This window comes from Pseudomonas sp. PS01300 (assembly GCF_029960155.1).
In the GTDB taxonomy this organism is placed as follows: Bacteria; Pseudomonadota; Gammaproteobacteria; order Pseudomonadales; family Pseudomonadaceae; genus Aquipseudomonas; species Aquipseudomonas palmensis.
Map to the genome: position 1 here is coordinate 1 of NZ_JASCPN010000029.1, position 57,671 is coordinate 57,671.

At 64.9% G+C, this 57,671-nt stretch carries 44 protein-coding genes and 2 pseudogenes (1 of these 46 running past the window's edge); 20 read left to right on the plus strand and 26 right to left on the minus strand.

Annotation, left to right across the window (positions count from 1 at the left end; translation table 11 throughout):
• Positions 1-72: 72 nt before the first annotated feature.
• From pgm to QMX96_RS15240, 5 genes are all read right to left on the minus strand, one after another.
• Positions 73-1,713, minus strand: a complete 1,641-nt coding sequence (gene pgm / locus QMX96_RS15220; RefSeq protein WP_282362002.1) for a phosphoglucomutase (alpha-D-glucose-1,6-bisphosphate-dependent) — start codon at positions 1,711-1,713, stop codon at positions 73-75.
• 95 nt (positions 1,714-1,808) lie between these two features.
• A complete protein-coding gene (locus QMX96_RS15225; RefSeq protein ID WP_253086942.1) occupies positions 1,809-4,070 on the minus strand; it encodes an ATP-dependent DNA helicase in 2,262 nt (753 codons plus the stop codon).
• The gene (locus tag QMX96_RS15230; protein ID WP_043863983.1) at positions 4,067-5,719 is read right to left on the minus strand and encodes a VRR-NUC domain-containing protein; all 1,653 of its coding nucleotides are present in this window, start codon (positions 5,717-5,719) and stop codon (positions 4,067-4,069) included. The genes QMX96_RS15225 and QMX96_RS15230 overlap by 4 nt, the downstream gene beginning before the upstream one ends.
• A 71-nt stretch (positions 5,720-5,790) precedes the next feature.
• Positions 5,791-7,200, minus strand: coding sequence for a hypothetical protein (locus QMX96_RS15235; RefSeq protein ID WP_143516651.1), 1,410 nt, complete (start codon positions 7,198-7,200; stop codon positions 5,791-5,793).
• 546 nt (positions 7,201-7,746) lie between these two features.
• Complete coding sequence (locus QMX96_RS15240) at positions 7,747-8,769, minus strand: zinc-dependent alcohol dehydrogenase family protein (protein WP_043863985.1); 1,023 nt, start codon at positions 8,767-8,769, stop codon at positions 7,747-7,749.
• A 198-nt stretch (positions 8,770-8,967) separates the two neighbouring features.
• Between QMX96_RS15240 and QMX96_RS15245 the strand changes: the two genes are divergently transcribed.
• From QMX96_RS15245 to QMX96_RS15280, 8 genes are all read left to right on the plus strand, one after another.
• Complete coding sequence (locus tag QMX96_RS15245; protein WP_282362004.1) at positions 8,968-9,882, plus strand: LysR family transcriptional regulator; 915 nt, start codon at positions 8,968-8,970, stop codon at positions 9,880-9,882.
• A 167-nt stretch (positions 9,883-10,049) separates the two neighbouring features.
• On the plus strand, positions 10,050-10,922 hold the full coding sequence (locus tag QMX96_RS15250; protein WP_043863996.1) for a transcriptional regulator: 873 nt from the start codon (positions 10,050-10,052) through the stop codon (positions 10,920-10,922).
• Positions 10,923-10,939: 17 nt separating this feature from the next.
• Positions 10,940-12,520, plus strand: a complete 1,581-nt coding sequence (locus QMX96_RS15255) for a hypothetical protein (RefSeq protein ID WP_282362005.1) — start codon at positions 10,940-10,942, stop codon at positions 12,518-12,520.
• Between the two features lie 5 nt (positions 12,521-12,525).
• A complete protein-coding gene (locus QMX96_RS15260) occupies positions 12,526-16,845 on the plus strand; it encodes an AAA family ATPase (protein ID WP_282362006.1) in 4,320 nt (1,439 codons plus the stop codon).
• A gap of 169 nt (positions 16,846-17,014) precedes the next feature.
• Positions 17,015-17,185 carry a hypothetical protein gene (locus tag QMX96_RS15265; RefSeq protein WP_157811395.1) on the plus strand — a complete coding sequence of 57 codons (171 nt, stop codon included), beginning with the start codon at positions 17,015-17,017 and terminating at the stop codon, positions 17,183-17,185.
• A 20-nt stretch (positions 17,186-17,205) separates the two neighbouring features.
• Positions 17,206-18,426 carry a hypothetical protein gene (locus QMX96_RS15270; RefSeq protein ID WP_185061925.1) on the plus strand — a complete coding sequence of 407 codons (1,221 nt, stop codon included), beginning with the start codon at positions 17,206-17,208 and terminating at the stop codon, positions 18,424-18,426.
• 11 nt (positions 18,427-18,437) lie between these two features.
• Positions 18,438-19,328, plus strand: coding sequence for a cupin domain-containing protein (locus QMX96_RS15275; RefSeq protein ID WP_043864000.1), 891 nt, complete (start codon positions 18,438-18,440; stop codon positions 19,326-19,328).
• On the plus strand, positions 19,325-20,347 hold the full coding sequence (locus tag QMX96_RS15280; protein WP_282362008.1) for a radical SAM protein: 1,023 nt from the start codon (positions 19,325-19,327) through the stop codon (positions 20,345-20,347). The genes QMX96_RS15275 and QMX96_RS15280 overlap by 4 nt, the downstream gene beginning before the upstream one ends.
• A 45-nt stretch (positions 20,348-20,392) precedes the next feature.
• On the opposite strand, the gene QMX96_RS15285 is transcribed toward QMX96_RS15280, so the two are convergent.
• The 10 genes and pseudogenes from QMX96_RS15285 to QMX96_RS15330 form a co-directional block, all read right to left on the minus strand.
• Positions 20,393-21,853, minus strand: a complete 1,461-nt coding sequence (locus QMX96_RS15285) for an aldehyde dehydrogenase family protein (protein WP_282362009.1) — start codon at positions 21,851-21,853, stop codon at positions 20,393-20,395.
• A gap of 21 nt (positions 21,854-21,874) precedes the next feature.
• A complete protein-coding gene (locus QMX96_RS15290) occupies positions 21,875-23,056 on the minus strand; it encodes an aminotransferase class I/II-fold pyridoxal phosphate-dependent enzyme (protein ID WP_043864003.1) in 1,182 nt (393 codons plus the stop codon).
• A gap of 44 nt (positions 23,057-23,100) precedes the next feature.
• Positions 23,101-23,790, minus strand: a complete 690-nt coding sequence (locus QMX96_RS15295; protein WP_043864004.1) for an ABC transporter permease subunit — start codon at positions 23,788-23,790, stop codon at positions 23,101-23,103.
• A 10-nt stretch (positions 23,791-23,800) separates the two neighbouring features.
• Positions 23,801-24,514 carry an ABC transporter permease subunit gene (locus QMX96_RS15300; RefSeq protein ID WP_043864005.1) on the minus strand — a complete coding sequence of 238 codons (714 nt, stop codon included), beginning with the start codon at positions 24,512-24,514 and terminating at the stop codon, positions 23,801-23,803.
• 36 nt (positions 24,515-24,550) lie between these two features.
• Positions 24,551-25,327: a transporter substrate-binding domain-containing protein gene (locus QMX96_RS15305; protein ID WP_054914377.1), complete on the minus strand. Its 777-nt coding sequence runs from the start codon at positions 25,325-25,327 to the stop codon at positions 24,551-24,553.
• 80 nt (positions 25,328-25,407) lie between these two features.
• A pseudogene (locus tag QMX96_RS15310) lies at positions 25,408-26,172 on the minus strand (ATP-binding cassette domain-containing protein); the annotation flags it as partial.
• 88 nt (positions 26,173-26,260) lie between these two features.
• Positions 26,261-27,862 (minus strand): 5-guanidino-2-oxopentanoate decarboxylase, encoded by a 1,602-nt coding sequence (locus QMX96_RS15315; RefSeq protein WP_282362011.1) that lies wholly within the window; start codon positions 27,860-27,862, stop codon positions 26,261-26,263.
• A 186-nt stretch (positions 27,863-28,048) separates the two neighbouring features.
• Positions 28,049-29,050: a GTP-binding protein gene (locus tag QMX96_RS15320; protein ID WP_282362012.1), complete on the minus strand. Its 1,002-nt coding sequence runs from the start codon at positions 29,048-29,050 to the stop codon at positions 28,049-28,051.
• A 14-nt stretch (positions 29,051-29,064) separates the two neighbouring features.
• Positions 29,065-30,801 (minus strand): amidohydrolase, encoded by a 1,737-nt coding sequence (locus QMX96_RS15325; RefSeq protein ID WP_043864009.1) that lies wholly within the window; start codon positions 30,799-30,801, stop codon positions 29,065-29,067.
• Between the two features lie 93 nt (positions 30,802-30,894).
• The gene (locus tag QMX96_RS15330; protein WP_116053748.1) at positions 30,895-32,478 is read right to left on the minus strand and encodes an amidohydrolase; all 1,584 of its coding nucleotides are present in this window, start codon (positions 32,476-32,478) and stop codon (positions 30,895-30,897) included.
• A gap of 148 nt (positions 32,479-32,626) precedes the next feature.
• Here QMX96_RS15330 and QMX96_RS15335 point away from each other — a divergent pair, with 148 nt between their 5' ends.
• Positions 32,627-33,529, plus strand: coding sequence for a LysR substrate-binding domain-containing protein (locus tag QMX96_RS15335; RefSeq protein WP_058540305.1), 903 nt, complete (start codon positions 32,627-32,629; stop codon positions 33,527-33,529).
• A gap of 39 nt (positions 33,530-33,568) precedes the next feature.
• Here the strand turns inward: QMX96_RS15335 and QMX96_RS15340 are convergent, their stop codons facing one another.
• The 7 genes from QMX96_RS15340 to QMX96_RS15370 all read right to left on the minus strand — a co-directional run bounded on the left by QMX96_RS15340 (position 33,569) and on the right by QMX96_RS15370 (position 40,739).
• Positions 33,569-33,898 (minus strand): hypothetical protein, encoded by a 330-nt coding sequence (locus QMX96_RS15340; RefSeq protein ID WP_054914373.1) that lies wholly within the window; start codon positions 33,896-33,898, stop codon positions 33,569-33,571.
• Positions 33,899-33,924: 26 nt separating this feature from the next.
• A complete protein-coding gene (locus QMX96_RS15345) occupies positions 33,925-35,283 on the minus strand; it encodes a dihydroorotase (protein WP_282362013.1) in 1,359 nt (452 codons plus the stop codon).
• Complete coding sequence (locus tag QMX96_RS15350) at positions 35,280-36,536, minus strand: Zn-dependent hydrolase (RefSeq protein ID WP_282362014.1); 1,257 nt, start codon at positions 36,534-36,536, stop codon at positions 35,280-35,282. Before QMX96_RS15350 ends, QMX96_RS15345 begins: the two co-directional genes overlap by 4 nt.
• A complete protein-coding gene (locus tag QMX96_RS15355; protein WP_043864015.1) occupies positions 36,533-37,468 on the minus strand; it encodes a dihydroorotate dehydrogenase in 936 nt (311 codons plus the stop codon). The genes QMX96_RS15350 and QMX96_RS15355 overlap by 4 nt, the downstream gene beginning before the upstream one ends.
• Complete coding sequence (locus QMX96_RS15360) at positions 37,468-38,298, minus strand: dihydroorotate dehydrogenase electron transfer subunit (RefSeq protein ID WP_043864016.1); 831 nt, start codon at positions 38,296-38,298, stop codon at positions 37,468-37,470. Before QMX96_RS15360 ends, QMX96_RS15355 begins: the two co-directional genes overlap by 1 nt.
• Positions 38,299-38,484: 186 nt before the next feature.
• A complete protein-coding gene (locus QMX96_RS15365) occupies positions 38,485-39,720 on the minus strand; it encodes an MFS transporter (RefSeq protein ID WP_043864017.1) in 1,236 nt (411 codons plus the stop codon).
• A gap of 164 nt (positions 39,721-39,884) precedes the next feature.
• Positions 39,885-40,739, minus strand: a complete 855-nt coding sequence (locus tag QMX96_RS15370) for a hypothetical protein (RefSeq protein ID WP_052504312.1) — start codon at positions 40,737-40,739, stop codon at positions 39,885-39,887.
• A 218-nt stretch (positions 40,740-40,957) separates the two neighbouring features.
• Here QMX96_RS15370 and QMX96_RS15375 point away from each other — a divergent pair, with 218 nt between their 5' ends.
• Positions 40,958-41,833, plus strand: a complete 876-nt coding sequence (locus QMX96_RS15375) for a helix-turn-helix transcriptional regulator (protein WP_282362016.1) — start codon at positions 40,958-40,960, stop codon at positions 41,831-41,833.
• A gap of 45 nt (positions 41,834-41,878) precedes the next feature.
• Here the strand turns inward: QMX96_RS15375 and QMX96_RS15380 are convergent, their stop codons facing one another.
• Both QMX96_RS15380 and QMX96_RS15385 read right to left on the minus strand, forming a co-directional pair.
• Entirely contained in the window at positions 41,879-42,097 is a 219-nt protein-coding gene (locus QMX96_RS15380) for a hypothetical protein (protein WP_078481122.1), read from the minus strand.
• A gap of 81 nt (positions 42,098-42,178) precedes the next feature.
• A pseudogene (locus QMX96_RS15385) lies at positions 42,179-42,962 on the minus strand (PhzF family phenazine biosynthesis protein).
• Positions 42,963-43,183: 221 nt separating this feature from the next.
• On the opposite strand from QMX96_RS15385, the gene QMX96_RS15390 reads away from it, so the two are divergent.
• The 7 genes from QMX96_RS15390 (at position 43,184) to QMX96_RS15420 (ending at position 51,590) form a co-directional block, all read left to right on the plus strand.
• Positions 43,184-45,043, plus strand: a complete 1,860-nt coding sequence (locus QMX96_RS15390) for an ABC transporter ATP-binding protein (RefSeq protein ID WP_054914368.1) — start codon at positions 43,184-43,186, stop codon at positions 45,041-45,043.
• Between the two features lie 146 nt (positions 45,044-45,189).
• On the plus strand, positions 45,190-46,020 hold the full coding sequence (locus tag QMX96_RS15395) for an alpha/beta hydrolase (protein ID WP_043864022.1): 831 nt from the start codon (positions 45,190-45,192) through the stop codon (positions 46,018-46,020).
• Between the two features lie 92 nt (positions 46,021-46,112).
• Entirely contained in the window at positions 46,113-46,643 is a 531-nt protein-coding gene (locus QMX96_RS15400; protein WP_282362017.1) for a cupin, read from the plus strand.
• Positions 46,644-46,779: 136 nt separating this feature from the next.
• Positions 46,780-47,331 carry a dihydrofolate reductase family protein gene (locus tag QMX96_RS15405; RefSeq protein WP_282362018.1) on the plus strand — a complete coding sequence of 184 codons (552 nt, stop codon included), beginning with the start codon at positions 46,780-46,782 and terminating at the stop codon, positions 47,329-47,331.
• A 94-nt stretch (positions 47,332-47,425) separates the two neighbouring features.
• Complete coding sequence (locus QMX96_RS15410; RefSeq protein ID WP_104572552.1) at positions 47,426-47,923, plus strand: RNA polymerase sigma factor; 498 nt, start codon at positions 47,426-47,428, stop codon at positions 47,921-47,923.
• 55 nt (positions 47,924-47,978) lie between these two features.
• Positions 47,979-48,959, plus strand: a complete 981-nt coding sequence (locus QMX96_RS15415; protein ID WP_054914364.1) for a FecR domain-containing protein — start codon at positions 47,979-47,981, stop codon at positions 48,957-48,959.
• Between the two features lie 126 nt (positions 48,960-49,085).
• Positions 49,086-51,590: a TonB-dependent receptor gene (locus QMX96_RS15420; protein WP_282362020.1), complete on the plus strand. Its 2,505-nt coding sequence runs from the start codon at positions 49,086-49,088 to the stop codon at positions 51,588-51,590.
• An 18-nt stretch (positions 51,591-51,608) separates the two neighbouring features.
• On the opposite strand, the gene QMX96_RS15425 is transcribed toward QMX96_RS15420, so the two are convergent.
• Positions 51,609-52,334 (minus strand): SDR family oxidoreductase, encoded by a 726-nt coding sequence (locus tag QMX96_RS15425; protein WP_043864027.1) that lies wholly within the window; start codon positions 52,332-52,334, stop codon positions 51,609-51,611.
• 101 nt (positions 52,335-52,435) lie between these two features.
• On the opposite strand from QMX96_RS15425, the gene QMX96_RS15430 reads away from it, so the two are divergent.
• On the plus strand, positions 52,436-53,266 hold the full coding sequence (locus tag QMX96_RS15430) for a LysR family transcriptional regulator (protein WP_282362021.1): 831 nt from the start codon (positions 52,436-52,438) through the stop codon (positions 53,264-53,266).
• A gap of 16 nt (positions 53,267-53,282) precedes the next feature.
• On the opposite strand, the gene mqo is transcribed toward QMX96_RS15430, so the two are convergent.
• The gene (mqo, locus tag QMX96_RS15435; RefSeq protein ID WP_282362022.1) at positions 53,283-54,929 is read right to left on the minus strand and encodes a malate dehydrogenase (quinone); all 1,647 of its coding nucleotides are present in this window, start codon (positions 54,927-54,929) and stop codon (positions 53,283-53,285) included.
• Between the two features lie 295 nt (positions 54,930-55,224).
• On the opposite strand from mqo, the gene QMX96_RS15440 reads away from it, so the two are divergent.
• Both QMX96_RS15440 and QMX96_RS15445 read left to right on the plus strand, forming a co-directional pair.
• Complete coding sequence (locus tag QMX96_RS15440) at positions 55,225-57,480, plus strand: ATP-binding protein (protein WP_058540325.1); 2,256 nt, start codon at positions 55,225-55,227, stop codon at positions 57,478-57,480.
• 18 nt (positions 57,481-57,498) lie between these two features.
• On the plus strand, positions 57,499-57,671 hold the beginning of the coding sequence (locus QMX96_RS15445) for a response regulator (RefSeq protein ID WP_043864031.1). 289 nt of this gene lie beyond the right edge of the window; 173 of the gene's 462 nt are visible here — the first part of the coding sequence; the start codon lies at positions 57,499-57,501; its stop codon lies off the right edge, out of view.

Consider the following 57,671-nt stretch of genomic DNA (forward strand, 5'->3'; position numbering starts at 1 on the left):
GGTCAAGCCCGCTCCCACAGGGTTTGCGAACGCCGCAAAACCTTGTGGGAGCGGGCTTGACCCGCGATGCTTTTAGGCGATGGCAGCGTCCACCAGCTCCTGCGCCTCACCCACCAGGCGCTGCAGGTGCGCGTCGTCGACGAAGCTCTCCGCATAGATCTTGTAGATGTCTTCGGTGCCCGAAGGCCGCGCCGCGAACCAGCCGTTGGCCGTCATCACCTTCAAGCCGCCAATCGCCTGGTCATTGCCCGGCGCATGGCTGAGGATCTGCTCGATCGGCTCGCCCGCCAGCGTGGTCGACTTGACCTGCTGCGGCGACAGCTTGCCCAACTGGGCCTTCTGCTGCGGCGTGGCCTTGGCATCCACCCGGGTGGAGAACGGCCTGCCCAGTGCCTCGGTCAGCGCCTCGTATGCCTGGCTTGGGTCGCGCCCGGTACGGGCGGTCATCTCTGCCGCCAGCAGCGACGGGATCAGGCCGTCCTTGTCGGTGCTCCACACCGTGCCGTCCTTGCGCAGGAACGAGGCGCCGGCGCTCTCCTCCCCACCAAAGCCCAGCGAACCGTCGAACAGGCCATCGGCGAAATACTTGAAGCCCACCGGCACTTCGTACAGGCGACGCCCCAGGCGTGCCGCCACGCGGTCGATCATGCCGCTGCTGACCACGGTCTTGCCCACGGCCGCATCGGCGCGCCATTGCGGGCGGTTCTGGAACAGGTAGTCGATGGACACCGCCAGGTAGTTGTTCGGCGCCAGCAGGCCGCCTGACGGGGTGACGATGCCGTGACGGTCATGGTCGGGGTCGCAGCCGAACGCCACGTCGAACCGATCGCGCAGGCCGATCAGGCCCTGCATGGCGTAAGGCGAGGACGGATCCATGCGGATCTGGCCGTCCCAGTCCACGCACATGAAGCGGAACGTGGGGTCGACCTCGGTGTTGACCACGTCCAGGTCGAGCTTGTAGTGCTCGGCAATCGCCGACCAGTAACGCACCCCGGCACCGCCCAGCGGGTCGACACCCAGGCGCAGGCCCGCACCACGAATCACATCGAAATCAATCACATTGACCAGGTCGCTGACGTAACTGCCCAGGTAGTCGTGACGGTGCGTGGTGCTGGCCTTGAGGGCCTGTGCATGGGCCATGCGCTGTACGCCCTTGAGGCCGTCGGCCAGCAGCTCGTTGGCCTTGGCCTCGATCCACTTGGTGACGTCGCTGTCGGCCGGGCCGCCATTGGGCGGGTTGTACTTGAAGCCGCCACTTTGCGGCGGGTTGTGCGACGGGGTGATCACGATGCCGTCGGCCAGGCCACGGCTGCGGCCACGGTTGTAGCAGATGATGGCGTGGGAGATGGCCGGGGTCGGGGTGTACTCGTCATCCTTGGCCAGCATCACCTCGACGCCGTTGGCTGCCAGCACCTCCAGTGCGGTAGCCGCCGCCGGGGTCGACAGCGCATGGGTGTCGATGCCGATGAACAGCGGCCCGTCGATGCCCTGCGCCTTGCGGTACAGGCAGATGGCCTGGCTGATGGCGAGCACGTGCGCTTCGTTGAAGCCCAGGTCCACGGAGCTGCCGCGGTGCCCCGACGTGCCAAAGGCAACGCGCTGGGTGGCGACGCCTGCATCGGGCTGGCCGGTGTAGTACGCGGTCAGCAGCTGGGGGATATCGACCAGCACGGAGGCTGGCGCCGGTTTACCCGCCAAGGGACTGAGCTTCATGCAAAACCTCAAGTAAAGATGTACAGGGTGATGAAAATACGCAGTTTACTGGCACTTCGACCACAACGCGACGGCGGCGATCCCGCCCGCCGCGACTATTTGTACTGCGGTGCCCACCAGCCGGGAAACATCCGCTGCACCCGGGGCTCGGCAAAACGGTCGTCGATCAGCATGACCACACCGCGATCTTCAGTGCCACGTATCACCCGCCCGGCCGCCTGGATCACCTTCTGCACGCCGGGGTACAGGTAGGTGTAGTCGAAGCCCGCGTCGAACAGAGCGCCCATGCGCAGCTTGAGCTGTTCGTTCACCGGGTTGACCTGGGGCAGCCCCAGGGTGGCAACGAAGGCGCCGATCAGCCGGGTGCCCGGCAGGTCGACCCCTTCGCCGAACGCCCCGCCCAGCACGGCGAAACCCACGCCCTGCCCGTCTTCGACAAAGCGTTCGAGAAAGCCCTTGCGCTGCGCCTCGTCCATGCCGGGCGACTGCGACCATTGCACGATGTGCGGGTAGCGCTCGGCCAGCAGCCGCGCCACCTGCTGCTGGTAGTCGAAGCTGCTGAAGAACGCCAGGTAGTTGCCCGGCTGGAGGCGGTACTGCTCGGCGATCAGTTCCACGATCGGCGCCAGTGACGCCTGCCGGTGCTGGAAACGCGTCGACACGCTGCTGATCACGCGCACCTGCAACTGCTCGGCGGCAAACGGCGAGGCCACATCCAGCCACGCGGTGTCGGCCGGCAGGCCGAGCAGGTCGGCGTAGTAATGGCGTGGGCTGAGGGTGGCGGAAAACAGCGTGACGCTGCGCGCAGCGGCCATGCGCGGGCCGATCAGCGGCGCCGGCACCACGTTGCGCAGGCACAGGGTGGACAGGCTGCGCCGGCCCGGGCCGTCGCGCTTGCTGATGTCGAACACGAAATGCTCGTCGAACACCTCACACAGGCGCAGGAACTGCGAAGCCTGAAAGAAGAGCTGCAACAGCGGCCCTTCGACGCCGGCAGGCTGCTGGTTCATGCTGTCCTGCACATGGCTGACAAAACGCTGCAGCGCCTTGAGAAAGGCCTCGGGCAACTGGCCGGTGGCGCGGTAGGGAACGTCCTGGTCCTTGTGCACGGCGTTCCAGGCCCGGTCAAGGCGCTGCAAGGCATTGGCCATGCCTGCCGGGGGATCACGCCGCAGGGCCTTCAATTGCCATTGATCGAGGCTCACGCTGTACATCTGGCGTGCACGCTCCACCAGGTTGTGCGCCTCGTCCACCAGCACCGCCACCCGCCACTGGTCGAGCTGGGCCAGGCCGAACAGCAAGGCGCTCTGGTCGAAGTAGTAGTTGTAGTCGCCCACCAGCACATCCACCCAGCGCGCCATCTCCTGCCCCAGGTAGTACGGGCACACCTGGTGCGCCAGGGCTACCTCGCGCAGGCGGGCCTGGTCCAGCACCGGCTGCTGCGCGGCGGCCTGGCGGGCGGCGGGCAAGCGGTCGTAGAAGCCCTTGGCCAACGGGCAGGCTTCGCCGTGGCATGCGGTGCCGGGAAACTCGCAGGCCTTTTCCCGTGCCACCAGTTCCAGGCTACGCAGGGCCAGCTCGGGGCTGGCGTGCATGACCCGCTGCACGGCCTCCAGCGCCAGCGCCCGCCCCGGCGTCTTGGCGGTCAGGAACAGCACCTTGTCCAGTTGCTGCGGCACCATCGCCTTGAGCAACGGGAACAGCGTGCCCAGCGTCTTGCCGATGCCGGTGGTGGCCTGGGCCATCAGGCAGCGGCCGGTGCTTACCGCCTTGTACACGGTCTCGGCCAGCTCGCGCTGCCCGGTACGAAAGCTGGCGTGGGGGAACGCGAGCGCCTGCAGGCCGCTGTTGCGCAAGGCCTGGCGTTGCATCTGCTGCTGGGCCCAGCGCAGGAACAGCGTGCACTGGGCGATGAAGAACTGCTCGAGTTCGGCGGCGGTATGGCGGGCCTCCACCAGGGTTTCGCGGTCGCTGTCCACGTCCAGGTACACCAGCGCCAGGTTCACCTCGGCCAGTTCTCGCTGCTGGCACAGCAGCCAGCCATACACCCTGGCCTGTGCCCAGTGCAGTTGGCGGTGGTTGTCGGGCTGGCTGGCCAGGTCGCCGCGGTAGGTCTTGATCTCTTCCAGGCGGTTGAGCGCCGGGTTGTAGCCGTCGGCACGCCCGCGTACCTGCAACTGCTCGAACTGCCCCTCCAGCGCCACCTCCGACTCATAGCCCCGACCCCGGCGCGTGACCACCGTGCGGTGGCCGGTGATGCCCTCCTGGGCCGAGGGCGACGGGGTGAAGCGCAGGTCCAGGTCACCGACCTTGGCGGTGAACTCGCACAGCGCACGCACCGCTACCTTGTAGCTCATGCTGCCGGCTGTGCCCACTGCACGTGGCACACCTCGACGGGCAGGCCGTGCTCGGTGCAGAAGGCGATCCAGCGCAGCTGGTTGTCCTGCAGGCGATCGCCCGGGCCCTTCACTTCGATCATGCGGTAGCGCCGTTGCCCGGGCCAGAACTGGATCAGGTCGGGCATGCCGGCGCGGTTGGCCTGGATATCCTCCAGCAGGCGCTCGAAGCAGCGCTTGAGGTGCGCCGCCGGCAGGCAGTCCAGGGCCTGCTGCAACAGCGTGGCATCCAGCAGTTCCCAGTACACGAAGGGTGATTGCAGGCCGTGCTTGGCCTGGTAGTTGGCCAGGATGGTGTGGCGGTAGCGCCCATCGTCCAGCTGCCCCAGGCAGGCGGCAAAATGCTCGGCGCGGCGCGCCTGGAAGCCGGCATCGTGCAGGTCCAGCGGGCCGCTCTGGAACGGGTGGAAGAACGCGCCGGGCACGGGCGCGAAGATGGCTTCCCAGCACAGCAGCCCGAACAGGCTGTTGAACAGGGTGTTCTCGACGTAGTGCACCGGCCCGTCTTCGGCCGCCAGGTGCACCTGCACCGCCTGCTCCACGCCAAGCGTCGACAGATCGACAGGCAGGCACAGGTCCAGCCGGCTGATCGCTGCCGGGGCGCGCCGACGCTGTGGCGGGCCGCCCAGCTTGCGCTGCAGGCGGGGCACGATGCGCGCCAGCGCCTGGACCTCCAGCGCGTTGGCCGGTTTGGCGCCCACTACGCTGGCAAGCTCCAGGGCGGCGGCATGATCGGCGCTGCGCTCCAGCACGCGGATATGCCGGATGCGTGCCTGGGGGTGGTTGCTGCGGGGGTAGATGTTCAGGGCCTGGGCCCAGTCGCCGCTGCGCTCGCAATGCTGGCCAAGCTGGAACAGCAACCTGGCGCGGCGCCGTTCCAGCCACGGGTTGCTCGGCTGCAGGCCGTCCAGCAGTGCCAGCACCTGCTCGACCGGCTGCCCGGCCTCGAGCTGCTCGGCACAGGTGTGCAGGGCCAGGCACAGGTCGATATCGGCGCGCTCGCGCAGCGCCCGGGAATCCTCGCCGAACGCGACCTGCTCGTAGCGCAGCAGGCCAAGGTCGGCGAGCACGAACTCCGACCAGTCCTGGTGCAGGTTGCCGAAAAACAGCAGACGCAGACGATCGCACAGCGCCTGCAGGTGCAGCACGTACACCGGTTCGTCGAATTCGGGCCACCACTGACGCAGGGGCCTGGCCTCGGCATACAGCGCCGACAACTGTTCGAGCAGTTCGCCCTTGGCAGCCCGCGGGCGCTCCAGCACGTCGGCGAAACAGCGGGCGATTTCGTCCTTGCGCAGCAACTGGAACAGGTGGTCCAGGCCCAGGCTCGGCTGGTCGTCGAGCCAGCCCAGCGCCACCAGCGGCGCGGCGGCAGGCTCGATGGCGCCGATTTCCAGGTAGGTCAGCTTGCTGGCGCGAAACATCACACCCTTGCGCATCACCATGCGTACCAGCAGGGCCTGGGAGGCCTGGCCCAGCGTCGCGAACTGTTGAATGAAGGCGTGTTCGTGTTCATCGAGCAGGTCGGCGTAGCGCAGTTGCACCCAGGCCAGTACCTGCTGAAAGTTGCACAGGTAATAGAACGGGTCGGCGACGGAATGGGCGATCACGGAGCGGGTAACCAGCAGAAGGAATCCACTGGTTATACATACAGACAGGCGGGCTTGGCAACCTCAGCGGATCAATGGCGCAACCGGCCCGGATCGCTGTCGCGGGCCCGCGCCAGCAGCGAACGTCCACCGGCGGCCGCTTCACTTTCGCGCTGGTAGAGCATCTGCAGCGTGCTCAGGGACAAGCCGCTGATCTCCTCCAGCCATTGCACCATGGGCTGTGGCGAGGGTACGCCCTTGAGTGCCTTGTGCAGGTAGGGCAGCGCCGCCTGCATGCCGGGGTGCCGTGCCTGTACGAAGCGCTCCAGGTTGCGCCCGCGGTCGACAAAGGGCGCGAACAGCAGGCAGGCCAGCTGTTCTTCGTTGAGGTTGTAGCCCTGCAGGGCGAAGTTGTCCGCCAGGCGGCGGCGCTGGCCGTGGCGCTCGCGGTCTTGCCAGGTTTCCATGGCCAGTGCCTGCAGCGCCGCCGGCACCGGTTTGCGCCGCAGCTGGGCCTTGACCTGCTGCAGGTGCTCGGCAATGCCCAGCGCATAGTCCTGCCCCTGCACCCACTGCGCGCGCAGCCCGGCAAGGTGTGCCATCAGCAACGGGTTGGCACAGGCCGACTGGCTGAAACCCAGGGCCAGCTCGTCATAGCGAAACCTGAGAAATTCGAGCAGCAGCACGCTCTGCCCCTGCTGGCTGTCCTGCAGCAGGTCGGCGATGTCGATGAAGCGCGGGATACGGCGGGGGCCCGGGACCTGCCGAAGGGGCTCGGCTGGCAGCCCCAGCACCTCGTTGAGGTAGATGCGGCGCAGTTGGCCAAGGCCCTGCAACAGGGCGCCAGGGTGTGAGTGGGCCGGCCTTGCACTGCTCAACCCGGCCTCGCGCATCATGCGGCGGCCCCACGCCAGGTAGCGTTTGCGCTCGGGCATCGGGTCGGCGTTGATCAATGCGTCCACCCCGCCCTCCCAGCCCATGCCCTGGCGGTAGAGTTCGGCCAGCGCCAGGTAGAAGCGATTGCAGAACATCGGCCGCACCTGGCCGGCGGTCAGGTGCCCGGCAACCAGGGTGTCGAACCGCTCGACCTGCTGCTGACGCGGCGACAGCGGCTTGAGTGCATCGAAGTGCTGGAGGCCGCCGTCGTCCAGCACCAGCAGCTCGACCCGCAGGTCGTCATGCAGCACCAGCGCCGAATAGCCACGCTCGATGTTCTCGATCACCGCCGTCGACATGCCCACATGGCGGGCGGTGACCACGCGCAGCTCGAAGGTGGCCGGCGCACGCGCCGCAATGCTCAACTGCGCGGCGCGCAGAAACGCCAGGGCGAAGGAGCTGTCCTTGCCGCCGCCATGGGCCAGCATCACCTTGAAGTCGCCTATGCGCTCGATCCCGCCGGCGGCCACCAGCATGCGCTGGATAAGCAATTGCAGCGACGCGCGCTGGCCCTGGGTAAGGCACTCGAGCAGTCGCTGCAGGACCTGCTGGTAAATGTGAGTCATGGCTTGATCGTGGAGGGTACTCATGGTGTATACCTGATTCGATAACGACTGCCGGCAGCCGGAAGTTACCCGATGCGGGTAACAGGACATCGTTGCGTAACAACGGCAAAGTGAATTAAAAAAAGAATGATGGTCTTAGGATGTTTCTTACAACTTCCTACGATTGTTCCGACTCAGATCGAAACAGCATCGCCCGATGACCACCCTTGCCCCGGACAGCGCCCCCCGGCGCGTTGCGTGCGAGGGCCCCACCTCCATGAACAGTACAGCTGGCACACCATATCTCGCTCCTTGAGATGATTGATGGTTGGATGAACAGCGCCGCCTTAGGCACGACAGTGCCCGACGCCCATAGGAAACAGCAGCCCTTCCACGCGAAGATGTAATTTTACGGACACCGGAAAGTCTTTATTCCCACGCCCACAACATAACGCAAGCGCCGTACTTAGTCCGCACAAGTTAAATAGGAAACATCTGAAACTTTAATAAGAAATTTCCACAAAAAAGCCCGAGACTCGGCTCGGGCTTGGCGTGTCGCGCAGCCTGTCAGGCGTCAGGCAGCACCAGTACCACGCGGCCTCCACACGGGCACTCGTCCATGTGGCGGTGTGCGGCGACGACCTCGTCGAACGGGTAGGCCTTGATGATGTGTGGCAATACCTGGCGGTCGGCGGTGAACTGGTTGATATCGCGCAGCGCGCGCTGCAGCGCCACCTGGTCCTGGGTGATGCCCAGCTCCGGCTTGCCGGTGAAGTTGCTCACGCAGTGCACGAAGAACTGGATGTTCTTCTGGAACGCCGCACAGGCCGGGAACGGCGTCTGGTTGCCGCCCTGCAGGCCGTACAGCACCAGGCTGCCGCGTGGCGCCAGCACATCGCCCAGCAATGACATCTGCGGGCCGCCCAGGCCATCGAGCACCATGTCCACGCCACGGTTGTCGGTGTACTTGTTGATCTGCATGAGCAGGTCCTGCTCTTCGGTCACGATGACCTTCTCTGCCCCCAGCTTGAGCAGGTTGTCGCGCTCGGCGCTGTCCTTGGTTGCGGCGATCACCTTCAGGCCCAGGGCCTTGCCCAGTTGCACGAAGGCCGGCCCGGCGCAGTGGCTGGCGTCGGTGACCAGGGCGGTCTGCCCGGCCTTGGCCCGGGCCAGGTCGACATAGGCGAAATAGGCGATCAGCAGCGGCGTGTAGTGCACGCTGGCCTCGATCGGGCTGAGGATATCGGGGTAGCGGGTCAGTGCGTTGCGCGGCAACACGATGACCTCGCCATACACCGGGTGCTCGTTGGGGCTGGTGGCCGGAAAGCTGGCGACCTTGTCGCCGATGGCCAGGTCGTCGACGCCGGCGCCGAGGGCGGTCACCACACCGGCCATTTCGTGGCCGATGCCGGCCGGCAGGCGCGCATGGGACGGCGCCAGGTTCTGCCGCCACAGCACGTCGTACCAGCTGATGCCGATAGCCTGCACCCGCACCTGTACTTCACCGGCAGCCGGTTGCGGCGTGGCCACGTCCTCGCACTTGAGCACCTCGGCCTGGCCGAATTTGTGAAAACGGATCATGCGGGACATCGCAAACCTCGCCTAGTGAACCTCTAATACCCGCAACTCTATCGGGGCTATAGCGGTTAGACCATCAGTGGCCATTAATAGTCAACATGCCTGTCATTGATTGGTGATAGCGCCTGCTGCGCAATTTATGCGGTGCAGGGTACCGTCTTTGCCCTTAAGATTCACCCCTGCCCCGACCAGACCTATGAAGCGAAGCCGATGAACCGTAACGACTTGCGTCGCGTCGACCTGAACCTGCTGATCGTGTTCGAGACCTTGATGCACGAGCGCAGCGTCACCCGCGCCGCGGAAAAACTGTTCCTCGGCCAGCCGGCCATCAGTGCGGCGCTGTCGCGCCTGCGCAGCCTGTTCGACGACCCGCTGTTCGTGCGTACCGGGCGCAGCATGGAGCCCTCGGCGCGGGCGGTGGAGATCTTCGCCCTGCTCTCCCCGGCGCTGGACTCCATCTCCACGGCGGTAAGCCGCGCTGCCGACTTCGACCCGGCCACCAGCACGGCGGTGTTTCGCATCGGCCTCTCCGACGACGCCGAGTTCGCCTTGCTGCCGCAACTGCTCAAACGTGTGCGCGCCGAGGCGCCGGGCATCGTGCTGGTGGTGCGCCGGGTCAACTACCTGCTGATGCCCTCGCTGCTGGCGTCGGGTGAAATCTCGGTGGGCGTGAGCTGGACCAGCGACCTGCCGGCCAATGCCAAGCGCAAGGTGCTGCGTCGCAGCAGGCCCAAGGTGCTGCGTGCCGACAGCAAGCCGGGCAACCTGAGCCTGGATGAATTCTGCGCACGCCCGCATGCCCTGGTGTCGTTTGCCGGCGACCTGAGCGGGTTCATGGATGAGATCCTCGAGAAGCTGGGGCGCAAGCGCCATGTGGTGCTGGCCGTGCCGCAGTTCAACGGCCTGGGCAGCCTGCTGACCGGCACCGACATCCTCGCTACGGTGCCGGACTACACCGCCGAGCAGCTGACCGCCGCCGGCGGCCTGCGCGCCGAAGACCCGCCGCTGGAGGTGCAGAGCTTCGAGCTGCATATGGCGTGGCGCGGGTCGCAGGACAATGATCCGGGGGAGCGGTGGTTGCGGTCGCGGATTCAGATGTTCTTTGGCGATCCTGACAGCCTCTGACAGACCAGCCTCCCAGCACACCCCGCAAAACATGGCCCCAAGCCACCATTCAGGTTATTGTCGACATTTTTCCCGGCAGAGGCGCTCTAATCGTGTCAGTGCCACTGACACAGCCTGTCAGTCGTCCTCGCTAGAGTCGCCGCCAAGCCCATCGACAAGGACCCGCCATGGCGGCCACCGATCACGACACCCTGGCCCTGCGCCTGGCCGATACCCTGCGGTTGCTGCAAAGCGGCGAGCGCCCTACCCGCCTGCAACTGGCCGAGCGCTTCGGGGTCAGCGAGCGCACCATCTACCGTGACCTCAACCGTCTGGGCGATGTGATCGAGCCCGGCGCCAACGGGGTCTACCAACTGGCCCGCCATCACCGCAGCAGCCTGTCCCCCGCCGACCTGCAGACCTTCGCCCGCATCAGCGGTGTCGAGCAGCTGTTCCCGGCCAACGACCGACGCTCCTGGCTGGACCTGCTAAAACCCGGCCCCACCAGCTTCCTGGTACGCGACGGGCATTTCGCCGCCCAACGCCCGGACAGCTGCGACTTCCGCGAGCTGGGACGGGCGATCGAGCAACAGCGCCGCTGCCAGCTGAACTACACCGGCAAGCAACGCCGAATCGAGCCCTACAGGCTGATCCACAACAAGGGCATCTGGTACCTGGCCGCCACCGAAGACGGTCGCCTCAAGAGCTTCGCCTTCGCCCGTATCGATGCCTTGCAGGTGCTGGACGAATCCTTCGTTGCCGACCCGGCCACCCAGGCGCAGATCGAGAGCGACGATGACATCTGGTTCGGCGAAGACCGCCTCGAGGTCACCGTCCAGGTCGCCGCCAGCAACGCCTACTACTTTCTTCGGCGCAACGTGCTGCCGCACCAGCAACTGATCGAGCAGCAGGCCGACGGTCGCCTGCTGCTGCGCTGCCGGGTCAATCACCCGAACCAGCTGCTGCCGATCATCCGCTACTGGATCCCCCATGTACGCATTCTCGAGCCCGCCTGGTTGCAGCAGCAACTGCGCGACGAGCTCACCGACTACTTGCACTGAACAGCAGGACGACTGACATGACCGAAATGGAAAAGCCCCTGGGCGACGACTACAACCGGGACGACAGCATCGACTTCGAGCAGGTCAATCAGGATCAGGCCCGCTACCTCGAGGCCGAGCTGTTCGACGGCGACAGCAGCAACGGCGAGAAGACCACGGCGGTGGTCGCCTCCTTCGTCGACTCGTGCAACGCGCGGGGTGAAAAGCCGCTGGACCAATGGCTGAGCGACGAGTTTCGCAAGTACCCGCATCTGTGGAGCAACGAAGAGGAACTGCTGACCACCAGCCAGCAGGTGATCGCCTCCACCGTGGCCTTCAACCAGTCCCGCGAATCGCTGCACGCGCACATGGACAAGGGCCGCAGCAAGGCCTCGTGGCTGGCCGGCGAAATCGAGAAGAACGCGGGCCTCTCCGGCTCGGTACACGTGGGTCAGTACGCCGGACACATCGACAAGGCGCTGGCCGATGCCACGACCAACGCACGGGACATGGTCACCACGCTCAAGGGTGACATCAACCGCAGCCCGCACCTCAACGGCCTGATTGCCGAGCAGCACCACGTCGACACGTTCAACATCGACGCCGTCAGCAAGGGCAGCCCTTACCGCGCCCGCGTGGTGGGCTCCCAGGAAGCGAACTCGGTGGACATCGAGATCGTCGACGGCAACGGCAATGTGGTCGGCAAGTACCAGGCCAAGTACGGCGCCGATGCCGACGCCACCAAAGAGCTGCTCAACCGCGGCGACTACGAAGGGCAGAAACCGCTGGTACCCGAAGGCCAAGGTGCGGACGTGCCCGACAGCGCGGAGGTGATCGAAGCCGATGGCGTGAAATCCCGCCCGCTGTCAAAGGAAGAAGCCCGCAAGCTGCAGGAAAAGGCCCAGCAGGAAGCCGAGTCGCGCCAGTACGACTGGAACGACACCAACCGCGCCACCATCGCCCGCCAGATCGGCAAGCAGGCAGTCATGGGCGCATGCATCGCAGTGGGCATGCAGGGCACGCGGATTCTGGCGCGGCGCTTCTGGAACCGGTTGAACGGCCGGGAAAACCCCAGCAGCCAGGACGACCTCAAGGAATTCTTCGAGAGCTCGCTGCGCGCCGGCACCAACACCGCTGCGCAAGTGGCGGTTTCCGGTGCCGTGGTGGTGGCAGTGAAAAACGGCTGGCTCGGCGCGGCGCTGCGCAACACCCCGGCCGGGCTGATCACCAACATCGCGTGCGTCGGTCTGCAGAACGCCAAGGTCCTCTACAAGTTCGGCAAGGGCGAGCTGACCGGCGAAGAGGCCATCGACGCCATCGGCAACACCACGGTAACCACCACCATGGCCATCGCTGGTGCAACCAAGGGCGCAGCGCTGGGTGCAGCGCTGGGTACGGTGTTCGGCCCGGCAGGTACGGCCATTGGGGGTTTTGTCGGTGGCGTGGCCGGTGGTATCGCCGGCGGGCAGATCGGCGAAGTGGTGTACGAAGCCGGCAAGTCGGTCGCCAGGACGGCTACCCGGGTCGCGGCCGTGGTGCTCGAAGGCACAGGCCGTGCACTCGAATCGGTGGGCAGCGGTCTGCGTAACCTCGCCTCCAGCCTCTTGTCCCTGTGGTGACTGCCATGAACCTGCTCGAACTCAAGGACAAGATCAAATCCCATCTGGTCGCCGGCTATCCCGGGCTGTACATCCACTCCGGCGAAGAAGCCAGGGTCGATACCATGCTGCAGGATGTCGCGAGCCAGTTGGGCATGCACCCCAAGGAATGGAACCTGGGTTATGGCTGGGTGGACTTCGTCAACAAGCAGCCACGGGGCAGCCAGGGGCCTAGGACAGACCTGGCCGAAAGCCTGCCATCACTGCTGGACGACGATCTGGACCACAAGCTGTTCATCATCAAGGACGCCCGCAGTGCGCTGGAAAACCAGCCGCTGGCGGTGGCTCGGCTCAAGCAGTTGCTCAACCGTATCCAGCGCCATCATCGCGGCACGTCGGCGGTGGTACTGGTCTCGGAGACCCTGCACATTCCGTCGCAGATCGAAGCGCAGATCACCCTGCTGCCCCTGCCGCTGCCCCGGGGCGAGGAAATCACCAGCCAGCTTGAAGCGGTGTGCCAGCAGCTTGACCTGCTGGTACCCGAGGGCCTGCGTCAGCGCCTGCACGCAGCGTGCAGCGGCCTGAACCAGGAAGAGATCCGCTCGGCACTGGCGATGGTCCGCCAGCACCACGAGCAGATCAACGATGCCGCCCTGGTACTGATCCAGCATGAAAAAGAGCAGATCATCGCCAAAAGCGGCGTGCTGGAAATGCTGCGGGTCAACGAGAACGCCACCGACATCGGCGGCCTGGAAAACCTCAAGACCTGGCTGGGCCGCCGCGCACAGATCTTCCGGCGCCTCGGCGAAGCGCGTGACGCGCGGGTGCAGGCGCCCAAGGGCGTGCTTATCGCCGGCATGCCCGGCTGCGGCAAGTCGCTTACGGCCAAGGCCGCCGCCGGCCTGTTCCAGTTGCCGCTGCTGCGCCTGGACATCGGCTCGCTGCTGGGCAAGTACGTCGGGGAAAGTGAGCACAACATGCGCCGAGCCCTGAGCATGGCCGAGTCGGTCAGCCCGTGCATCCTGTGGATCGACGAGCTGGAGAAAGCCTTCGTCGGCCTGACCAGCGGCAGCGGCTCCGAAGTCTCGTCGCGGCTGTTCGGCTACTTCCTGACCTGGATGCAGGAGAAGACCGGCGCAGTGTTCGTCATCGCCACCGCCAACAACATCGCTACCCTGCCGCCGGAACTGTTGCGCAAGGGGCGCTTCGACGAAGTGTTCTATGTGGGCTTCCCGAATGCGGTCGAGCGCGGCGCGATTCTCGATATCCACCTCAAGGGTGAGACGGTGCAGCTCGAACCCGCGCAGCGCAGCAAGCTGGTGACCCAGTGCCGCGACTACGCCGGGGCGGACATCCAGAACGCCATCAACGAAGCACGCGAAACCGCCTTTCTGGACGGTCGCCCGCTGAAATTCGAAGGCCTCGAAGCCGCCATCGACCTGACCGTGCCGCTGCGTGAAACCCTGCGCGATCAGGTGGCCAAGTACGAAGAGCTGTTCGAGAAGTTCAAGCTCAAGCCAGCTTCAGCCAGCGACGGCCTGAGCGTGGCGCAGATGATTCAGATGGCCGAAAACCACAATGCGCTGCGCCGCGAGGAAGTCGCCCGGCATGAAGACTGCCCTGACGACCTGCTGGAGAGGCTGGTCGGCGATACCGACGCCAAGGTTCGCACCGCGGCCTACGGCAACCCCAACTGCCCGGAAAAGCTGCTGACGCTGCGGATCAACATCGAAGAAGGCCAACCCGGCTTCGATCGCGCCCTGCTGCACCTCGCCTGCCTGCATGCCCACGCGCCGCATGACCTGATAGCGGCGCAGTTCGAACGCCTCGAGCTGGACGCCGAGCAACGCCGTCAGTTGGCGAAAAGAACCGACGACGAATCGTTGCAGCAACGTCTGCTGGCGGATCAGGAGCCGCTGGTACGCAGGGCACTGGCGACCAACAAGGCCGTGAGCAAGGTCGTGCAACAACAGTTGGCCAAGGACACAGCCGTTACCGTGCGCGATTACCTGATCGGCAACGACAACCTGCATCCCGAGGTACAGGAACAACTGGCCCGCGATCCTTCCTTCGAGGTACGCGAGCGCCTGGCTCGGCGTGACGAACTGAGCGAAACCGTGCAGTTGCTGCTGACCCGTGATGAAGACCAGGATGTACTCGAAGCGCTGGCCCGCCGCGCAGGCGCGACCGCCCTCCCCGACGCGGTACAACTGGAGCTGGTCAAATGCGACCCTGATGTGCGCGAGGCCCTGGCACGCAACGACAACCTGGGTGCCCCTGCCCAGTTGCTGCTGGCTCGGGACCCAAGCCTGCAGGTACGGCGCATTCTTGCCGACCACCCGAACCTCACCAGCGCCGCCCTGCAATGCCTGACCACAGACGTAGAAGAGGTACAGGCAAGCCTGGCTGGCAACACCAACCTGGGGTCCGCCTTGTTGCAGATGGGCCTGAGCCAGCATGAATCGGAGGACGTGCGTCGCGCTCTGGCAGGCAACAGCGCGCTCAATGTCGAGGTGCAGGCGCGGCTGCTGAAGGACCCCGAGCCCAACGTGCGCGAGGCGCTGGCAGGCAACGACCACCTGGCCGAGCAGATCCTCGAGGCACTGATGTACGATGAGCAGGACGATGTGCGCGAGCGTCTGGTGCGCTGGCGCGACACGGTACAGCCAAGCGTGCAGCGCCATCTGGCAGCAGACCCAAGCACCGACGTCCGCAGATGCCTGGCACGCGTAGCAGACCTGCTGGATGACGTGCAGCAGCAACTGGCCGGTGACCTGCCCGAGATCCAGCAGGAACTGGCGGAAAACGCCGCCCTCGGCACTGACATCCAGCAGCGCCTGCTGGAACGAGGCGATGCGCAGACCCTGTGTGCGCTGGCGGGCAATCAGGCCGTGACAGCACCGCTGCAAGCCCGGCTGGCCGATGACAGCAACATCGATGTACGAACCCGCCTGGCAAGCAACCCGGCGCTGGCCGGGCCGGTCGCCGACAAGCTGATCGGCGACGTGGAAGCGGTGCAACGCGCCCTGGCCGGCAACCGCCACCTGAGCGAGGCACAGTGTCTGCGTCTGTACAAGATCGGCAGCGAGCACGTCCGCCAAACCCTGGCAGCAAACACGGCCATCGGTGAAACCCTGATGACCCTGATCTGCCAGACGAAAACAGCAGCGCCAACCGAGGCCAGTGATTCGGTAGGAAGGGCCATCGGCATGATCTTCTCTGGTTACATGGGCGCGCAACAATCGCCCGTGAGCGGGCAGGAGCAGCCTCCAGGCAAGGAAAAGCTGGTGCTGGCTGCGCAAGGCAAGCTGCCTGCTCATCTGCAGGCCGACCTGTTGGCCGAAGGCGCACAGGCGCAACCCCTGCTCGAAGCGCTGGCCGACAACTCGACGCTGACCAGGCCCGTGCAAGAGGCCCTGGCGGCGCACAAGAGCGCCAAGGTCAGAGCTCGACTGGCCGCCAACAAGGCCGTCGACAGCGACATTCTGCGTCAGTTGCTGCGCGACCCCGAACCCGACGTGCGCATCGCACTGCTGCGCGACTGGTGGATGGATCGCGACATGGAACTGGAGCTGGCACAGGACAAGAATGTCAACGTGCGCTTCGCCGTGGCCGCCAATCAACACGTCGGCACAGCCGCACAACTGCTGCTGGCCAACGACCCGGACGAGTCCGTGCGTGCGCGCCTGATAGAACGTGACAGCCACTTCATGTTCACCCTGCATTCGCGGGCCCAGGAGATCCTGGCACAAGACGTCGAACAGGACATCCGCGAATCGCTGGCTACCTACCCCAAGCTCAAACCATCGGCGCAACTGGTGTTGGCCAAGGACGACGAGATCTGCGTGCGCATCGCACTGGCCAGGGGCAACAAGGACTGGAATGGAGGTGACCTGTGCGAGGAAGCACAACTGCAGCTGTTGCGCGACGAGGAAAGCAGCGTGCATCTGGCGCTGGCTGAAAACCGCCGGCTGTCTCCCGCAACCCAGGCGCTGCTGGCCCAGAACGCGCTGGCAAGCGTGAGGCTCAAACTGGTGGAGTCATCCAGCTACATGAATCAGCTCACCCCAGAGGCGCAGCGGATCCTGGCCAGGGACAAGGACAGCAAGGTCCGCCAGGAACTGGCAAACAGGCTGTTTGGCCTGCTGGCCATGCCCAGTGAAGAAGACGTGCAGTTGACCCTGGCCAGCGACCCGGACACAGAGGTCAGGCTGGCGATCCTGGTTTCCCTGCGCTACAACAGCACCCGCGTAAGCGATGCAGTCAGGGCGCGGTTGATCGAAGGGCTGGACCACGACACCCGCCAGACCGTGGAAGAGATGCTCGACAGCTGCGAGGAAGATTGAGCCCTCCCCGAGTGGCATCTTCCGAGCAACCTATTCGCGCAGGTTGCCGCTATGTTGCAACCTGCGCAAACGAACTTTCCGCTCGACAGGCCCCTCTGTTGCCAACGGAAAGTATTACCCCTAGCATCGTGCGGTTAAACCCCGCCCAATCCGATAAAGGACACTCGTGATGCAATCGAAAACAGTTGAACTTCAATCCCCGGCACTGGACTCGATGACCGAAATCAAGCGCCCGGCACTGAAATTGAGCGAGCTGGATCCTGGTACCCTCAGTGACTTCGAGGCCATGTTCGGCCTGTGGAAAGAAGCGGATCACTGCGACAAGGAACTGCGCGACTGACGCCAAGGGCGGTGGCGGCAATGACAATGTCAGTTGATTTGCAGATCGTTTCAGGCTTGTCGTCGGCCGCCGCTTTGCCCGGCGTCCTCGGGGCGCATCTTGAAGCCCTTGGACATCCTGTGCACCAGCGTATCGATACACTCGATACCGGCGCTGCTGGATGTGCAAGGCACCCGGACACACCCTCTACTGCAGCCATCGTGCTGGTGCTTCCCATCCTGGGCGATAACGACCTGTCGGACGAACACCTGCTGAGCCTGCGGCACTGGCGCGATACCCGGAGCCTGGCGGGCCGACGCATTTTTGTCACCCTCAAGGGCGATCGTCATGTATCGGATGAATTCGTATCCCCACACCACCCCATCCACATCAAGTTGCGCAAGCTGTTCTATTTTCTCGGTGGGTTGAAGATTCTGCCCATCAAGCTGGACAGCGACACGCCGGCACGCATTGCATCGCTCATCGCCGCAGAACTGCAAGCAGGCAGCACAGCCCCCTGCAAAGCGTGGGACCATCTGGCGCAGCTCACCGGCAGGCCCCCCATGTGGGCCCACGACCGCAAGCTGCTCGACTTCGATGACGAAGAGAATGGGTCGAGCCTGCTACTCGAGACTCCCCGAGCGCGGTTGAACGATATCTTTCACGCCATCCGGGCATTGACCCCCCGCACACTCAAGCTCAATCGGGCACGGTTGTGCGACAGCGATATGACCCGGCTGCCTGCCATCCCCAGCGTGCTGGCGGCAGAGCTGGGCAGCAACTGCATGAGCCTGCAGAGCGCGTCCACGGTGTTTCCCGGCTGCAAATGGCTCGGCCTGGGGGCGAACAGCTTGCAGACTCTGGACCTCACCGCTGCCCCCCCCGGGCTCGATACCCTGCTGGTGTACAAGAACAGTCTGCGGGAGCTGCGATGGCCCGCCACTGCTGGGTGTCGCCTCAAGCACCTGAGCCTCTATCGCAACAGGTTTCGACATATCGACTGGCCGGTCGATCAGCTGGACATCGAGCGGCTCAACCTGGGAGCCAACCCTGTCGAGGCACTGCCCGAGCAGTTGGCCCAGGCCCGTCATCTGCGCTGTCTGGGCATTGCCCGGACTCACATACGCCGCCTGCCGGACTGGCTGTTCGAGCTGCCCGCGCTGGTGGAAATCGATATCAGTCATATCGAAGACCAATTGCCGCCCGCGCAACTTGGCAAGTTGATCGATTCAGGTATCACGCTCATAAACAAGCCCAGGTAGAGCCCTGCCCCATGACCCTATTCAACTTCATCTTCGAACACATCAGCCAGCAGCAGTTTCTGGATGAATACTTCGATCGCGCTGCGTTGCACATCAAGGGCAGCCCGCAGAAATTTTCCAGCCTGTTGGATATGCAGGCCTTCAACCAGATTCTCAACAGCAACACCTTGCTGTACCCGAAGGTGCGCATCACCAACCACAACAACACCATTCACAAATACGATCTGATCGATGATGTGGATCGCTATGCAAACAACCAGAACAACACGCTGAACAAGAAAAAGATGCTGCACGCGATTGCCCGCGGCGGCACGCTGGTTTTCGACAACATCCAGCAACACAGTGCGCGACTGGAGAATTTCACCGATACGCTCGCCTCGGAACTCAATACGCGCATCGGCATGAACGGCTACTACACCGCCGCCAACCAGCGAGGCGTCAATCCTCACTTCGACAGGCACGATGTACTGGTGCTGCAGATCCACGGCAGCAAACGCTGGTACTACCGCGACGAACAGCATGTGTTGTCAAAGGCCATCCGTCATCAGCGCGTTCCTGCAATCGATGCGGCTGCCACCGGCTGGTCTTCGGTGCTGCTCGAACAGGGCGATGTCTTCTATTGCCCTCGCGGCCTCTGGCACTTCACTCGTACCGAAGCCCGGCACTCGGCGCACCTGGCTGTGGGGCTGTACCCACTGACCTTGAGGGAGTGGCTGGTGCGCCAGGAGCAGGATGAGAACTTCGCCACACTGCTGGAAACCTACGTGCGCCAACCGTTCCAACCTTCGACCTCGCCCATCCAACAGGTGCCGGTGCAGGCCCTGGTCGATCACCTGAGCGCCACCTCGCAGGCAGACTTCGACCTCGACCTGCACGCACGGCCCTATCTCGAGCTTGAATGATGGAACAGTTCTATTTCGTACTGACCGAACGCTGCAACCTGGCCTGCAGCCACTGTATCCGCGACTCTTCGCCTTATCGCGACGAAACCGCCGAGAAGGCGATGATCCTCGACACGCTGTCGCAGATCCGCCAGGACCATGCGCATAGCCTGGTGCTGCTCACGGGCGGAGAGCCCACGCTGCATCGCCATTTCGACAGCATTCTGCGGCACAGCCTTGCGCTCGGACTGCAGACCAAGATCAACAGCAACGGCGTGACGTCGTTCTACAAGCAGAACATCCTGGAGCAATGGGCCGGGCAGCCGTCACTCTCGGTACAGATATCCCTGGATGGCACAGAAGCCGAACATGACCTGGTGCGTGGGGCCGGCACCTACAGGCGCGCGCTGCGCACACTCGCCAGGCTGCGGGCACAAGGCATTTCGTGCAGTGTGTCGGCGACCGTCATCGACCTCGATTTTTTCGCGCGCATCGAACAGTTCATTCAACCGCTGGATGACCTTGAACTGACCCATATCGCAATCAAGCGGGCAACTTACGCAGGGCGCGCCTCATCAGGCATGGAGGTCTGCAGCCAGGCCTGGAACCAGCATGTCTATGCGCTGCGCAAGCAGCCCTACAAAACGCGCATCCTGGCGTTTCCAATGTACGACTTCAGTCGGCTGCAAGCGCTGGGTGACGACGCCATCGCCGAACTTGGCCGAACCATCACCACAAAAAACTGCGGTGCTGCGACGGCGAAGGTCTATATCTACCCCAATGGCGACGTGTGCTCCTGCACCTGCTTCAAGGCCCACCCCATGGGCAACCTGTACCAACAACCGCTATCGGCCATTCTTGCCCAGCCACTGCAGATCGAGGTGGAGCATCCCACCTGTCAGGGCTGCCGCTACTTTGCCGTATGCAACGGTGGCTGCCTGGGTAGCGGCTACCAGCATACCGGCGAGCTGGGAGAGCCCGACCCCCGGTGTCCGCAGATCCAGGCAGCACGTGGTGCAATACCGGCATTCAACATCTGATGCCAGAGGTGATGCTTGCGCTGGGTGTGTTGCGGCCAGCGCCAATCAACCAGCACTCACCACATGCTTCAACTCCTGAAACGCTGCCAGCCCCCAGGGGCCGAGCTCGCGCCCGATGCTGCTCTGCTTGTACCCACCCCAGGCGGTCTGCGGGAAGATCACCTGAGGCGCATTGATCCAGACCATGCCGGCCTGCAAGGCATCCGCTACCCGGTTGGCCGCAACGCGGTCGCGGCCGACCACCGTGGCCACCAGGCCAAAATCACCCTGGTTGGCCAGCGCAATGGCCTCGGCTTCGGTGCCGAAACGGCGGATGCAGATCACCGGGCCGAAGATCTCCTCGTTCCACAAGCTGCTGTCCAGCGCCACGTCGGTGAACACCGTCGGCGCAACGTAGAACCCCTGCGCCAAGCCCTGCGGGCGCCCACCGCCGCACTCGAGCCGGGCGCCCGAAGCCAGCCCGCGCGCGATGTGCGCCAGCACACGCTCGTACTGGGCACGGTTGACCAGCGCACCCATCTGCACCCCGTCGACAAAGGGGTCGCCAACGATGATCGCCTGGGCGCGGGCCCTGACCTTTGCCACGAAGGCGTCCGCCAGGTGCTCGGCGACCAGCACCCGGCTGGTGGCCGAGCACATCTGGCCAGCGTTGTAGAAGCCGCCGCCACAGGTCAGCTCGACCGCCAGTTCCAGGTCGGCGTCCTCCAGCACGATCAACGCAGACTTGCCGCCCAGCTCCAGGCTGACACCCTTCACCGTCTCTGCCGCACGCTGCATCACCTGAACCCCCACCGCGTTGCTGCCGGTGAAAGAGATCTTGGCCACCTGCGAGTGCGCCGACAAGGGTGCGCCCACGGCCAGGCCGGTACCGCACACGATGTTCAACACGCCCGCCGGCAGGCCCGCCTCGAGAATGATCCGCGCCAGTGCAAGCTCCGGCAACGGCGTGACCTCCGATGGCTTGAGCACCACCGTGCAGCCCGCCGCCAGGGCCGGCGCCAGTTTCCAGGCCGTGGTGACCATGGGGAAGTTCCACGGCACGATCAGCGCAACCACGCCACACGGCTCGCGGCGCAAGCGCGCGGCATAGTCGCTGGCGGGCAGCTCCACATCGCGGTCCTGTGCAGCGTCAAGGCCCTGGGCCAGGTCGGCGTAATAGTCAAAGGTGGCTATCACGTCGTCCACGTCCAGCCCCGCTTCGGCCAATGGCTTGCCGTTGTTGCGCGATTGCAGCGCCATCAGGGTTTGGCGGTTCTGCTGTATGCCCCGGGCAATGCGGCGCAACACCTGGGCACGCAACGCGCCAGTGCTGGTTGACCACTGCGCAAACGCTGCAGCGGCGCTTTGCACGGCAAGCTCGACGGTTTCAGCGTTGCCCCCGCCCACCGTGGCGATTAGCGCCTCGGTGGAGGGGTTGATGACCTCGAGCGGCGGGCCGTCGGCGAGCCATTGCTCGCCGATCAGCACGCCGGCGAGCACTTCGGATGAACATTCAGGAGGGAGCATCGTCATTCCTTCGCAAGCGGCTCAGAGGCCGGCCTGCAGCTTCTCGATGAACTGGCGGATCCGCTGGCAGGCGTCCAGCAGGTCCTTGTCGGCGACGGTGAACGACACCCGCACGAAGCCCGCGCAACTGGCGCCAAAGGCCTGGGCATCGAGTACCGAGACGCCGGTCTCGCGGAACAGCGCCCAGGCAAAGTCGACACCCGACAGGCCCGTGGCACGAATGTCCAGCAGCATGAACATGCCCGCCTCGGGCACCTTGCCCTTGATCAGCGGCACCCCGTCCAGCTCCCGGGCGATCAGGTCACGGCGGCGGGTGTAGAGTTCGCGGGCCGAGGCGACGATCTCATCGTCCAGCTCGATGGCCTTGAGCGCGGCTTCCTGAACAAAGCCCGGCAGACCGTAGAGCATGCACAGCAGCAGGTTGTCCAGGTGCTGGACAAGGCTCGTGGGCGCCACCACCCAGCCGACCCGCCAGCCGGTCATCGCGTGGGATTTGGACAGGCTGTTGAGCACCACCGTGCGCTCGGCCATGCCCTCCAGGCTGGCGATGCTGATGTGCGGCGCGTCGTAGGTCAGCTGGCAGTAGACCTCGTCCGAGATCACCCACAGGTCGTGACGCCGGGCCACCTGCGCCACCGCCTCCAGCTCCTCGCGGGTGTAGACGTTGCCGGTGGGGTTGTTCGGCGTGGCCAGGGCGATGCCACGGGTGTTGGGGGTCAGTGCGGCTTCAAGCGCCTGGGCCGTGAGGCGAAAATCCTTCTCGGCAGGCTGCTCGATGCACACCAGCCGCGCACCGGATGCCTGCACGCTGGCAGCGTAGGTCAGGTACATCGGCTCGGGCACCAGCACGTCATCGCCGCTTTCGAACAGGCACATGGCTGCGGCGTACAGGCCGTTCTGCGCACCGGCCACCAGCGCGACGTTCTCGGCGGCCACCGGTATGCCCAGCAGCTTGCGCTGCTTGGCCGCGATGGCTTCGCGCAGCTTTTCCCGGCCCACTACCGGGGTGTAGTGGGTATCGCCGGCCTTCAGGGCCTGGATCGCGGCCTCGCAGATCGCATCGTCCGTCGCGAAATCGGGGTCGCCGATGCTGAGGATGATCGCGTTCTCGCCCCGCTCCTGCGCCTGGCAGGCAGCATAGTGAATGTCCCATGCGGCTACGCTCTCGCCGCTGATGCGTTGAACCAGAGATGAATACTTCATTTGAATTCCTTGTGGCGTACAGACCGACGCCAATACGTTAGCCACTAGACTCGACGCTGCGAGGTGGTGCCCATCAACTTGAAGCTCTTTTCGATGATCAGGGCCAGGACGATGTAGGTGATCGCCACCAACAGCAGCGGCTCATAGACCCGCAGGGTCTGCGAACGCACGATGTTGGCGGCGCCGAGCAGGTCGGTAACCGCGACGGTGGAGGCCAGCGCCGTGGATTTGAGCAGCATCACGCTCTCCCCCGCCAGGGTCGGCCTGACCATCTGCAATGCCCGCGGCAACCAGACCCTGCGCAGGATCTGCCCGCGGCGCATGCCATAGGCGCGTGCCGCTTCAAGCTCGCCCCTGGGTACGGCGCGCAGGCCACTGCGCAGCACTTCGCCCACATACGCCCCCACGCTCAAGGTCAGTGCAAGGGCCACATACCAGAACCCTTCGCGCAGGTAGGGCCACAACACCCCGCCCCTGATCAGCGGGTAGCTGGCCAGCACGCTGCCGACGCCGTAATACAGGATGTAGATCTGCACCAGCAGCGGCGTACCGCGAATCACGCTGCTGACAAACCTGCAGGCGTTGGCCAGCACGACGCTGTTGGACAGGCGCCCCAGGGCCATCGCGATAGCCAGTACAAACCCGAAGCCTGCCGAGATGAGCAGCAACTGCACGGTCAGGCCGGCACCGCGCAGCAGTTCACTGGAAAAATCATTCAGCCAAGTCAAATCCATGATCGTCCCCTTATACGTTCCTGGGCATCCAGCGTTCGAAGCCGGCCTCGAACTTGCGGAACACCATGCTGGAAACCAGGGTGATGACGTAATAGAACGCCGCGACCACCAGGTAGAACAGCAGGTAGTGCTTGGTGCTGGCCGCCGCCTGACGCCCGGCGGTCAGCAGTTCGCTGTAGCCCACCACGCTGATCAGCGCACTTTCCTTGACCAGCACCAGCCACAGGTTCGACAGGCCCGCGATGGCGAACGGCAACATGCACGGCAGGATGATCCGGCTCAACAGCTTTGCCCGCGACATGCCGTAGGCCCTGCCGGCCTCCACCAGCCCCGCAGGAATGGCCTCGACGGCGCCGCGAATCACCTCACCCGAGTAGGCGCCCTGGACAATCCCCAGCACCACGACCGCAGCCAGAAACCCGTTGATCTCGACACTGGGCCGGCCCATCGCGGCCATCGCCAGGTTCAGCAGGTCGGTGCCTGCGTAGTACAGCAGCAGGATCAGCAGCAGTTCCGGCACGGCGCGGTACAGCGTGGTGTAGCAGTTGGCACAGGCGACCATCCAGCGTGGCCCCCTGAGCTTGATCAACGCGACGAGCAGGCCGATGCACAGGCCCAGCGCGAAGGCCCCCAGGGAGATACCCAGGGTTTTCACCGCGCCCTGGGCCAGGGTTTGAATCCAGCCCTCGGCGAACAGCAGATTGGACATTTCAGAAATGGTCATACAGGCACCCGATCACCCGCGCAGGTTTCAACCGCCTCATTGGGCGGCTGTGACACTGGATTTGAAGTAGCGCGCACCAATGGCGTCGTAGGTGCCGTCTTCGCGCACGGCCTTGAGCGCCTGGTTCAGCTTCTCGCGCAGGGCATCGTCGCCCTTGCGCACCGCCGCGCCGATGCCCTTGCCGAACAGCGGGTCGGCCGGCGCGATGCCCTTGCCGGCCAGCATCGCGTTGTCGGGCAGTGCCAGCATCGGCTCCACCGAGATCTTGTCGGCCAGCATGATGTCGATGCGGCCGCTGCGCAGGTCGGCCAGCAGGTCGTCCTGGTCGTTGTAGTAGCGGATGGTCGAGCCTTTGCCGAAGTACTCCTTGACGTAGGCAGAATGGCTGGTCGAGCCCTGCACGCCGATGATCTTGCCCTTGAGCCCTTCCGGGGTGGGCGTCAGTTCCAGGGCGGCATCCCCGACCCACAGTGCGGGCGTCTCGATGTACGGGTCGCTGAAGTCCACCACCTGCTCACGTTCGGGGGTGATGGACATCGAGTTCATGATGACGTCCACCTGCTTGGAGCGCAGCGCCGGAATCAGGCCGTCCCAGGCCATTCCCTTGAGCGAGCACTCGGCCTGCATGCGCTTGCACACTTCGCTGATCAGGTCAGGCTCGAAACCGCTCCACGCACCATTGCTGTTTCTGAAGGAAAACGGCGGGTAGGGTTCCTGGGAAATCGCGAACACCACCTTGTCCTGGGCGTGAGCGACATTGATCGCCCCGGCCAGCAGGAGCGAGTGCACGACAGCAACGAGTGTCTTTTTCATTTAACAGTCCTTATGCAGCTATTGTTTGGTTTTTGGCAGCGGACAATGCAGGGGCACGCCCCCGCGGATGAATAGTGTTGTTATGAGCGATTGTTCTGCGCCATCACGAACTGGCGGCACCGCTCGCTGTGCGGGTCGAGCATCACCTGTTGCGGTGGGCCCTGCTCTTCGATCTGGCCCTGGTGCAGGTACACGACCTGGGTGGAGACATCCCGCGCGAACGCCATCTCGTGGGTCACCAGGATCATCGTGCGGCCCTCCTGCGCGATGTCGCGGATCACCTTCAACACGTCGCCCACCAGCTCCGGGTCCAGCGCCGAGGTAGGTTCGTCGAACAGCATCACCTTGGGCCGTACCGCCAGTGCCCGCGCAATGGCGACCCGTTGCTGCTGGCCACCGGACAGAAACGAGGGGTAGTCGTGGCGCTTGTGGGCCAGCCCGACCTTCTCCAGCAACTGCTCGGCATGCGCGATCGCGTCCTGGCGCTTCTCACCCAGTACATGCACCGGGGCCTCGATCACGTTCTCCAGCACGGTGCGATGCGGCCACAGGTTGAAGTTCTGGAACACCATGCTCAGGGTCGCACGCAGCCGCTCGACCTGGCGCAGGTCGGCGATCTCGCGCACCCCGCCACGCCCCTGCCTGAACCTGACTTCCTCGTCGTTCACGCGCAGGCTGCCGGCGTTGGGAATCTCCAGCAGGTTGATGCAGCGCAGCAAGGTGCTCTTGCCCGAGCCGCTGGAACCGATCAGGGACACCACGTCCCCCTCATGGGCACGCAGGGAGATCCCTTTGAGGACGTGATGGTCGCCGTAGCTCTTGTGCAGGTCATCGATGGCGACGACGGGGGTCGACTGCATGCTTGGCAGCCCTTTTTCGTGGATCATGCTTCGATGTCCCATTGTTGTTGATCAACCCGACCGGACAGCCCCGTCAGGCAGGCAGAAAGTCCGAGGCGTTCAGTTCGATGACGTGCGGCTCGCCGCTCTCCAGGCCTTGCAGCAGATCGCGCAACCCGTCCAGGCTGCCGGCGGTGTGGTACTGCACATGACAGGAGCGTGCGAACGCCGCGAAGTCCGGCGTGAGGATGTCCACGCCCAGGGGCGCAATGTCGCGCGCCGTCATGTAGTCGCGAATTTCGCCGTAGCACTGGTTGTTCCACAGCACCAGGATGACCCCGATGCCGTGCTCGCGCGCCGCGATCAGTTCGGCGCTCGAGAACTGCAAACCACCATCGCCCACCAGCGCCACCACGGCACGTTCAGGCAGGGCAACCTTGGCACCGATGGCCGCCGGCAGGCCGTAGCCCAGCGTTCCGTACCCGGTACCGGCGTTGAACCAGGTGCACGGGGCCGGTGCGCGGTAGCCCAGCGCGCCCTGGTACACCGGCTGCGTCGAATCGCCAACCAGGATCGGCGCCGGCAGGCTGTCGCGCAGCGTATCCAGCAGCGCCTGCATGGCCTGCTGCCTGCCGGTCCAGCTGCCGCGCTCGGCGGCATTGACCCGCTGCACGTTCAACGCGGCCCAGTCACTGTCTGCGGCCGCCCCGGGCAGCGCTGCGATCAGGGCCAGCAGCCCCAACCGTGCGTCGCCAAGCAGCCCGACGGCTGCGCGTTGCACGCCCAGGATCTGCATCGGGTCGATGTCCAGGCGAATCACCGGCACCTGCAGGGCCAGTGGCCCGAGGCCGAAGAAGTCGTAGTCGGTTTCGCCCAGCTCGGTGCCCACCGCCAGCACCACATCCGCCTGGGCAAAGAGTGCACGGCCATGGGCGGACGATTGCACGCCATCGAGCAGCAGCGGGTGCGCAGGCGGCAGGATGCCGCGTGCATTGGTGGTCAGCGCAACGGGTGCCTGGAGACGCTCGGCCAGTGCCCGCAGTGCATCACTGGCACCGCGCGCGCCGCCGCCGGCAAGAATCAGCGGCCGCCGTGCCGCGCCCAGCAGGGCGGCGGCCTGCTGTACGGCCGCCTCGGCAGGCGCGCTGGCCAGCGGCAATGCGCGAGGGCTCAGGTCCAGGCCATCGGCCGGCATTTCCAGCACATCCAGCGGGATCTCGATATGAACCGGGCGCGGCCGGGCGCAACCGAACAGCGCGAAGGCCCGGGCAATCACCTCCGGCAGTTCCTGCGGGCGCTGCAGGGTATGACTGAAGGCGCACACGCCGGCCACCATCGCGCGCTGGTCAGGCAGTTCGTGCAGGTAACCGTGCCCCAGCCGCTGGTGCTCGCGACGGCTGGTGGTGGAAATCACCAGCATCGGCACCGAGTCGGCGTAGGCCTGGCCCATGGCGGTCAGAATGTTGGTCATGCCGGGGCCTGTGATGATGAAGCACACCCCCGGCTTGCCACTGGCTCGGGCATAGCCGTCCGCCATGAACCCTGCGCCCTGCTCGTGGCGAGGGCTGACATGGCGAAGCCGGCTACCGTGCAATCCGCGATACAACTCAACAGTGTGCACGCCCGGAATACCGAACACGGTGTCCACACCATAACCTTCAAGCAGTTTGACGAGCGCCTGAGCACAACTAGTCATTGGGTCTTCTCCTGTTATTTTTACCAGACCGCCGAGGCATTTTTCAGTAGATGCTGGGCAACCACAATCGAATTAAATTTGGCTGATTGTTGATATCTGCTCACCACTCCTGCCCCCTCCGCACAGGCCAGAAGGCCACTACCACCCACATTGCTGAACCTGCCGGAGGCCGTCGCCAATTCCGCTTCACCCATGATGTGAATAAAGCTTGTCATTTGTGTGGACAACGCACGCCTGGAAGCCGGCCTCGAGCGCGTCGGGGGCCAGGGTGCCGCGCTTGCCGATGCACACGAGCCGGGTGTGGGGCGTTTCATCGCCCCAGGCGCGGTCGGGCAGGATCTCGCAGCGGCTGCCGACCAGGTGCATGATGAACCGCTTGCCCGGCACTTCGGCGATGTGCAGCGTGCCCTTGGCCCGATAGATCGACGCCGGCAGCTGCGCCAGCGTCGCGCGCAGCGTGTCGAGCGCCATCGGTCTGTCGCTGGCGAAACTCCAGGACTCGAACACGCTGGCGTGATCTGCCGCGTGCCCGCCCAGGCTCGGCGCTGAGGCCGCCTTGGCCGGCGTGAAGGACGCCAGCGGGTTGCCGCGCCCCACGCCCAGCACCAGCTCCAGCGGTACATCGCCATACTGGCATTCGAGCATTCGCGCCCGGGGGTACAGCCAGCGGCTCTTGAGCGCCTCGATCTGGCTGCGTTCGACCCGGTCCACCTTGTTCAGCACGATGATGTCCGCCACGTCCAGCTGGTCCATGGCCAACTGCGCCATCTCGCCCTCGAGCTGCCCGAACTGCTCGGTGTCCACCACCGTGATGATGCTGTCGATCGACAGCGCATCGCGAAACTGCGGGTACTTCAGCGTGCGGGCGATCTTGCCCGGGCTCGACACCCCGCTCGCCTCGATCAGAATGTACTCCGGGCGGTTCTGCCGGTCGCCGAGCAGGCGCCCCAGTTGCTCGATCAGGTCGCTTTCAACCGTGCAGCAGATGCAGCCGTTGGCCAGGCTGAGGGTGGTCTGGGTCTGGCTGACGATCAGCTCGCTGTCGATGTTGATCGCGCCAAAGTCATTGACCATCACCGCCATGCGCAAGCCGTGATCGCTGCCCAGGATCTTGTTGAGCAGGGTGGTCTTGCCGGAGCCGAGAAACCCCGACACCAGCGTCACCGGAATGGGAGACTGCTTGTTCATCAAAACGGCCCGCCTCAGAAGTTGGGGAGTTCACGGCGCCAGGTGGCCGCGTGGGTGCCGGCATCGAACTCGCCGTTGCGGTCCCAGGTGATTTCACCTTCGAGCACGGTGATCTGCACCTGGGTGTTGTGGATGTTGCCCTTGGGCTCCACCTCGAACAGGTTGCGATCGAGCACGATCAGGTCGGCGGACTTGCCCGTCTCGATGGAGCCGGCCTTGTCCTCGATACCCATGCACCACGCCCCGTTGATGGTCATCACGCGCATGGCCTGCTCCAGGCTGATGGGCGAGCCGTAGAAACTGCCCTGCTCCTCGCCGAACGGGTTCTGCCGGGTGACCATCGCCTCGAAGCCGATCCAGGGGTTGATGCTGGACACCGGCCAGTCGGTGCCCATCACCGCGACGCCGCCATGCTCGAACACGCCCTTGAAGTTGTAGGCGCGCTGCATGCGGTCCTCGCCGAACACGGCGCGGGCGTTGGCGAACGATGAAGGGAACCAGCCCACCGGGGAGAACTCGGCGGTGACGTTGAGCGCGGCAAAACGCGGCAGGTTGGCATCCAGCAAGGTGGTGCTGTGCGCGCACTGGTGGCGCACGCCGTCGGGCCCGTTCTTGGCCCGCGCCATGGCCACGGCATCGAGGAACAGGTCGGAGGCGCCGTCACCGGTGCAATGGGCGATGACCCGGATACCCCGGCGGTCCATGTCCACCACCATGTCGGTGATGTGCTCGGGGGTCAGGTTGAGGTGGCCGCGCCAGCGCTCCTCCCCCGGCCATGCGCTGGACAGGTACGACGAGCGCGATTCGTGGGTGCCGTCGAAGTGGAACTTGACCGCATTTGCGTTGAGCCGTGCGCTGCGATAGAAGTGACGCTCACCCGCCAGCAGCTCCCAGCGCCGCTTGACCGGGAAGATGTCGTCCTGCCAGCTGATCGCGGCCTCCACGCGCACCGACAGCTCGCCCGCCTGGTCGATGGCCTTGAGCGCATTGAGACGGTGCTCGCACACGTGCACATACTTGGTGCCCACCACCCCATGACCGCTCTGGAACCACACCCCTTCGCGATAGGCACGCTTCAGGGCGTGTTGCGGCGTGGGCGGCATGGCGGCGTGCATCAGTGCATAGGCACCGTCCACCAGGATGCCGGTCGGCTCGCCGGTGACGCTGTCGCGCTCGATGTAGCCGTGGCGCGGGTCGATGGTGTCGGCGTCGATCCCGGCGATCTCGAGCGCCCTGGAGTTGACCATCATGCAGCCCCAGGAGCGATCCAGTATCGCCACCGGGCGGTCCGGCAGCACGCTGTCCAGCCATTGGCGCGACGGCACCAGCCCGGCCTGCTTGAAGGTGTAGCGCACGAAGTACTGCCCATACACCCAGCCGTCGCCCGGGTGCTCGGCCGCATAGTCGAGAATGGCCTGGCGCACCTGCTCCGGGGTCGGATCGCTGACGCCGACTTCGAGGTAGCCGGAGTAACCGGGCGCAAGCTTGAGGTCCGGGTGGGTGTGCATGTCGTAGATACCCGGCATCACGAAACGGCCGTCCAGGTCCACCACCTGGGTGCGCGGGCCGACGAACGCCTTCGCCTCGTCGTTGCTGCCCACCGCGACGAAGCTGCCATTGCGAATGGCCACGGCTTCGGCCCAGGGGGCAGACTCATCGACCGTATAGATGCGGCCATTTAGAAACACCAGGTCGGCGGCGCCTTGGGGGCCGGGCACATGGCTGGAGCGGTAATCGGTCATCGCACTCATCGCAGGGAACACCTTTGCATGGCACCGCCGCGCGGCACCAGTCCAAGAAAACCAGGTTGGGTAAAAGGCGCCGCAGGCGCCGTCGCCGGTCGGCTATTCGTCGTCCCGGGCCGGAATCCACCACTCCTCGCCACGGGCGGTGCGGATGTATTCGGGCCAGCGGAAGTCATGCGGGACCTTGAAGTCCCGGGGTAGCAGCGGCGCCTGCCAGCGTGTGCCGCCAATGCCGCCGCCGGTACGCTCGGTGAATTCCTGGCGGGCGGCGGCCAGCAGCTCGGGCCGCGTGAGCAGGTCGATCAGGGTGGCACCGATGGTCTTGGCCGCCACCTGGATCATCGGGTCGATGGTCTGGCGGATGCCGCCCAGGGCATTGGGCACCCAGTCCGGGTAGGTGTAGCCAGGCGGTGCCGAGAGCATCGGGCGGGCCACCAGCAGGCGCACGGTCGGGCAATGCCAGGTGTATTCGGGGTAGTCGTCCGAGGTCAGGTGCTTTTGCCAGGCGGGCATCTGCTGGCGCAGCAGGCGCTCGCACTCCTGTGGGTCGATCAGGGTTTCGGTTTCGGGCAGAAACGGCCGGGCCATGGGTTCGAGCCCCAGGTTGCCCTGGATCTGCTGCGCGATGGCGATGGCCTCGTCGTCCCAGGTGGGGGCGCCGATGGCCTGCAGGTTGTCGTAGGTGGCCTGCGCCAGCACATGGTTGGGCAGCCCGCCACGGGACTTGCACACCCAGGTCTTGTTCCACTGGCAGCCGGTGGCCAGGGCGGCGGCGGCAGCGTTGTTGTCCATCACCTGGGAGATGGCCTCGGCCTGCTCGAGCGAGTCGCAGCGCGACAGGTACTGGATCTGCGCGATGTGCGGCGGCAGGTTGTCGGCTGTGGCCTGGCCGGCGGTGAGGATCGCCTCGTTGTAGCTCCACAGCCCGGTGAACGGCAACGTGGAGCGGCGCATGCTTTCGTTCAGGGTATAGAAGTGCACCAGCGCGTCGTTGGCCCCAGGCGCCCTGGCGGCCAGGTGGTTCTGCGGGATCGGGCTGTACTTGTCCGCTGCGATCCAGTCCTGGGGCGAATCGCAGGTGAAGGTATAGATGTAGGCGTAGGCGATGCCGCAGTGCGTATCCCAGGTAGTGGTGTTGTTCAGCGGCAGCATGTACGTGGGGTGGAAGCTGATGGCCGCGTCCAGGTCATCGTAATAGCCCTTGGCCGCGTGCACCGGCTTGGAGGCGCGCAGCTTTTCCGCCGGCTCGCCGAAGAATTTCAGCGTGCCCGCGATGCCATGTTCGAGCATGGCGGCCTTGGCGGCCAGCAGGCCACCCAGGGCACTGATGCCCAGCGCCGAATGAGGGTCGGTATGCCCCGGGGCGAAACGCGACAGCCCTTCGCGCGGCTGGCGCCGGGTGGTCGCCGCCTGGTTGTTGCCCGGCACCGCGTCGTACTCCGCGTAGGTCGCCAGCACAGGGCCGTCGCCGTTGCGAAACGTGGCGCAGAAGGCGGTAGGCATGCCGCCGCTGCCCTCCTCCACCTCGAACCCTTGCCTGCGCAGCAGCTCGACGTACCAGGCGCAGGACTTGTACTCGCGAAAGGCCGGCTCGGCATAATGCCAGATCACCTGGTGCCAGTCGGACAGGGTCGTTTGCTGTTGGTCCACCCAGTTCTGGGCAAAGGCCTTGGGCTCGATCATGCAGGGCATTCCTTATTGGTATGTGACCCCGCTGAGCGGCTCGGACCCGCAGGGCCTGCCTAGTATTGTTGAACCAGAAAATACGACAATCGATTTATTTCGCCATTAATGTTTATATTTGCTCAACAATAAGTCAGTGGAGCGCCCCATGCGTCTACCCTCGATGCCCGCGTTACGTGCCCTGGAAGCGGTTGCCCGGTTGGGCAGCGTGACTGCCGCGGCGCTTGAGCTCAACCTCACCCGCAGCGCCATCAGCCACCAGATCACGGGCATGGAGGACACCCTCGGCTTTGCCCTGACCGAGCGCCAGGGCCGGGGTATCTCGCTGACGTTTCGCGGCGAACGCTACGCCCGGGAGATCCAGCGCCTGCTGGCCAACCTGGAGGATGCAGGCCGGCGGGTCGATGACCAGGAGGTGTATGGCAAGTTGACCATCAGTTGCAGCTCGGGGTTTTCCACCTACTGGCTGTGCCATCACATCGGCGGCTTCGTGAAGGAATACCCCCAGGTCCAGTTGCACATGGTCACACCGACCACGGCGGATGACGTAAGCAACCACAACGCCGACCTGTTCATCTCCTACGGTATCGGCGACTGGCCTGGCATGCAGGTGGAACAGATAGCGGCGCTGAACTACTTTCCGGTCTGCAGCCCGCGGCTGATCAACGCCCTGGGCGGGCTCAAGACCCCGCAGGACCTGGCCGCGTTCCCATTGCTGCACATGAGCGACTACAGCGACTGGCGGGTGTGGCAGGCGGCGGCGAACACCCCGGAGCTGAACGTGGCCACCGGCATCCTGTTTTCCGATGCACATTGCGCACAGGCGGCGTGCATCGCGGCCCAGGGCGTTGCCATGGGCGACAACCTGTTGTGTGGCGACTCCATGGCCAAGGGGCTGCTGGTGCGCCCCTTCGATATCGTCATCCACTCGCACCGCGGCTACTACCTGGTCACCGACCTGCAGAAGTGCGAACGGCCCGCCGTGCGGGCCTTTACCAACTGGATCAAGAACCAGCTGCAGGCTTCGAGGCAGTCCTGGACGGCGCTCTAGGCCGTTGGCTCCGGCCTGCTGGCGCCGCCAGCCGCCGCCCTAGAAAATCCGCTCGCTCCTGGCGTAATGGGTTACCACCTCGATCAGCGCCTGGTGCGCAATCGCGTGATCGCACGTCGCCAGTGCCGCCTGCAGGCTGTTCATGTACTCGAGCAGCTGGCGCTGGTTGCGCAGGGCGAAGTCGTGCTCCAGCCCCTGATCCTCGTAGATGAGCACGTAGCTGCGGCAAAAGCCCGCCACCAGAAAGGCCGCGCCGGCCTGGAACGGCTGGTCACGGATGATGGCCTCACAGTCGGCGTTGGCCTGCTTGAACGAGTCGGTGCCCGGCAGCGCGGCGGCGAAGCGTTGCACCATTTCATGAAAATTCATCGTTGTTCATACCTCTTGTTGCGCCACTAGGCAGGCGTGGCGCGGTTGAAGGAAAGTCGTTGCCCACGGACTGCACTGTTCACCGTGGCGCCGTCCCACACCCGTTCGCCATTGACGAACGTGGCGACGATGCTCGAGGAGAACTCGGTACCGGCAAACGGCGTCCAGCCGCATTTGGACAGCACCTGGTCATTGCTCACCCGGTGCGGGCGCTGCGGGTCGACGAGCACCAGGTCGGCGGCGTAGCCCTCGCGCAGGTAGCCCCGGCCACTGACCTGGAACAGCTGCGCCGGTGCGTGGCTGACCACCTCGACCAGACGCTCCAGGCTCAGCTCCCCGCAGAAGACGCGCTCCAGGGCAGCCTGCAGCGCGTACTGCACCAGCGGAATGCCTGACGGCGCCTTGGCGTAAGTGCTGCGCTTTTCTTCGAGCAGGTGCGGGGCATGGTCGGTCGCCAGCACGTCGAGCCGACCTTCGGCCAGCGCCTTGACGATGGCGTCGCGGTCACTGGCCGACTTGATCGCCGGGTTGCACTTGATCAGAAAGCCCAGCCGCTCGTAGTCCTGATCGGTGAAGTGCAGAAAGTGCACGCAGGTTTCGGCGGTGATGCGCTTGCCGCTGAGGGGGCCGGGCTCGAACAGCTGCAGCTCTTCTGCCGTGGAGATGTGCAGCACATGCAGGCGCGTGCCGTGCTTGCGCGCCAGCTCGATGGCCAGCCGAGTGGACCTGATGCACGCCTGGCGCGAACGGATCAGCGGGTGCTCGCGGGCCGGAATGTCCTCGCCAAAGCGCGCCCTGGCCTTTTCCAGCTCGGCATTGATCATGGGCGTGTCTTCGCAATGGGTGATGATCGGCACCGGCGAAACCCGGAAGATCTCGTTCAACACCTCGGGGTCGTCCACCAGCATGTTGCCGGTCGAGGCCCCCATGAACACCTTCAGCCCTGGCGTGCTGGCCGGGTCGATGGCGCGAATGGCGGCCAGGTTGTCGTTGCTTGCCCCCATGTAGAAGGCGTAGTTGACCGCGCTCGATGCGGCGGCGATGGCGTACTTGGCTTCAAGGCTGGCCCGATCGAGCGCGGGCGGGTTGGTGTTGGGCATCTCCATGAAACTGGTGATGCCGCCCGCTGCACAGGCCCGCGACTCGCTGGCGATGTCCGCCTTGTGGGTCAGGCCGGGCTCCCTGAAGTGCACCTGATCGTCGATCATTCCCGGCAGCAGCCACAGGCCGTGCGCCTCGATCACGCCCTCCCCGGCAAGCGGCTGCAGGGCCTGCCCGATACAGTCGATGCGGCCCTCGCGCAGCCGCACATCGGCCGCCCAGGTGCGGCCTTCGTTGACCAGGGTCGCGTTGCGGATCAGCCAGGCATTGCGGGGTACGCTCATGGTGTCAGCTCCAGTGTCGTGTGATAGAGCACCTCGGTGGCCACCAGAAAGTCGTCCAGGGCCATGGCCTCGTGGGGGTTGTGCGAGCCGTGCTGGTTGCGGATGAACAGCATGGCGCTGGGGATGCCGACGTTGGCGAAAACCGCAGCGTCATGGCCGGCCCCGCTGGGGGTGAGCACGCCCTGCCAGCCTTGTTGGCGGGCCTGGCGCACCAGCGCCTCGACCCAGGGGGCGTGCATGGCCGCCGGGGCCGTGTCGATACGCAGGTCGAACTCGAAGCGAACCTGGCGGGCCTGCTCGATGGCCTTTGCCTCGTGCAGCGCAACCGCGTGAAAGGCCTCGAGCGTGGCCATGTCGAGGCTGCGCATCTCGAGGCTGAAGCTGACCTCGCCGGGAATACGCGAGACGGCATGGTGCGCCGCGTTGGTCCCCAGTGTGCCGACGGTAACCACCAGGTCTCGCCCGGCGGCGAGGTACTCACGCCAGCATTGGTCGATGCGGGCCACCAGCTCGCTCACGGCAAACACGGCGTCGTGGCGGTCCTCCCGAGCCACGGCGCCCGAATGGCCATCTTCGCCCAGGCAGCGAACCTGGTTATGGCGCAGGTTGCCGCGGATGCCGGGCACGATCCCCACGGCCTGCCCCATGCGCTCCAGCGACTGCGCCTGCTCGATATGCACTTCCAGATAGCCGGCAAACTGGGTGCGATCGACCAGCCACTGCTGACGGCCAATCGCTGCCAGGTCGGCGCCCACGGCCTGCATGGCCTGGCCCAGGGTGCGCTGGCTGAAGCGGTTGGTCAGCTGCAGGTCGTGCTCGCTCAACCCGCCGACCAGCGCACGCGAACCGATGTACGACTTGCCGTACCAGGCGCTCTCCTCGCCACGCAGCCCGATGACCCGCACCGGCTGCGCCGTGGCAACGCCCTCGCGGTCGAGCCGGCACAGGCACAGCAGGCCCGCCACAACGCCGGCCAGGCCGTCGTAGTTGCCGCCCTGGGGCACCGAGTCCAGGTGCGAGCCGTACCACAGCGCGGGCTGGCCATTGTCGCTCTTGCGCGTGAAGATCACGTTGCCCGCACGGTCGGTTGCCACCTCCAGCCCCTGGGTCAAGGCGAAGTCGCTCAGGCAGGCGATGGTGTCACTCTCGCCGGGGCCGTAGCTTTCGCGGGTGATCCCCACCTGGGCATCGCGTGACAAGGCGGCGATGGTGTCGAACAGTCTGGCGGCCTGTTCAGGCCATTGCGCGATCATGGCAAGGCTCCAAACGGCTCGGCGGGCAAATCGTCGAGGGCGCCGATCAGGGTGCTGATCGAGGCAACGCCCTTGCGCCGGCAGTAGGCCTCCAGTTCAGACACCATGGTGTTCATGGTTTTCGGGTGCAGGAAGGTGGCCGTGCCCACTTGCACCGCCGAGGCACCGGCATAGATGAACTCCAGCGCATCGTCGGCCGTGGCAATGCCACCGCAGCCAATCACCGGAATTTCCAGCGCCTGGGCGCATTGATAGGTCAGGCGCACCATCAGCGGGCGGATGGCGGCGCCGGATATGCCGCCCATGAAGTTGCCCAGCCGCGCGCGGCCTCGCTCGATGTCCACCGACAACCCGAGCAGCGTGTTGCCCACCACGACGGCATCGGCCCCGGCCTCCTGCGCAGCCAGGGCAACCGGCACCACCTCGCCGGCATTGGGGGTCAGCTTGACCCACAGCGGCAACGAGGTGACCTGGCGCATCAGCTCCACCACGTCGCGGGTACTTTCAGCCTGCATGCCGAACGACTGGCCATGCGCTTCCAGGTTGGGGCACGAGATATTGGCCTCGATGCCGGCCACGCCTGGCACATCGCTCAGCCGCGCCGCCAGGTCGGCAAAGCCCTGGGCCGTGGGCGCCGAAATGCTCACGATCAACGGCGCGTCGTAGTCGCGGTAGAACGGCACCACCTTGTCGATGAACAGCTGCGCGCCTTTGCTGGGAATGCCGATGGCATTCATCATCCCGTCGTTCAGCTCGCAGACCCGCGGCATCGGGTTGCCGCTGCGCTTTTCGGTGGTGATGGTCTTGGTCACCAGTGCACCCAGCTGGTTGAAGTCCAGCAGGTGGGCAAGCTCTTCGGCAAAGGTGCCCGATGCCGGCATCACCGGGTTCTTCAGGCGCAACCCGCCGACCTGTACGCTCAGATTGATCATCACACCACCTCCGCCAGGTCGAATACAGGGCCTTCGAGGCATACCCGCTTGCCCACCCTGAGCCCGTCCACCTCGAACACCTCGACGCAGCACTGGCACATGCCCAGGCCGCACACCATCTGTTGCTCCAGCGCTACCTGGCCCACCAGGCCGAGCTCGGCGCTCAGCTTCTTCAGCAACTGGGTCAGCCGCCTGGAGCCACACGTGAACAGCGCATCGGTGCCTTCACGGGCGATGATCTGGCGCAGCAGCGGTTCGAGCCGTTCGGGCGAGCTGCTGCCATCCTCATCCAGCACCACCCGCACGTCGGCCCCCAGCGAGGCGAAGCGCTCGCGGGAAAGCAGGCTCTTCTCGCTGCGGGCACTCAGCACTGCGGTCAGGCGGATGCCCAGCCGATGCGCCGCTTCGGCCAGCGGCGCCAGGGTGGCCAGCCCCACACCCCGGGCCACGATGATCATGTGCTGCCACCCCGGCTGCAGGTCGAAGCCCTTGCCCAGCGGGCCTAGGATCTCCACGGTCTGCGCCTGGCCAAGCGTCTCCAGGCCATAGGTGCCCTTGCCGGTCACCTTGTACAGAAACTCCACCTGGCCCGTGGCCGGGTCGGCCTTGTAAGTGCTCATGGGGCGACGGAAGTACGGCTTGTGCTCGCCTTCACTCGGGCACAGCAGGTTGAAGAACTGCCCCGGCAACGACTGGCTGGCGGCGCCGTCGGCCTGTAGCACCAGGCGCTTGTATTCATCGTTGACCCATTGGTTGGAAATCACGACCGCCAAGGTGTCGTCTGGGGGAGTCAGGGCACTCGCCTGGCAGCAGCCGGAAATCACGTTCATTGAGGTGGCCTCGCATTTGTCTAATTTTTTATACAGCACGGTCAAAAGTAGATGCCGCCTCAGTGATGAAGCGGCAGATGAAGCGGTGTTTCAGCGATTGCTTAAGCTGACTGTACTGCAGCTCGGTGTTTCTGTCTAATTTTTGATACGAATAAGCCAGAGCAAATTCATAACCATCCCGCCGGGCTAGGCCGGCTGCGGCTTCGGCACGTCGTGGGCCTGGCAGGCGGGAAGCAGCAACACCGTCGCGAGCATCGCCACCCCATACAGCGAGGCAAGCAGCATGATGGCCGCCGAGAACGAATAGTGCAGCGCTACGGCGCCCACCACCAGCGGCCCGAAGCCACCGGCGGCCCTGCCCACGTTGAACAGCACGTTCTGCGCCGTGGCACGGATCTGCGCGGGGTACAGATCGGAGATCAATGCGCCGTAGCCACCGATCATGCCGTTGACGAAGATGCCCATGATCGCGCCGGCAAACAGCATGACCGTGGGGTTGTCGAGGTTGGCATAGGCGATGACCATGAACGCTGCGCCGGCCTGATACAGCAGGAACATGCGCTTGCGTCCGAAACGGTCGGCCAGGTGCCCGAACAGCCAGATACCGAACGCCATGCCCAGCACCGTCACTGCGGTCCAGGTTCCGGAGGCCATCAGCGAGAAGCCGAACTTGTTCGACAGGTAGCTGGGCATCCAGATCATCAGCCCGTAGTAGCCGAAGTTCTGCACCGAGGTGAGCACCATCACCCCCAGGCTCGCCTTGCTGGTCTGCCGGTCCTTGAACAGGTCGGTGAAGCGCCGTGCGAAAGGCACCGGGTCGGCTGCGGCCTTCACGAACTCTGCCGGCTCGCTCATGGTATGGCGAACCACGAGCGATACGAACGCTGGCAGCAACCCGACCAGGAACATGCCGCGCCAGCCGATGTAGGGCAGCAGCAATGGCGTGAGCAATGCAGCGGCGAGCACGCCGGCCTGCCACCCCATGCCCACATAGGAAGAAGCACGATTGCGTCGATTGGCCGGCCAGGTTTCGGCGATCAGTGCCATGCCGATGCCGAACTCCCCGCCCAGGCCGAACCCGGCCAGGGTTCGATAGATCAGCAGGTCCCAGTAGCCCTGGGCGAATGCGCACAGCCCGGTGAATATCGAGAAGGTGAGGATGCACAGGGTCAGCATGCGTACCCGGCCATAGCGGTCGCTCAGTTGGCCGAAGATCAGCCCCCCGGCCACGGCGCCCAGCAACGTCCATGTCACCAGCGAGCCAGCCTCCGAGGAACTCAGACCGAGACCGATGGTGATCGCCGGCAGCATGAACCCGAGAATCAGCAGGTCGAAGCCGTCCATCGCATAGCCGGTCACGCTGGCTATCAGGGCCTTCTTGGGTGACGCGTCCTTCTTCGGACGCTTTTCGGAAGAAGCCATCTTGGTTTACCTCTTGTTTTTGTATGGTTTTTTAGACAGCTGACGCCTGAACCCGCCCAGGATCGCCGCCGGTCCGCCCGTGCAAGGCTTCACAAAGCGTACTGCCAGCCTGCGCGATTGTCTAAATATTTAGATTGCGGGCTCGCAAAAAAAAAACGCTGCGCTCAGAAATGCCACTCCAGGTTGATCGACAAGGCGTCCACGTCGATCCCGTCGCCACGGCGGTTGCCGAACTTGTTGCGCCAGTACTCGTATCCGGGCCCGACCCATAGCGTGTTTCTTGCGCCGCCCAGCACAGCCCCTGCATCCAGCATCAGCGAGGTGCGCATCAGCTGTTCATCCGCCGTCGGGTTGCGCCGGTAGTCATCGCCCTTCTCGCCGCTGTAGCTGTAGAAGCCCTGGAACTTCATCGGCAGGCTGCCCAGCGCGAACGGTATGCCCCAGGTCAGGTTCAGCTGGTAGAACGGGTCGAACGCCATGCGCGAATGGTTGCCCGGCTGCCGGCAGCTGTCGAGCCCACAGTGGTTCCATTCCCTGGCATAGAACAGGCTGAGGTCGAGAAACCCTGCCGGCAGCGCGAACTTGAGGGTCGGGCCGATCAAAATCATGCGCTTTCGCGACTGGAACGCGTTGTTCTTGGTGTTCCAGTCCAGGCCCAGGGTCAGCGCGACGTCCTTCACCGGCCCGAACGCCAGCGGCCGATCGAACACCCGTGCATGCTGCAACTGATTGCGGTAGGTCAGGTAGACCTCGGTGGCGCCGCTGCTGCTGTCCTTGCGCGGGTCATCGCGGTCGGACTTGAACACATCCACGTTGGCGAACTGCTGGCCCAGGGCGTAGCTGCTCACATGGGCAAGCTGGACAATGTGCTTGGCTATGTCCTGGCGCTTGCCCGGGTCCGAGAAATGGCTGCTGTAGCGATAGCCGATAAAGGTATCGCTGAAGGCTGGCGGCGGGCCAGCCATCACCATAGGGGTCATGAAAAGCGCGAACGCGGGCGCGCCGATGCGAGTCTTCATCAGGGAAGCTCCTATCAGGTGGGGGGTGGGGTTTTGGTGTCAGGTGGCAGCGCAGGCGATGCCGCAGCAGGTGCAGGGTGGTGTGGACATGTGTCGGCCTTTTTTATATTTTTTGGACAAGCAACAGTTCATGTCTAAATATTGATACACTCGCGCCATGGCCTCGTCAAGCCGATCTGGTAGAACATGCCACCACGAAAAACGACAAGGATCCCCCAGTGAACCAGATTGATTACCAGGCAATCGGCGAGCGCCTCCGGGCCTTTCGCATCGGCCGCCAGCTCAACGCCGACCAGGTGGCCGACAAGCTCGGCATCTCGCGGGCTGCGGTGTACCGCCTGGAACTGGGCAAGATCGTCAAACTCGACACACTGGAGCGCCTGGCCGACCTGCTGAAGGTGTCGCTGACCAGCCTGCTGGGTTCCGATACGGAGTACTTCGACAACGCCCTCGGCTACTTCGAGCGCATGCGCCAGCTGGAGGCCCGTTCCAGCAGCGTCATCTCCTACTTCGACCCGTTTTCCTACCTGCTGACCACGCCCGAATACTCGGCGCTGTTTCAGACCATGCTCCACGAGGCTCGACCACAGGGTTTCAGCCCGGCACAGGAAGCGATGGAGAGCCAGATTCTGAGCATTCTGGACGAGCGCAAATCCACCTTCTTTCGCGAAAAATTCCAGGTCAGGTCGATTGTCAGCCTGCGTCAGATCGAGCGTTACCTGCACATCGGCCTGGTAGGCCGCCTGGACCTGCCCCCCAGCGTGCGAATGGAGCGCGCCCTGCTGGCACGCAAGGAAATCGAGAACCTGATCTCCATCGTCGAGACCAACAGCGATCACCCGGGTATCTACCTGATCGACGAGGCACTGCCCAGCGCCACCTTCCAGATCTTCGAGCAGAAGACCACCAGCTACGTGGCGGTGAGCCCTTACCGGCTAGGGGAGCTGCCCAACCTGCATGTGGGCATTGCCAGCGTCACCTCCTCTGCCCAGGCCGTGGAAATGTACAAGAACATGTCCAGCGACCTGCTCAGCCGCGCCTGTTCCGGGCGCGAAGCCACGAAAAAACTGCAGCACCTGCTCGCCAAGCTGTGACTGGCGCTGGCACGCCAAGGCACGCAGGGCCCGGCAGGGCCGCTTTCAGCCCTTCCCTTGCGCCTCGGCCAGGCGCCGCTGGATTTCGCGGGTCTTTTCTTCCTGCTCCTTGATGGACGTCGGCGTGATCACCTTGTCCACTGCCTCGGTATCCGGGTCCGGTTGTTCCAGCACCGGGTCGGGGGATGGCGTGCCCTTCTGCGCCTGGTCCGACGAGAGTGGCCGCGGGACCTTGTCGCCCTGCTTGGTATCGGTGGGTTTCATCGGGTTCTCCTTCGAGTGCGGGGTGTTACTAAGCAGAACCCGTGAGGCAGGAAAAGTTTGAAGTGATTTGGCCGGCCGGTCTCAGATGAAGATGGTGCCGCGCAGGTAGAGCGCCGCGTGACCGCTGATGATGACCCGGTCGTTGTCCAGGACTTCGCAGTGCAGTTGGCCCTTGCGCGCCCCGCCCTGCTCGGCACAGGCTGCGCTTGCCCAGGCGTTGGGACCAATAGGTCGCCAGCGAAGTGTGGGCCGAGCCGGTGACAGGGTCTTCGTTGACCCCCACTCGCGGCCCGAACCAGCGCGAGACGAAGTCCATGTGACGACCCGGCGCGGTCACGGCAACCCCGCGCACCTCGAATGCGGCCAGGGCGGCAAAGTCGGGGTCGAGCCCGGCGACGATGCTTTCATCCTCGACCACTACCAGGTAATCGTCCGTGCGATACAGCGCTTCGACCTGCTCCAGCCCCAGGGCCTGCAGCAGGCCAGGCGGCAGGGCTACGGCTTCAGGCTGCTTGGCCGGAAAGTCCATGGCCAGGCGACCGCCTTCGCGGCGCACTCGCAATTCACCGCTGCGGGTGGAAAAACGCAGCGTGTCGCGGCGTTCACCAAGCTGTTCGAACAGCACCCAGGCGGCTGCCAGCGTGGCGTGCCCGCACAGATCGACCTCAACTGCGGGGGTAAACCAGCGCAGCTCGAACACCTCACCGTTGCGTACCCAATAGGCCGTCTCGGACACATTGTTCTCTGCTGCGATCCGTTGCAGCGTTGCATCAGGCAGCCAGGCGTCCAGCGGGCACACAGCCGCCGGGTTGCCGCCGAACGTCTCGGAAGAAAAAGCGTCCACCTGGAAAATATCGAGTTGCATCGGGCACCCAAGTAATGATCGTCTGGCCTAGAAAATATCAACCAGGCGTTGAATTATCAATTTATTGTTGAAATCCTGAAACGGCAACCCGCGTTGGGTCGATTGCGGCCTTTCTCTCAACCAGCGCAGCAAACCACCACCGCCTCTTCACTTCCCCCAAATCCCGCAAGCCCGCCGTTCGATGTCAGAATTGCCCCCATTCGATCGTTTTGGAGACCACCATGCTTCGTGCATTTGAACGAAGGCTCGACCCTTTCCCTCCTGACGAGGTGCCCCCGCCGCCCGTGGGCCTGGCACGCTTTCTGTGGGCGTGCACGCGGGGTGCGCGCGGCTACATTCTGGCGTTCGCACTGCTCAGCGCTGCGGTGTCCATCTATGAAGCCTGGCTGTTTTCGTTCCTGGGCCAGGTCGTGGACCTGCTCTCCACCTGGCAGGCCGGGGGCGATGCGGCAGCGCAGGAACGCCGCGTGCTGTGGGGCATCGGTATCGTGATGCTGTGCAGCGTCGGGCTGGTGGCCCTGCGCACCATGGTTCAGCACCAGATACTGGCAATCAACCTGCCCTTGCGCCTGCGCTGGGACTTCCACCGCCTGATGCTGCGCCAGAGCCTGTCGTTCTTTTCCGACGAATTCTCCGGGCGCGTCACCACCAAGGTCATGCAGACCGCACTGGCGGTGCGCGACCTGCTGTTCACCCTGATCGAGATCGCCCCCGGCATCGGGGTGTACTTCATCGCGATCATCGCGCTGGCCGGCGGCTTCGCGCTCAAGCTCATGCTGCCATTCGTTGCCTGGGTGGTGCTGTTCGGCCTGGCCATGCTGTACTTCGTGCCGCGCCTGGGCAAGGTCGGACAGGAGCAGGCCAACGCCCGCTCGATGATGACCGGGCGCATTTCCGACGCCTACACCAACATCACCACGGTGAAGCTGTTCTCCCACTCCAACCGCGAGGCGCACTTCGCCCGTGCGGCGATGGAAGACTTCAAGCAGACCGGCTTTCGCCAGATGCGCCTGGTCAGCCAGTTCGAGATCGTCAACCAGGCACTGGTGGTGGCCCTGATCATGGCCGCCGGCGGCTATGCCCTGTGGCTGTGGCACCAGGGCGAGGTCGGCGCAGGTGCCGTGGCGGCGATCACCGCCATGGCGCTGCGCATCAATGGCATGTCGCACTGGATCATGTGGCAGATGACCTCGCTGTTCGAGAACATCGGCACCGTGCAGGACGGCATGGCCACACTGACCCGCGGCCCCAAGGTCAAGGATGCCCCGGACGCCAAGGTGCTGCAGACCCGCGGCGGCGCGGTCACCTTCGACAAGGTGAGCTTCAACTACAACGGCGAGCGCCAGGTGCTCGACGGCCTGAGCCTGAGCATTCGCCCGGGTGAAAAGATCGGCCTGGTGGGGCGCTCCGGCGCGGGCAAGTCCACGCTCATCAACCTGCTGCTGCGCTTCTATGACGTCGACAGCGGCCAGATCCGCATCGACGGGCAGGACATCGCCCATGTGACTCAAGACAGCCTGCGCAGCGCCATCGGCATGGTCACCCAGGACACCTCGCTGCTGCACCGTTCCATTCGCGACAACATCGCCTATGGCCGGCCCGACGCCACCGACGAACAGGTCCGCAGCGCAGCCGCCAGTGCCCAGGCCGACGGTTTCATCAGCCAGTTGAGCGACCAGCAAGGCCATAGCGGCTACGACACCCTGGTGGGCGAGCGCGGCATCAAGCTGTCGGGGGGCCAGCGCCAGCGCGTCGCGATCGCCCGAGTGATGCTCAAGAACGCCCCGATCCTGCTGCTGGACGAAGCCACCAGCGCGCTCGACTCCGAGGTCGAAGTGGCCATCCAGGAGAGCCTCGACGAGATGATGCAGGGCAAGACCGTGATCGCCATCGCCCACCGTCTGTCCACCATTGCGGCCATGGACCGGCTGGTGGTGATGGATGACGGGCGCATCATCGAGCAGGGTACCCACGCCGAGTTGCTTGCCAGAAATGGCACCTATGCGCAGCTGTGGCACCACCAGAGTGGCGGGTTCCTGGGTGAGGATCAGGGGGTAGCACAGGCCATGCATCAGGACTGAGCCGTACAAGCCTGCGATGGTCCGTGGTCAACGGCTATCGCAGCGTCTGCGCAGGCCGTTCATCCGCTGATCTGCACTTTGTTCACCTGGTCATGATCACAACACGATACTGACCACGCCCTCCACTTCACTCGGGAGCCACGAACATGGGGTATGTCACTACGCGGGACGGTGTCGAGATCTTCTACAAGGACTGGGGCCCACGCGATGCCCCGGTGATCGTCTTTCACCACGGGTGGCCACTCAGTGCCGACGACTGGGATGCGCAGATGCTGTTCTTCCTTGATCACGGCTACCGGGTCGTCGCACACGACCGCCGCGGCCACGGGCGCTCCAGCCAGGTGTGGGACGGGCACGACATGGATCACTATGCGGACGACGTTGCGGCCGTGGTCGACCATCTTGGCGTGCAGGGTGCAGCCCACGTGGGGCACTCCACCGGCGGCGGCGAGGTGATCCGCTACATCGTTCGCCATGGCCAGGAGCGTGTGTCGAAGGCTGCCCTCATCAGTGCCGTGCCACCGCTGATGGTCCAGACCCCGAACAATCCGGACGGCTTGCCCAGGTCGGTGTTCGATGACTTGCAGGCGCAGCTCAAGGCCAACCGCGCACAGTTCTACCATGACCTGCCGTCGGGCCCGTTCTATGGCTACAACCGCCCAGGCGCAAACGCCAGCGAGGGCACCATCCTGAACTGGTGGCGCCAGGGCATGATGGGCTGCGCCAAGGCACACCTTGACGGGATCGTGGCCTTCTCCCAGACCGACTTCACCGACGATCTCAAGCGCATCACGATTCCCGTCCTGGTGATGCACGGGGACGATGACCAGATCGTGCCCTATGCAAACTCAGGGCCGCGGTCAGCGAAGCTGTTGCAGAACGGCACCCTGAAAACCTATGCGGGCTTGCCGCATGGCATGCCGACCACCGACGCCGACACGATCAACGCCGATCTGCTCGCGTTCCTGCGAAGCTAGACGACCGGGGCAGGCATCCACCTGCCCCTTCCCTGTCACCACGCCGGGCTGGCAACCCGATGCCGCCCCGGCTTCATCGCCGAGGGTCGACCATGAACACTCGACACACACCTTCAACAGCCTCGCAGGTACTGAGGCTGCAACCCGACGACTGGGTGCCCAACAACACCCGGCTGCCGGTGCTGATCTACCCCCACGCGATTGCGCTGCATGGCAGTGATCCGGCGGCGCAAATCGAACGCACTTTCGAGGCCAATGGCTGGCCGGCGCAATGGCGCGATGGCATCTACGCCTACCACCACTACCACACCGAGGGCCACGAAGCGCTCGGCGTGGTGTGTGGCCAGGCAAGGCTGATGCTGGGCGGCCCGCGGGGCCGCGAAGTACAGGTGAGTGCAGGCGATGTGCTGTTGCTGCCCGCCGGCACGGGCCACTGCAAACTCGATTGCAGCCCGGGCTTTCTGGTGGTGGGGGCCTACCCGCCCGGGCAGCACGCAGACATCCGACGCGAAGCGCCAACCCAGGCCCAGCTTGCGTGCATCGCCAACCTGCCCGTTCCCGATCACGGCCCGGTGCAGGACCCGCAAGGGGCCTACCAGCAGCATTGGCTCAACCAGCGTTGAAGGGCAGCGTCTGGCTCCAGCAGGCCCAGGCCCTTTGGCTGATGACTGGTAACGAGCTGGCAACGCGGTATATTCGGTCGCCAACCAACCGCCCGTTTTCAAAGGCGTGCCTACAGCAACGAGGAATTCACGTTCAATGACAATCAAGTGCTCCGTATTCATCGCCGCGAGCATCGACGGCTTCATCGCGCGCCCCGACGGCGACATCGAGTGGCTGCACCGCCCCGACTATGAAACCGCTGAGCTCAACGGCGTGACCTACGAACAGTTCATCGCCGGCGTCGATGCCCTGGTGATGGGCCGCAAGACCCTGGACAAGGTGCTGTCCTTCCCCGAATGGCCGTATGCAGGCATCCCGGTCATCGTGCTGTCCAACCGGCCCGTGGACATGTCTGCGCACCCGCAGGCCAACGTCGAGGTGCTGGCAGGCGACGTGCCCGACATCGTCGAGCAACTGGCAGCACGAGGGCTCAAGCACCTCTACATCGATGGCGGCCAGACCCTCCAGGCGTTTCTGCAGGCCGGGCTGATCGACGAATTGATCATCACGCGCATTCCGGTACTGCTTGGCCAGGGCATTGCGCTGTTCAGCCACGCAGGCAGCGAACGCCAGCTGCAGCATGTCGCCACCTGCGCGTCGGACAACGGTTTCGTGCAGAGCCACTACCGATTGCTCCCGAACCGCTAGAGACGCTACCCCAGCGCCTCGGCCGCGTTGTTTTAAATGATATTAATTCCTGTTATCTTCCTGCGCTCCCTGACCCCCAGCTCGCAGGTGTTTCGTGTCAAGCGCAGACCTCAAGGCGTTGTACCTTGCCCACCGTGAAGAAATTCAGGACTACCTGAATCGTCAGGTGCGCTGCAAGGACACCGCCGCAGACCTGACTCAGGAAACCTTCATCCGCCTGTCCGAACAGCTGGGGCGCACGCCCATCGACAACTTTCGCGCGTACCTGTTTCTGTGCGCGCGCAACCTGTTCATCGACTACCTGCGTCGCGAGCGCCACCGCAAGGGCGAGGTGGTCGAGCCCACCGAGCTGCAGGCGCTGGAGCAGAAGACCCCGAGCCTGGAACGCACGGTGATTGCCCAGGACCAGCTGGCCACGCTCAACCGCGTGATGCAGCGCATGCCCGAGCCTTGCCGCGAGGTGTTTCTGCTAGCGCGCGGCGAAGGCCTGACCTACGTGGAGATCGGTGAACGCCTGGGCATTTCGCCCAAGACCGCCTACAGCCGCATGGTGCGGGCACTGGAATTGCTCAAGCTGGGCATGGCCGAGTGAGAGTGGACTATCATGCGCCCCTGTATACATCGCCGCCCGCACAGTGACCCGACCCATGGCTGAACCGCCCTTCCCCACGCCGGCCCCGGCCTCGCCCGACGAGCCCCAGGCCGACCCCATCTCGCAGCAGGCCTGCGCCTGGTTCGCGCTGATCTTCGAAGGCTCGGCCAGCCAGGCCGAGCACGAGCAGTGGCTTGAGTGGATGCTGGCCGACCCGCGCCATGCCAAGGCCTACCTGGAACTCGAAGCGCTGTGGGCCCTGGCCGCCGAGCTGCCTGCCGTGCAGGCGCCGCCTGCCCCCAAGGCCCGCGGCGTCTCGCGGCGGCGCTTCATGCAACTGGCCATGGCGGCGTGCACCGCCGCAGTGGCCACCGGCTCGGCCACGCTGTGGCTCAAGGGCGACGGCCTGTCGTTTGCCGACCTGCACACGCGCGTGGGTGAAACCCGCACCGAGCGCCTGCCCGATGGCAGCGTGATCGAACTGGCCGGCAACACCGCCCTGGACCTCGACTTTTCCGGCACCACGCGGCGCCTGCGCATGCTGCGTGGTCAGGCCTATTTCAAGGTGGCCGCCGATACCCGCCCGCTGCGCATCGACACCGAGGCCGGCACCGTGGTCAGCCACCAGGGTGCGTTCTGCCTGTCCTGCGACGCCGGCAGCGCCGACCTGGCCGTCAGTGAGCACAATGCCGGGGTGCAAATCCCCGGCCAGCAGGCACAGCTGGGCCAGGGCGAGGCCGTGACCTTCGGCGCCGCCGGGCTCGGCCCGGTGCAGCGCGCCGAACTCGACCAGGTGCTGGCCTGGCGCAACGGCAGCCTGGTGTTCTTCGACACGCCCCTGGCCAAGGTGGTCAATCACCTGCAGCGCTGGCGCGAGGGCCGCATCTTCATCGCCGACGAGCGCCTGGCGGCACGCCCGGTGAGCCTGATCCTCAATCGCCAGCACCCCGAGCAGATGCTCGATGTGCTGGCGCGCACCCTGCCGATCCGCCTGAGCCGCTACACCGACCTGGTGACCATCATCCGCCCTGCCTGACCTGCCGATGGCTGATTGAAAATTATTTGCAGTACCCATCAGACATTTGCACTCCTCGTGCGTCATCACCAGCAGATGAAACCCATTCGCAAACAGGCGAAGTCGTTCTGCCGAGGAGTCAAGGAAATGGCAACACCCCAGACGTTGTTCCCCCAGGGTTCGTGCTGGCGCATGTCGGCGCTGGCCGCCGCGATCAGTTGCGCGCTGCTGGCACAACCGGCCCAGGCCCAGCTGCCCGCGCCCGGTACAGGGGCGGTCAGCGTGCACACGGCATTCGATATCCCCGCCCAGCAACTGCGCCAGGCATTGCTGGTGTTCAGCCAGCAGACCGGGCAGAACGTGATGCTCGACGGCAACCTGGACGCCGGCCTGCGCAGCGCACCGGTCAAGGGCAGCTACTCCGCCGATCAGGCCCTGGCCCAACTGCTGGCCGGCAGCGGCTTCACCTTCGGGCGCAGTGACGCCTCGACCCTGTACCTGGTACCGCTGCCAGACAGCGCCGGCAACAACATCGAACTGGGCGCCACCACCATCAACAGCGCCTGGAGCCTGGGCAGCACCACCGAGGGCAGCGGCTCCTACACCACCGGGCAGACCAGCACCGCCACGCGCCTGGACATGTCACTGCGCAAGACCCCGCAGTCGATCAGCGTGATCACCCGCCAGCAGATGGAAGACCAGGGCCTGAACAACCTGTCCGAGGTGATGCAGCAAACCCCGGGCATCACCGTCAACCGCGAGAACTCCGAAGGCTTCACCTTCTACTCGCGCGGCTTCGAGATCCAGAACTTCCAGTACGACGGCGTGCCCAGCCTGAGCACCGACGCCGGCAACCTGCGCGACAACTACAGCATCACCAACTCGGTGATCTACGACCGCGTCGAGGTGCTCAAGGGCGCCACCGGGCTGGTCAACGGCATCGGCTACCCGTCGGGGGTGATCAACCTGGTGCGCAAGCGGCCCACTGCCCAGTTTCAGGGCCATGTGTCCGCCGGCGCAGGCTCGTGGGATCACTACCGCACCGAGCTGGACGTGTCCGGACCGCTGCTCGACAGCGGCGCCCTGCGCGGGCGTTTCGTCGCGGCCCGTGAACAGCAGCACACCTTCATCGACTACCAGAAGCAGCAACAGGACATCTTCTACGGCGTGCTCGACGGCGACCTGTCTGACGCCACCGTGCTGAGCGTGGGCTACGAGTACCAGCAGAACGACAACGACGCGTCCTCCACCACCCACCTGCCGGCCTTCTACAAGAACGGCACGCCGGTGCGCTTCTCGCGCTCCACCAACCCGGCGGACAAGTGGGCCTACCGCAACCATCGCACCCAGCGCGCATTCGCCAGCATCGACCACCAGTTCGACAACGAGTGGTCGCTCAAGGCCACCGCCAGCTACCGCAACTATGCCTCGCGCGAGATCATCGCAGGCCTGGCCACCGCCCATGTCGACCCGAACGACAACAGCGTCGCCCACGGCTACTACCCGGGCGGTGCGGCCAAGTTCAACACCGATACCGACGAGAAGTCCTTCGATATCTACGCCAAGGGCCCGTTCTCGCTGCTGGGCAGAAGCCACGACCTGGTGGTGGGCTATACCTATGCCCACACCACCGCGCAATCGGACCGTACCGACGGCAGCACCGACGCCGTGGCACCCGATGCCTTCGACTGGAACAACAACGCCGCCTACCCCACCGACTGGGCCTGGTGGTCGACCTTCGATATCAAGACCACGCAGAAGGTCGGCTATGCTGCGGTCGTGCTCAAGCCCACCGACGCACTCAACCTGGTGCTGGGGGCGCGGGTCACCGACTACGCGTGGAGCCTGGACAGCATCAACGCGCTGCCGCGCAGCAGCCGCACCGCCACCCGCGACACCGGTGAAGTGATCCCCTATGCCGGCATCACCTACGACCTCGACGACCAGCACACCGTGTACGCCAGCTACACCGACATCTTCAAGCCGCAGCCCTACAACCGGGGTGCCGACAACAAGCCGCTGGACCCGCTCACCGGGCAAAGCTACGAAGTGGGAATCAAGGGCGAGTATTTCGACCGTCGCCTGAATGCCAGCCTGGCGCTGTTCGAGCTCAAGCAGGACAACCTGGCACAGTCGACCGGCACCACCGGGGAGTTCGGCAATGAAGTGATGCGCGCCGTGCAGGGCGCCACCACCCGCGGTGTGGAGCTGGAAATGTCCGGCGAGATCCTGCCCGACTGGAACATCAACGCCGGCTACGTCTATCAGGCCTCCTACGACGCCGATCACCGGCGCGTGGCGACCAACCAGCCCCAGCACCTGCTCAAGGTTGCCACCAGCTACCGCCTGCCGGCCGAGCTGAACAAGCTCACCGTGGGCGGCAACTGGCAGTGGCAGAGCCGCACCTACTTCGTCGACGACACCTTCTACGACGACGTCAACGACGTGGCGCTGCCCAGCCACAAGTTCTTCCAGGACGCCTACGGCGTGGTCGGCCTGATGGCCGCGTATGACGTGAGCAAGCAACTGAAGGTGTCGGCCAACCTCAACAACCTGTTCGACAAGACGTACTACAGCGGCATCGGCAACTACTACTCGGTCTACTACGGCGACCCGCGCAACGTGATGTTCAACGTCAGGTACAGTTTCTGACGCGCAACGCGCACGCCATCAGGCCTGCTGGCGGGTCGCCGCCAGCACGATCTCGCGGATGCACACGCCCTGAGGCTGTTCGTAGGCGTAGCGGATCGCATTGGCCACATCGTCCGCCGACAGCACCACGCCGCCCATGCCGGCCTTCCAGTCCTGGTAGCCGGACTTGATCGCCTCATCGGTGGTGTGGCCGAGCAGCTCGGTTTCCACCGCACCCGGCGCGATGGTGATGACCCGCACGTTGTGCGCCGCCACTTCTTCGCGCAGGTTTTCCGAGATCGCGTGCACGGCAAACTTGGTGCCCACGTAGGCCACATGGTTGGGGAAGGTCTTGCGCCCGGCCACCGAGCCGACGTTGATCACCGTGCCGTGGTTGCGTTCGATCATACCGCCCAGTACCGCATGGATGCCGTTGAGCAGGCCCTTGACGTTCACATCCAGCATGCGCTCCCACTGCTCGGGGGCCTGGGTGGCGGTATCACCCAGCAGCATCACCCCCGCATTGTTGACGATCGCATCGGCCGGGCCGTACTGCGCCTCGGCCTCCTTCACCGCAGCCAGCAGCGCCTCGCGGTCGGTGACATCGACACCCTTGCACAGGGTGGCGGGCAAGCCCAGTGCGAGCAGGCGCTCCACGCGCCGGGCCAGCAGCAGCAGGGGGTGGCCCTGGGCAGAGAACAGGCGCGCGACGGCCTCGCCGATGCCCGAGCTGGCGCCGGTCACGATGATCAGGGGTTTGTTCATGAAAGTGCTTCCGTCATTGGTTTATCAGATGACGCAAAGCGTATAGTGCCGGCCACAGCAGATAAAATGCTTAATTTCTCTTGCAGACATCGGCCTTACCTATGGATATCCGGCACCTCAAAGCCTTTGTGGCGGTGTTCGAAGAACGCAACATCACCAGCGCCGCCCAGCGCCTGTGCATCAGCCAGCCGACCTTGTCGGTGACCATCCGCCAGCTCGAAGAAGCCCTGGGCGCCACCCTGTTCAACCGCCAGTCGCGAGGGGTGGAGGTGAGCGAGGCGGCGCGTTCGCTGTACCCGCAGGCCTGCGCGCTGGTCAGCGAGGCCGAGGCCCTGCGCCAGCGCTTTCGCACCAGCGATGCGCGCCAGCACCTGAGCCTGGGCATCGAGCCGGACCTGAGCCCCGCGCAGGTCGCTGCGTTTCTGCGCTTTGCCCACCAGGTGGTGGCGCACCTGTACATCACGCTGCACGAGGGCTGTGCCGGCGATGCGCGCCTGGCGGTGGAAGAACAGTGCTGCGAAGACGAGCTGTTCCTGCCGGTGTGGGACGACCCGTTCGTGCTGGTGAGCGCAGCCGGCAGGCAGCCGGGCACGGTCACCAGCCTGTACCCCTGGGTCATCTGCCCCGAACACCCCTCCCACCAGCGCCTGATGGCGCTGTATGGCAACTCCACCGCGTCGGCGGTGGCCAGCAGCGGCTCGCTGCAGCAGTCGCTGCTGCTGGTGGCGGCCGGGGTCGGCGTGGCGGCGCTGCCGCACTCGCTGGTGAGCGCGGCACAAGGGGTGCAGGTGCATGCGCTCAACAGCCCGCTGCCCAGTCGCCGGGTGGGCCTGTGCTACAGCGGCACTGCGCTGGAGCAGCCGGTGCTGCGCCTGCTGCACGCCGCGCTGCGCGACGCCCCGGCCGGTACCTGGGCGTCGCCCCTGCCCTGAGCACGGAGCGCCGAGGTCATGGCGCCAGGTCAGGGTCCGAGTCGCTGTGCTTCTGGCCGATCGGGTCGGTGGCCGGCGACTGCTGCGGCGCCTGGGTATCGATGCCCGGTGGCGGCGCAAGCTGCAGTATCTCGCTGGTGTAGGCCCACTCCTGCTGCACCCGGGCCGGGTCGTCGTTCAGGTGGGTGCCGTAGCTGGGCACGATCTGGTGCAGCTTCTGCTGCCAGGCCGGGCTGGCGACCTTGTCCTTGAACACCTTCTGCAGCACTTCGAGCATGATCGGCGCCGCGGTGGATGCGCCGGGCGATGCGCCCAGCAGCCCGGCAATGCTGCCATCGGCCGCGCTCACCACCTCGGTGCCCAGCTTGAGCACCCCGCCCTTTTCCTTGTCGCGCTTGATGATCTGCACCCGCTGCCCGGCCTGCCACAGGCGCCAGTCTTCCTTCTTGGCCTGGGGGAAGTAGGTCTGCAGCGCCTCGAAGCGGTCGTCGTCCGATTGCATCAGCTGGCCTGCCAGGTACTGCACCAGGTCGAACTGGTCGATCCCCACCTTGGTCATGGGCCACAGGTTATGGGTGGTCATGCTGGAGAACAGGTCCAGGTACGAGCCTTCCTTGAGAAACTTGGTGGAGAAGGTCGCGAACGGCCCGAACAGGATCACCCGCTTGCCATCGAGTACCCGGGAATCCAGGTGCGGCACCGACATCGGTGGCGCGCCCGTGGCGGCGATGCCGTAGGCCTTGGCCATGTGCTGCTGGGCGATGGTGGGGTTGTCGGTGACCAGGAACGAGCCGCCCACCGGGAAGCCCGCGTAGTCCTGGGCCTCGGGAATGCCGGACTTCTGCAGCAGCGGCAGCGCCGCGCCGCCGGCACCGATGAACAGGAACTTGGCATCGGCGGTCGACTTCTCGCCGCTCTTGAGGTTCTTGTACTCCACGTGCCAGGAGCCGTCGTCATTGCGACGGATGTCCTCGACCTCGCTGGACAGCTTGAGCGAGAAATTCTCCTGCTGCTGCAGGTGCGCCACGAACTGGCGGGTGATCTCGCCGAAGTTCACGTCGGTGCCGATCGGCGTCCAGGTGGCGGCGATCTTCTGGTTGGGGTCGCGGCCCTCCATCATCAGCGGCACCCACTTGCGGATCTGCGCCGGGTCTTCGGAGTACTGCATCGGCCGGAACAGGGGGCTGGCCTGCAGCGCCTCGTAGCGGCGCTTGAGGAAACTGATGTTGTCGTCACCCCACACGAAGCTCATGTGCGGCGTGGAATTGATGAACGAGCGCGGGTTCTTCAGCACCCCGTTCTTGACCTGCCAGGCCAGGAACTGGCGCGTCACCTGGAACGCCTCGTTGATCTCGACCGCCTTGGTGATGTTGATCTTGCCGTCCTTGTCCTCGGGCGTGTAGTTCAGCTCGGCCAGCGCCGAGTGCCCGGTGCCGGCGTTGTTCCAGCCGTTGGAGCTTTCCTCGGCCACCCCGTCCAGGCGCTCGACCATCTCCATCGACCAGCCCGGCTCCAGCTCGTTGAGCCAGATTGCCAGCGTGGCGCTCATGATGCCGCCCCCCACCAGCAGTACATCGACCTTCTTCGATTCCGCCCCCTGCGCCTGGCCGGCCGCCAGTGACACGGCCAGGCCCAATGTGGCCACGTTCCTTGCGAACTTCATGGCATATCCCCCCAATTGCATTACGAGACGATCCAGTGAGTGTGGCTCATGGATCGCGCATGACAAGCCGTACAAGCGACCCGGTGCAGTCAGTGGGGTTCCCTTGGATCGGGCCGCGGCGGCGCCAGGGCACGGGCAAAACGCTATCAAACTGAACCAATTCATCAGCTAAGGATCAGTTTTAGCATCGTGAAACCACAGGATTTGATACCTTGTCCGCGCTTTCTACACTTGGCCGGGATCGCTTGTGCCCTTCCCCTGCACGGCCTGCCAACACGCCTTCAGGAGGGATCTTGTGACCACCACCCACCCCAGCGACGCTTTCCAGATCGCCCTGGCCAACTGCGCCCGTGAACAGATCCGTACCCCCGGCAGCATTCAGCCCCAGGGGTTCATGGTCGTGGTGCAGGAGCCGGCCATGCTGATCCGCCAGGTCAGCGAGAACCTGCCGGACTGGCTGGGGGTGGAGATCGACGCCTTGCTGGGCGTGCATTTCGATGCGGTGGTGCAGGACGGTTGCAGTTTCGTCGAGCAGCTGGGCGAACTCGACGAAGACCAGTCCCAGCCCTATCACGTGGCCGACGTGCAGTTTCTGATCGGCCAGCAGGCGCAGCGCCTGCCGATGATGCTGCACCGCCACGACCAGGTGCTGATCGCCGAATTCCAGCGCCCGGCCGCTGTGCCGGCGCCGAGCTCGCGGCTGTACCCGCTGGTGCGCTCCTTCGTTGGCGGCGCACCGGACAGCGAGAGCATCGACGAGCTGTGCGAGCGGGCGGTGCGTGTGATCAAGCGCCTGACCGGGTTCGGCCGGGTCAAGTCCTACCGCTTCGACACCGAGGGCAACGGGCTGGTCAACGCCGAGCTGGTCGACGACGACTACCCCAGCTACAAGGGCCTGTGCTTCCCTGCTTCGGACATCCCGGCGCAGGCCCGGGCGCTGTACTGTGCCAACCGCATCCGCGTGATCGAGGATGCCGACTACCAGCCGGCGCGCCTGCTGCCGGCCGCCAACCTGCTCACCGGCCAACCCCTGGACCTGAGCTTCTCGACCCTGCGCAGCGTCTCGCCCGTGCACCTGCAATACATGCGCAACATGCAGACCTGGGCCTCGATGTCGGTTTCCATCGTGGTCGAGGGCCGGTTATGGGGGCTGGTGTCGTGTCATCACCGCACCCCGCGCAGCGTGAGCTTTCAGGTGCGTACCGCCTGCGAACTGCTGGGCCGGGTGCTGTCGCTGCAGATCGAGACCCGCGAAGCCCACCTGCGCCACGCGCGCATGCTCGAGATCCGCCAGCGCATCGTGCAGCTGCTGGGCGCCATCGCCGACCAGGACAGCGTGCGCCTGGGCCTGCGCGCCCTGCCCGACATCTTCACCGACTTCGTCGGCGCCGCCGGTGCCGCAGTGGTGTCCAGCACCGGCTGCGACACCTACGGGCACACCCCGCCCCAGGCGCGGATCATGGCCCTGGTGGGCTGGCTGACCGCCCGCGGCGACGCCGAGGTGTTCCATACCGACAACGCCGGGCGCGATATCCCGCACCTGGCAGGGCTGGCCGACATGGCCAGCGGCATCCTTGCCGTGTCCATTTCCGAATTGCACCCGCATTACCTGATCTGGTTCAAACCCCAGCAGTCCCAGGTGGTGCACTGGGCCGGCCGCCCGGAAAAAAGCATCGCCCAGAGTGGCTCGCTGAACCCGCGCGAAAGCTTCGAGCAGTGGCAGCAGATCGTCGAAGGCTTCTCGACCCCCTGGGACCCCAGCGAAGTCGAGGGCGTGCAGGAGCTGCGCCAGGCCATCCTCGGCATCGTGCTGCGCAAGGCCGAAGAACTGGCGCAACTGTCCGAATCCCTGGAAAAGACCAACAAGGAACTGGAAGCCTTCTCCTACAGCGTCTCCCACGACCTGCGCGCGCCGCTGCGTCATATCGCCGGCTATGCCGAGCTGCTCAGCGATGCCGAAGGCGCCAACATGTCCGAGCGCAGTCTGCGCTTTCTGGGCACCATCGAGAACTCCGCCAAGTTCGCCGGCACCCTGGTGGACAACCTGCTGAGCTTCTCGCAGATGGGCCGGTGCGCCATGCACCTGTCCGACGTCAACCTGTCGGCGATGGTCGCCTCCATCAAGCTGGAGATGCTGCCCGACTACGAGGGCCGCGACATCTGCTGGACCTTCAACGCCCTGCCGATCGTGGTGGCCGACCCGGCCTTCCTGCACCTGGCCCTGCGCAACCTCATCGCCAACGCCATCAAGTACACCCGCGGCCGGCCGGTGGCGCTGATCGAGGTCGACGTGCAGGAACGCGACGACGCCCACGTGATCAGCGTGCGCGACAACGGCGTCGGCTTCGACATGCAGTACGCCAACAAGCTGTTCGGCGTGTTCCAGCGCCTGCACCGCATGGAGGAGTTCGAAGGCACCGGCATCGGCCTGGCCAATGTGCGGCGCATCATCGAGCGCCATGGCGGCACGGTATGGGCCCACGGTGTCCCGGACCAGGGCGCGACGTTCTATTTTTCACTTCCAAAGAAAACCCTCATGCCCACTGCATGACCCACACGAGGGCGCTCCATGCTCAAACCGATACTCCTGGTAGAAGACAACCCCAACGACCTCGAACTGACCCTGCTCGCGCTCGAGCGCAGCCAGCTGGCCAACGAGGTGATCGTGGTACGCGACGGCGCCGAGGCGCTGGACTACCTGTTCCGCAGGAACAGCCATGCCGACCGCCCGCAAGGCAACCC

Excerpts from the sequence above, each read along its gene's own strand:
- QMX96_RS15340 (WP_054914373.1), bottom strand. The coding sequence starts at position 33,898 with ATGAATTTTCATGAAATGGTGCAACGCTTCGCCGCCGCGCTGCCGGGC.
- mqo (WP_282362022.1), bottom strand. The coding sequence starts at position 54,929 with ATGAAGTTCGCAAGGAACGTGGCCACATTGGGCCTGGCCGTGTCACTG.
- QMX96_RS15290 (WP_043864003.1), bottom strand. The coding sequence starts at position 23,056 with ATGAAGTATTCATCTCTGGTTCAACGCATCAGCGGCGAGAGCGTAGCC.
- QMX96_RS15330 (WP_116053748.1), bottom strand. The coding sequence starts at position 32,478 with ATGATCGAGCCCAAGGCCTTTGCCCAGAACTGGGTGGACCAACAGCAA.
- QMX96_RS15360 (WP_043864016.1), bottom strand. The coding sequence starts at position 38,298 with ATGAACGTGATTTCCGGCTGCTGCCAGGCGAGTGCCCTGACTCCCCCA.
- QMX96_RS15355 (WP_043864015.1), bottom strand. The coding sequence starts at position 37,468 with ATGATCAATCTGAGCGTACAGGTCGGCGGGTTGCGCCTGAAGAACCCG.
- QMX96_RS15415 (WP_054914364.1), top strand. The coding sequence starts at position 47,979 with ATGGCTGAACCGCCCTTCCCCACGCCGGCCCCGGCCTCGCCCGACGAG.
- QMX96_RS15295 (WP_043864004.1), bottom strand. The coding sequence starts at position 23,790 with ATGGATTTGACTTGGCTGAATGATTTTTCCAGTGAACTGCTGCGCGGT.
- QMX96_RS15335 (WP_058540305.1), top strand. The coding sequence starts at position 32,627 with ATGCGTCTACCCTCGATGCCCGCGTTACGTGCCCTGGAAGCGGTTGCC.
- QMX96_RS15250 (WP_043863996.1), top strand. The coding sequence starts at position 10,050 with ATGGCGGCCACCGATCACGACACCCTGGCCCTGCGCCTGGCCGATACC.
- QMX96_RS15370 (WP_052504312.1), bottom strand. The coding sequence starts at position 40,739 with ATGAAGACTCGCATCGGCGCGCCCGCGTTCGCGCTTTTCATGACCCCT.
- QMX96_RS15235 (WP_143516651.1), bottom strand. The coding sequence starts at position 7,200 with ATGACTCACATTTACCAGCAGGTCCTGCAGCGACTGCTCGAGTGCCTT.
- QMX96_RS15255 (WP_282362005.1), top strand. The coding sequence starts at position 10,940 with ATGACCGAAATGGAAAAGCCCCTGGGCGACGACTACAACCGGGACGAC.
- QMX96_RS15325 (WP_043864009.1), bottom strand. The coding sequence starts at position 30,801 with ATGAGTGCGATGACCGATTACCGCTCCAGCCATGTGCCCGGCCCCCAA.
- QMX96_RS15305 (WP_054914377.1), bottom strand. The coding sequence starts at position 25,327 with ATGAAAAAGACACTCGTTGCTGTCGTGCACTCGCTCCTGCTGGCCGGG.
- QMX96_RS15425 (WP_043864027.1), bottom strand. The coding sequence starts at position 52,334 with ATGAACAAACCCCTGATCATCGTGACCGGCGCCAGCTCGGGCATCGGC.
- QMX96_RS15245 (WP_282362004.1), top strand. The coding sequence starts at position 8,968 with ATGAACCGTAACGACTTGCGTCGCGTCGACCTGAACCTGCTGATCGTG.
- QMX96_RS15380 (WP_078481122.1), bottom strand. The coding sequence starts at position 42,097 with ATGAAACCCACCGATACCAAGCAGGGCGACAAGGTCCCGCGGCCACTC.
- QMX96_RS15420 (WP_282362020.1), top strand. The coding sequence starts at position 49,086 with ATGGCAACACCCCAGACGTTGTTCCCCCAGGGTTCGTGCTGGCGCATG.
- QMX96_RS15275 (WP_043864000.1), top strand. The coding sequence starts at position 18,438 with ATGACCCTATTCAACTTCATCTTCGAACACATCAGCCAGCAGCAGTTT.
- QMX96_RS15365 (WP_043864017.1), bottom strand. The coding sequence starts at position 39,720 with ATGGCTTCTTCCGAAAAGCGTCCGAAGAAGGACGCGTCACCCAAGAAG.
- QMX96_RS15400 (WP_282362017.1), top strand. The coding sequence starts at position 46,113 with ATGAACACTCGACACACACCTTCAACAGCCTCGCAGGTACTGAGGCTG.
- QMX96_RS15390 (WP_054914368.1), top strand. The coding sequence starts at position 43,184 with ATGCTTCGTGCATTTGAACGAAGGCTCGACCCTTTCCCTCCTGACGAG.
- QMX96_RS15405 (WP_282362018.1), top strand. The coding sequence starts at position 46,780 with ATGACAATCAAGTGCTCCGTATTCATCGCCGCGAGCATCGACGGCTTC.
- QMX96_RS15270 (WP_185061925.1), top strand. The coding sequence starts at position 17,206 with ATGACAATGTCAGTTGATTTGCAGATCGTTTCAGGCTTGTCGTCGGCC.
- QMX96_RS15240 (WP_043863985.1), bottom strand. The coding sequence starts at position 8,769 with ATGTCCCGCATGATCCGTTTTCACAAATTCGGCCAGGCCGAGGTGCTC.
- QMX96_RS15260 (WP_282362006.1), top strand. The coding sequence starts at position 12,526 with ATGAACCTGCTCGAACTCAAGGACAAGATCAAATCCCATCTGGTCGCC.
- QMX96_RS15395 (WP_043864022.1), top strand. The coding sequence starts at position 45,190 with ATGGGGTATGTCACTACGCGGGACGGTGTCGAGATCTTCTACAAGGAC.
- QMX96_RS15225 (WP_253086942.1), bottom strand. The coding sequence starts at position 4,070 with ATGAGCTACAAGGTAGCGGTGCGTGCGCTGTGCGAGTTCACCGCCAAG.
- QMX96_RS15280 (WP_282362008.1), top strand. The coding sequence starts at position 19,325 with ATGATGGAACAGTTCTATTTCGTACTGACCGAACGCTGCAACCTGGCC.
- QMX96_RS15320 (WP_282362012.1), bottom strand. The coding sequence starts at position 29,050 with ATGAACAAGCAGTCTCCCATTCCGGTGACGCTGGTGTCGGGGTTTCTC.
- QMX96_RS15345 (WP_282362013.1), bottom strand. The coding sequence starts at position 35,283 with ATGAGCGTACCCCGCAATGCCTGGCTGATCCGCAACGCGACCCTGGTC.
- QMX96_RS15350 (WP_282362014.1), bottom strand. The coding sequence starts at position 36,536 with ATGATCGCGCAATGGCCTGAACAGGCCGCCAGACTGTTCGACACCATC.
- QMX96_RS15285 (WP_282362009.1), bottom strand. The coding sequence starts at position 21,853 with ATGCTCCCTCCTGAATGTTCATCCGAAGTGCTCGCCGGCGTGCTGATC.
- QMX96_RS15265 (WP_157811395.1), top strand. The coding sequence starts at position 17,015 with ATGCAATCGAAAACAGTTGAACTTCAATCCCCGGCACTGGACTCGATG.
- QMX96_RS15430 (WP_282362021.1), top strand. The coding sequence starts at position 52,436 with ATGGATATCCGGCACCTCAAAGCCTTTGTGGCGGTGTTCGAAGAACGC.
- QMX96_RS15300 (WP_043864005.1), bottom strand. The coding sequence starts at position 24,514 with ATGACCATTTCTGAAATGTCCAATCTGCTGTTCGCCGAGGGCTGGATT.
- pgm (WP_282362002.1), bottom strand. The coding sequence starts at position 1,713 with ATGAAGCTCAGTCCCTTGGCGGGTAAACCGGCGCCAGCCTCCGTGCTG.
- QMX96_RS15315 (WP_282362011.1), bottom strand. The coding sequence starts at position 27,862 with ATGACTAGTTGTGCTCAGGCGCTCGTCAAACTGCTTGAAGGTTATGGT.